We start from the raw sequence: 41832 nt of genomic DNA on the forward strand, positions 1-41832 counted from the left end.
CCTGGATGACTTCGGGCTGGTCCATCTGGACCAGCAGCAACGGCTGGACTTGATGGAGATCATGGAGGACCGACACGCCAAAGCTTCAACCATCATCGCATCACAGCTGCCCGTGGCAAACTGGTACGACGTGTTCGGTGACGACACCATTGCCGACGCTGTGCTGGACCGTGTGGTTCACTCATCGCACAGGATTGAATTGAAAGGTGAAAGTATGAGAAAAAAGAAGTAAAATTGTCAGGTCATTGGGAAACACTCAACCCAGGACCTATCGGAGGGGGTCAGTATGCCCGTTACGGGGGTCAGCATCGACGTTATATCCAGCATTGAGCGGTCAGGGTTTGACCCGGATAATGATAAGCTTATCCAGCTGGGCGATATTACGGATGGATATCCCGATGTATTTGAGTGCGTCGATATGTTGATGAAAATAAAAAACCTGATCGCCATCAAGGGGAATCACGATGATTGGTTCAATGAGTTTATTTCGACGGATTTCCATCCGCAATACTGGAACCTGGGCGGATTGGGCACGCTGAAATCTTATCTCCGTCACGCAGGGAAGCCGGATATGTTCCGCGCGACACGCAGCGGCTATAAAACATCGCTCGCTTCCTCGGATATTCCGGCGGCCCACCGGCAATTCTTTATGAGGCAGCAACTGTACCACGTCGATGGGAAAAACCGCTGTTTTGTGCATGGCGGCTTCTTGTCGGGCATACCCCTGAGCCAGCAACGCCCGCAGGAATTCTACTGGGACAGAACCCTATGGGAAAATGCTTACCGGCATAAGCTACTGATGGCAGGAGACGAAAAGTTGCGTTCGTTTGCGCCCGTGCCGGACTTCTCGGAAGTTTTTCTTGGCCACACGCCGACCATCAATTGGGGGACAGACGAACCATTGAATGCATTCAATATCTGGAATCTCGATACCGGAGCAGGCCACTCGGGCAGATTGACTATCATGGATGCGGACACCAAAGCTTACTGGCAGTCCGACCCGCTACCATCGCTATATGCGGAAAATACAAGGCCCGGCTAAGGGTGGCTTCCTTGATTACAACGTCCGAAAAGAACGGCATTGATTGATGCGACGGAATTAGTCGGCGGACCTAAACGATATGTGGTTGCATCAGCGGAAAAGATGCTGCCTGCTGCCGACAACGACCCTCGGCTTAACGTATGCCTTTCGGGTTTCGGCTGGTCTTCGGCTCAGTGTGTTTTCTCAGCCCCCTGACCGAAAAGCGTTTTGGCGTAAATTCGGTATTTTCTTCCGGTTTTTTCTTGTCGGTATTCTCGTTCTAGGTGTTTTTTTCGACCGGTTTTCCTGTCTTATTGGTGCTCATGTCTTCAAAGGTTAAGTAAACAAATCAATAAATTAGTTTCCTCTATGAATAATACAACCAATAAGCCATTTTGTTTGGCCGAAGGAAAGCCCCGCATCGGTGGCAAGTTGTGGCTTACGTGTCGACAATGGCTTTCCAGTATTCCCTGTCGCCATTTTCTAAAAAGTCAAGGTAAGGTATCAATGCGTCGATTTCACTTCGTTCCATGGTTTCGATGCCGTCAAACAATGCATTTACAAACTCAGCACAGAATGTGGTGCCAAAGCTGTAAGCACTGATCCGTCGCAGTTCGTCATAACCAATTTCCGTCGCATTCAGGTTCAGCACTTCCTCCGGTATTTCATAATCTCCCTGTTTGTCATAACCCAGGTATCGGAATTTGCCCGCTTTCCATACCCTGAAAAGGATCTCATGGGTGATGCAAGTCCCGAAGTGCTGGAAAATGCGGACAAGTAAGCGCGCGGCGGATGTTTTTTCCAGCACCTGGGGGATAGTCTTTTCCAAGAACATGGCGTATGGGATAAATACGGATGGGTCAAAGCTGCTGTCAAAATTAGACGTTAGCATAGCGAATGCAAAATCCTCATTTTTTCCCTGCAGGAGCTGCTTGACAGCCAGTTTCATCAGGCTATGCTTGTGTTCTTTTTTTCGTCTATCCGGAAGCTGTATCATGTCGTTCGTTCCCAACAACAACAATGTGGCTGCCTTCCAATCCTCCTGATGGTCAAGGATACGGCATTTTGCTGTCGTATAGCCGTCCCGCTTTGCGTTTATTTTTTTATGGCCAAAAATTACGGTGCTGCTCTTTATCTCTCCCTGGGGTGGGCTAACAAAACCCCGGATATGCAGGAATAGCTCTTCTCCCGACGGTAATGCGATGATACCGAATCCTTTTTTGTTGTCAAACCATTTCACTGCGCCGATGAACATGGTTGGGTCTGGGCATTTTTTCAATGCTATAAAGGTAAAGAATATAATCCACTATTACGGCTTAAAAAGCAATATTATAAAAAGATGGAATAAATATTTTTATCTTTAGTCGGCAGAAGTAAAATTACCCCTTTCTTAACAATGGATTTTATGAAAGCGTTACTTTTTTTGCTGTTGTTCTCGGCCCTTGTCGGCCATGCCCAGCAGCGTCAACAGGTCAAAGGCAATCCTGTACATCAGTTACGAATCTATGAAATTTTTGAGCATAATAAAGACGCTTTCCATCAGCGTTTCAACGACCATGCACAGCGGATAATGAAGCAGTATGATTTTCACATCATAGCCATGTGGGAGACCAACACCAATGGCAAGCTTGCTTTTGTATATTTACTGGAGTGGCCGGATGTGCAGGTGCTCCAAGCGAGCTGGGATAAATTCATGGCTGATGAAGAATGGGCGCGCATCAAGCAGGAAACAAGCAGGCTGCATGGTCAATTGGTCGGGGAGATACAGGATATCCGCATGGCCGCCGTCCCTTATTCGCCGTTGATGAATTTCAAGGAAATAATGGATACAGCCAGGGACAAATGACGATTGTCCCTTGACTGCATCTTTATCTGTTGTCTATTATTGACGTTTTCGTCCTGGTCGCCTCATCCGTTGTACCAGATATAACCCCGCAATGACAAGGAGAACACCACCGAGTGTGTGCCAGGATAGCGGTTCTTTCATCAGGATGGCGGCAATGGCAAACCCCGCAATCGGGCAGAGGAAGAGCCATGCTGAGGCTTTGATGGGGTTGTCGCGCAACAGGTACAGCCAGATCAGTACAGCAAATACCGATACCGGTATGGCCAGCCAGAGTACGGCACTCCACCAGCGTACATCGAAGGTGTTGGCCGAATACTCAAAAGATAAAAACAAGCATGGGAGTAGGCATACACCGCCGATAAGCGTCTGCCAACCGTTAATTGTGAGAATATGGAGGCCATCCCATTTTCGTCGGGCAAAATAAATGGCTCCTACCGAATAAGCAAGCATGCTTAGGAAAAGGATGCCGATACCCAGCCAGGTGGCATAGCTGGTTTCAAAGAGCGGATATGCGGCCAGCAACATTCCCGCGATGCACAGGACGAAGCTGAGTATGCTAGACAGACTGACCGGTTGTCGATACCATAGCGTGTTGATGAGCATGATAAGTACCGGATTAGTTGCGACAAATAGCGTCCCCAAGCCTGCTGATACCTCTTCCATGGCCAACACGTACAGGCCAAGATATAGGCTTACATTGAACAATCCGTAAATGAACAGTTGCTGCCAATGCGTTTTGCCCGAAGGCAGTGGCTGGCGCATCACTAGATGGGCAATGCCGAGCATGATGGCTGAAGCGATGGCAAACCGGGCAATAGCAATGACAAAAGGCTGGGCCGATTGGAGCCCTATTTTGGTAGCTGCCGAAGCTGAAGCCCATAGGATAGCAAATACCACGCCTGCCGAGAAATATGCAAACCGATGAAGGGGACTTTTCAACTGTATCGTAATTTTTCGGGCGAAGCTACCCAAAAGAATTGTCATCACCACTAAATCTGATCGATTTCAAATCATGGGTGGCCGCCTGCGATGTAGGCAATCACCGATTCCAACTTCATTTCAGTATCTTGCACGAAATTGCTTTCCCACAAAAAAGGAGGTATTATGAACATCTTGGTCATCGAGGATGAATGGCCATTACAGGAGACCATCCGGGAGTCATTGGAGAAAGAAAATTTCCATGTCGAGACGGCCAACACTTTTGACGAAGCCATCAATAAAGTAAGTTTTTTTGACTACGACTGTATCCTGCTGGACATCATGCTACCCAAGGGTAGTGGCTTGGACATCTTACGGCACTTACGAAGCATTGAAAAAGGCAATAATGTTATTATCATTTCGGCCAAAGACTCCCTGAATGACAAGCTTACCGGCCTAGACCTCGGTGCCGATGACTACCTGACCAAGCCCTTCCACTTGGCCGAGTTAAATGCCCGCGTCAAATCGCTCTTGCGTAGGCGGTCTTTCGGCCGGAAAAATACGCTTGCTTTCCAAAATATACATGTGGATATGGATAATTTTTACGCCGCTGTAGATGCCATCCCGTTGGCCTTGAACCGTAAAGAATTTGATATACTGGTTTATTTCATGTTGAACAAAAACCGGATTGTCAGTAAACCATCCATCGCAGAAAAAGTATGGGGAGATTATATGGAAGATGCGGATGACTTTGACTTTATCTATTCGCAAATCAAAAATCTCCGGAAAAAATTGCGGGATGGTGGCGCTAAGGTCAAAATTCAGCCCATATACGGTATGGGATACCGGTTAGAAGCGCTATGAAGTTATTGAACCATACGTTGGGCTACTTGGCTTTGGCCTTGTTGTTTGTCGTCGGGCTATGGGGGTGCCTCTTTTTTCTATATCTCCGTAGTCAGATTAATGCCGATCTTGACCGCAACCTCAATAATTATAAACTGGATATTATCGAAGAGGCTCACCGGGATTCTACGGTGTTGATCCGACATGGCTTTTGGGGGAAGTCTTTTGAGATCCACAAGGCCACTCGTGAAGAAGCGTTTGCGGTCAGTGACACTTACGAAAATGGTTATATGGCCATGCCGCAAGGCGATGGACAGGTCCCCGCACGTGTGCTCTATACCGCATTCGAACTAAACGGCAGTTATTACCTACTGACCACATCACTGGCTACAGACGAGATTGACGATCTCATGTCGTCTCTGGCCCTATCCGTTGTGGGACTTTATCTTGCGTTACTGATCAGTATTCTACTACTGAACAACGTAATTCTCCAACGGGTCTGGAACCCATTTTATCAGTTGGTGAGCCAGGTAAGCCGCTTTCAAATCGGCCAAAATCAACACTTAGACCTGCCAGCCACCGGGGTGACCGAATTTAACAAACTGAATGAAGCCGTAAGCCAACTGGTTCAGCGAACCGAAGAAACCTACCGCAGCCAGGAAGAGTTTACCGCCAACGTGGCCCACGAACTGCAGACGCCACTCGCCGTGAGTTTAAACAAACTTGAGCTTTTGTTGGAAAGGCACGACATGACGACTCCCATCGCCAAGGCAATCATACAAGTGAGCGAGATGCTGCGTCGTCTTACACGATTGAATAAGTCGCTGCTGATGCTCATCAAGATTGAAAACCACCAATTTGCCGATAGTGTTCCTTATCCATTTGATGTGCTTACCGAAGGGCTGGTGAGCGAGTTGGAGGTTCTTGCTAAGCAACGTCGCATAACGCTTGCATTCCACCGCAAGGGGGGCTGGCAGACCACCATCAATAGCGATTTAGCCACCCTGTTGATAACCAATTTACTGAAGAATGCCATTTCCCATAATTATCCTGGGGGGAGCATAAACTTGACGGTCGGCCCCGGAATGCTGGAAGTGCGCAACAGCGGCCTTTCAAATGCGCTGGATCAGCGGTTGATATTTGAGCGCTTCCATAAAGGGGATGCCAGTAACCAATCCTCCGGCTTGGGGCTGGCAATTGTAAGCGCCATTTGCCGGCTATACCACCTGACAATCACCTATTCATACCAGGATGGGCAACATGTTTTCAAGGTAAGCGGATAAAAATCCAACATGATTTCAACATGCTGTCGTAGCCTTGTGGCATGAAACAATTGTTATACCGCTTATGCATCGCGGGGCTGCCGATTGCAGCGTCCGCACAGGTCATGGAAAAGCCTTATAAAATCAAACATGCAGAACCCTTATACGTCGACCTAATGCGGGATTTAGGGGCGCACCGTGGCGAAAAAGAAATCAACGTAGGGATGAGTTATCAGGAAATGGGCGATTATTCCGCCATGCAGGGATTTGCCGAGTACGAATTTGCGGTGGCTGATCGCTTGGGGCTGGAAGTCGAGATGCCTTTTTCATTATATCGTCATTCGGGCGCAATGACAGATCTTTCATCAATTCCCCATAGTAAAGTAGAAGGATTAAAACTAGCCGGACAGTACACCTTTTTGGTAGCCAGGAGGGCGCAGGTCTCGATGGCGATAGCCTTTATCCATGAATTTCGCTTCCACTCACCCTATTCAGTGCGGCATGGTAAAGACTTCTTTTATGCCAATTCAGAAAACCCTATTTTTATCGCAGCAAAGCGCTGGGGCAGGCATGTCCATACATTGCTTTATACCGGTCCGGAATGGGTGTTTTCGGCTGAGCCGGGGCAACGGCAATTTGCTTACCAGTTGAATTATAGCCTTCATTATATGGTAGAAGGTAATCATTTCGTAGGCATGGAGGTTAACCAGGAGTGGACACAGCACGGCTGGGAAACCATGCTGCATCCACAGGTCAAAGTTTCATTGAGCCACCATGTAGCCCTCGGGCTCGTGACTGGCGTGCCGACCGGCCACCACAGGGAGAGCCCCCAACTGATGACCAGGCTGATTGTTGAACCGTAATGATCAACGTCAAACTTGTTTAACAAAATGGTTAATGTAATCTTAAAGAAGATGAGTGTAAGGAAAAGATGGCTGATACTGACCGTAGGATTGTTGCTCTGCTCGTATACATGGGCCGGAGCCCAGGAAATAAAGCGGAGCCAGGTTCCGTCGATCATCCTAAACCGCTTTGAGACGGAGTTTCGCAACGCGCGCGATGTGGAATGGGAACGTAAACCAGGTTTATACGAGGTCGAATTTGAAATAGGTCCGTGGGAACACAAAGTGCATTATGATCGGGATGGTATGAAAGTATATCATGATCGGGAAATCGGAGCAGACCAGTTGCCGCTAATGGTCAAGGATGCTATTCGGCGCAAATATCCCGGCTGCAGCCTGAAAGACATGAAACACATCGATAGGAAAGGCCAAATCACTTATGAGGTAGAAATTAAGACCGCTGACGGACGTGAACGCGAATTGGTTCTTGATGAAAAGGGAGCTGTGCGATCGGATCGACGAGATTAACCCCCTTTGCATGCTGTTGGAGCAGCACCTTTTAAAGAAATTGTTTGCTAATATTATTAGTATTACTATATTTGTTGTCGCAGTCCACAAGGCATGGCAACGATGAAGGAAAGCAAACAGGAAAAGGTGAACCGGCTAAAACAGGATATGCTGCGCTGGCAGGGATTTGTCCGCCCCGAAAGCCATGCTGCAAGGATAGGCCTTGGGCCGGTAGAGGACGCTTTCCCCAATGCCGTTTTCCCGCCTTACGGCGTTCATGAGTTCATTAGTGGGGGGCGGGAAGAAGACGCGGCAACCAGTGGTTTCATGGGGGGGCTATTGTCCCGTCTAACTGAAGGAAACAAGACCTGCTTATGGATTAGCACATCAAGGATACTTTTCCCGCCTGCTATGGGGGCATTTGGGGTACGGCCGGACCGCATCATCTTCGTCGACGTGCAACGGGAGCGTGATGTTTTGTGGGCCATGGAAGAATCGCTCAAATGTAATGGGCTGGCCGCCGTGGTAGCCGAATTACAGGATATGGATTTTATCCAATCGCGCCGTCTGCAATTGGCGGTCGAAAAGAGTAGCGGTACCGGATTGGTGCTGCGCAGCAATCCCCGCAATATCGGGTCTACGGCCTGCACGGCCCGTTGGCGGATTAGGCCATTGCCAAGTGCATTGGAGGAAGGGATGCCCGGTGTAGGGCCTCCCCGATGGCAGGTGGAATTGCTGAAGGTACGTAATGGTAACCCGGGGTGCTGGAAGATGGAATGGTCCCGGGGATGCTTTGTGCCGGTCATGCCATCCATCCGCCAGAATAAAGCCTTGCAATTGCAGAAAATAAGCTGATAGTTGAATGGAAAAGCGGTATGCATCGATTTGGTTCAAATACCTAAGGACAGACAGGCACGCTATCCGCCGGCCCGAACTGCGTGAAATACCGTTTGTGTTGGCTGAGCCTTTGCACGGCCGCATGGTCATCACAGAAGCGAATGCCATAGCCGAAGCACAGGGCGTGACACGAGGAATGGTCGTGGCCGATGCCAAAGCGTTCCTGCCCAGCCTGATAGTCATCGACAGCCAACCTCAATTGGCTTCAAGGCTGTTAAAGGCACTTGGCCTATGGTGTATACGCTATACGCCTGTAGTGGCAGTGGACCCACCCGATGGGCTAATCCTTGATATTAGTGGATGTGCTCACTTATGGGGTGGTGAGCGGGACTACCTTGCACTCATCGTATCCAGGTTGCGCTCAAGGGGCTTCCATACGCGAATAGCTATTGCAGGTACCATCGGTACGGCATGGGCAATGGCACGCTTTGGCAAGGCAACGCCAATCATCGCCAATGGATCCGAAATCGGTACACTCATGCCGTTGCCTCCGGCCGCGCTCCGGCTGGAACCGGAGACGGTGGATCGCCTGCAAAAACTCGGTTTGCGTACCATCGGCAGCTTTCTGCACATGCCACCCTCTGTGCTACGCAGGCGTTTTGGCGATAGGATCCTGTCAAGATTGCGACAGGCATTGGGGCAGGAAGATGAGCATATCGTGCCGTTGCGACCCATACCGCCATACGAGGAACGGTTGCATTGTCTGGAACCTATTTGTACAGCCATCGGTATTGAGATTGCGATTAAGAAGTTATTGGAATCACTTTGCAAACGCTTATCGGGTGAGGGTAGGGGCCTGCGAACAGCCATCCTGAAATGCTGCCGCATTGACGGCAAAATTGCACAGGTGGCCATTGGTACAAGCAGGGCAACGGCCAATATACCGCATCTCCTGAGGTTGTTTAAGCTGAAAATACCCAAGATCGAACCGGCATTGGGCATCGAATTATTCATATTGGAAGTGCCTAAGGTGGAGGATACCGACCCGGTGCAGGAGGCGCTTTGGAGCAGCTCCCCCGGATTGGAGGAGACATCGCTGGCTGAGCTGATCGACAGGCTGAAAGGTAAGGAAGGTACCCGTGCCATTTACCGGTATCTGCCAGACGAACATTACTGGCCGGATCGGTCTATCAGGGAGGCGTCCTCCATTGCGGAACAACCCTCCACGGCATGGAATACCGACAGGCCAAGGCCCACCCGCCTGCTGACAAGACCCGAACCTATCGAAGTGACGGCTCCGATACCGGATTATCCGCCGATGTTGTTCCGCCACAAGGGGGAAGTACACGCTATCAAAAAAGCGGATGGGCCTGAGCGCATTGAACGGGAATGGTGGATGGATACCGGTGAGCACCGGGACTACTATGATGTAGAAGACGACAAAGGTCGCAGGTACTGGCTGTTCCGTGCTGGGCATTATGACGACGGCAACTCACGCCAATGGTTTTTGCATGGTTTTTTTGCTTGACGGATTATGGGCTATGTAGAACTGCAGATAACCACCAATTTCAGCTTTCTCCGCGGAGCCTCACATCCCGAAGAGCTGGTGGAACGCGCAGCGGCATTGGGTTACAATACCCTGGCGGTGACCGACCGCAACAGCTTCGCTGGCCTTGTGCGGGCACATATCGCTGCCAAGAAGCACAACATGCGTCTCATCCCGGCTTGCCGCCTTGACTTGCTGGATGGCCCGAGCCTGCTGGCCTATCCCACGGATAGGGAAGCTTATGGACGGCTTTCTTCCCTGCTTACCGTAGGCAACCGCAGAGCAGAAAAAGGACAATGCCACCTGTACAAAGCCGATGTGTACGAATACGCTAAAGGAATGGAATTTGTCGCAGTGCCGCCTAATAAGCTGACGGATACCTTTGAACTGGAACCCGATTACGTGCGGCACATCACGGAATACCGCGAAGCGCTAAGTAGCCACTTCTCCCTTGGTGCCATACGTACTTATACAGGTGATGACGCTAAGCGACTGTTTCGCATCCATCAACTGTGCCAGCGGCTGGATATGCCCATGGTGGCCCTGAACGATGTGCACTACCATGTACCCGAACGCCGCGAATTGCAGGATGTACTCACCTGTATCCGGGAGAAATGTACCATTCAGACAGCTGGCTTCCGGCTGCATCCGAATTCGGAGCGATATCTTAAGCCAATGGATGAAATGGAGCGATTGTTTCGCCAGTACCCAGATGCCATCCGCAATGCAGGAGCGGTTGCTGAATCCTGTCATTTTTCATTGGATGAACTGACATATGTGTATCCTGAGGAGCTGACCAACGAAGGCCGTACGCCGCAGGAGGAGCTTGTTATGCTCACCTGGCAGGGGGCTGAGCGGCAATTCGGCACGGATATCCCTGAGCCGGTCAAAGCGGCCATCAACCATGAATTGGCATTCATCGAAAAAAAGAACTATGCTTCTTATTTTCTTACCGTACATGATTATGTACAATTTGCACGCAATCGCGGCATCCTATGCCAGGGGCGCGGCTCCGCGGCCAATTCCACGGTCTGCTACTGCTTGGGCATCACTTCCGTAAATCCAGCGAAATTCCGGTTATTATTTGCCCGATTTATGTCAGATGCTCGGGATGAACCTCCAGATATCGATGTTGACTTCGAGCACGAAAGGCGCGAAGAAGTGATTCAATACATTTACAGCAAGTACGGACGTGATCGGGCCGCCATTGTGGCCACGGTCACACAGGTGCGCTCAAAGGGCGCAATTCGTGACGTGGGTAAAGCGATGGGGCTTTCGTTGGATGCGGTGGCCCGCTTATCTGGAGCCATTGGCAGCCATTGGGATGATCATATTGATATGCCGTTGCTGGCCAGTCAAGGCTTCAACCCCGGTGATCCACATCTGCGAAAAGTATTGGAACTAACCGACCAGTATATCGGGTTTCCCCGACAATTGGGGCAACATACCGGTGGATTTGTTATCACACAGGGCAAACTGCACGAACTATGCCCCATTATCAATGCCCGGATGAAAGACCGGACAAACTTGGAGTGGAATAAGGACGATTTGGAAGCAATGGGATTCCTGAAGGTGGATGTGCTGGGCCTTGGCATGCTTACCTGCATCAGGAAAGCGTTTGATCTTGCCAAGCGGCACTATGGGCGTGATTTGACGCTCGCCGGAGTACCGGGGGATGATCCGAAAGTATACGAAATGATTAGCCACGCTGATACGCTTGGTGTATTCCAGATTGAAAGCCGTGCACAAATGTCCATGCTTCCCCGGCTACAACCCAGGAAGTTTTATGATCTGGTCATCGAAGTGGCCATTGTCAGGCCTGGCCCGATACAGGGCGACATGGTGCACCCCTACCTGCGGCGGCGTAGGGGCGAAGAACAGGAGGATTACCCCTCTGAGGAAATCCGGCATATCTTGGAAAAGACATTGGGTGTTCCGCTTTTTCAGGAACAGGCAATGGAGATTGCCATTGTTGCCGCCGATTTTACCCCCGCCGAAGCTGACGAACTTCGCCGGAGTATGGCCACTTTCAAGGCTAAGGGGGAGGTCAGCCGCTTCCGTGCAAAAATGGTAGCTGGTATGGTCAAAAAGGGCTATTCGGAGGAGTTTGCCATGCGGGTATTCAGGCAGTTGGAAGGCTTCGGCAGCTACGGCTTCCCCGAAAGTCATGCCGCTTCATTTGCCCAGCTGGTGTATATCTCCTCCTGGCTGAAATATTATTACCCCGATATCTTCGCTGCATCTTTGCTCAACAGCCAGCCGATGGGCTTTTACCAACCCGCCCAGCTTGTCATTGACGCTCGAAAACATGGGATAACGGTCTTGCCTGTAGACGTGAATCATTCTCATTGGGACCACACGTTGGAGGGGGTGTTCGGCAAGTGCTATCATGCATTGCGCCTCGGCTTCCGGCAGGTGAAGGGGCTGGCAGCGGAGGACATGGAGGTCTTGGTCAAAGCACGGGGTAGCGGTTATCCATTCGTCGCCGCGTTGGTGAACGCCGGGGTGCCGATATCCGCCATGGAACGGCTGGCCGACGCAGACGCTTTCCGCTCGATGGGCCTTGATAGAAGGAAGGCATTATGGGAGGTGTCTGCCTTGCGGGACCGGCCGATAGCCCTGTTCAAAGGCCAACCCTCCGAATGCGCCTCGGAGGGTCAGGTTGAACTTCCGCTGATGACACCCGGCGAGCATGTGGTGCAGGACTATGCCAGCACATCGCTGTCCATCAAGGCCCATCCTGTCAGTTTCCTCCGGGAAAAACTGGATATGCTCCACGTCACTCCGACAGGAACATTACCCACGATGAAGGACGGAATGTCCGTGAAGGTTTGCGGGATGGTGACCGTACGGCAGCGTCCTGGCACCGCTAAAGGAGTGCTCTTCGTCACGGTGGAGGACGAGACAGGGTTTGCCAACCTTGTCGTGTGGGGCAAGATGTTCGAAAAATATCGGAGGGAAATCCTACAGTCCAAGCTGCTGTTGGTGTCTGGTAAATTGCAGGTCGAGGGTGAGGTTATCCACGTCGTTGTACAGCACTGCATCAATCTGAATGGATGGCTGCGCGGTCTTGTCGCACCCCAGGATGGCGGCATAGTGGGCAAGGTGTTTCATAAAGGACGGAATTTCCAATGAGGGACGTTGAACGGTTTTGAATGCATATGAACAGGATTGAATTTGCGATCATCGGCCATAAGCTCCTTTTTTGCTGCTATGATACGCAATTTACTCAAAACCATTTGGCGTCAATTGGCGCAAAGCAAATCACGGGGATAGGCCCATTAAGCCGCTCATCATGGATGTGAAGGAATACGAATACTTTGGCGTGATTTTGATCCGCATAGGGGATAAGACCAAGCAGGCTGCTGGGATTGGTTATTTTTTCTATTGAGCAGCGTACCAAAGAGATAGGCATCCGGAAAGTGTTGGGCGCATCGATGATCGATATTGTGGGCATGTTATCGCAGGACTTCATCAAGCTGGTGTTGGTTGCTGCTATCATCGCCTTGCCTATTGCATGGTGGACGATGAACCGCTGGCTGGCAAATTTTGCGTACCGCATTGATGTCGAATGGTGGATGTTTGCCGCGGCGGGCTTGATGGCAGTCATCATCGCGTTGGTTACATTGAGCTGGCAAGCGGTTCGGGCGGCGGCGGCCAATCCGGTGGATTCGTTGCGGGATGAGTGATCACCTCCCGTATTCGCTTTCGGTTGCCGACAAGCCAAATGATGTCTCCGGCTTTGAAGACCAAGGAAGCTTCAGGGTTAAGCATACGGATGCCGTCGCGTTCTACGCCCACAACCTGCACCTGGCCGTCGGTATCTTCACGCAATCCCGAACGAGCGATACTTTTGCCGACCAGCGGGTGCGTTGCTTGCAGCATTACCTGATGAAGGCTGATGTCTTCGATGGCCATATCGTTATACTGGATATCCTCCTGCGATTCAAATGCGGCTTTAAAGTGCATCATTTGCTCATCCGTACCCAATATTCCAACGTGGTCTTGTGGAAGCAGGCGATGGTCGCCCCCTGGCAGGTGAATGATATTTTCTTCGCGCCTGATGTAAACCACCAATATACCGTATGCTTCCTTCCATCCCAGGTCTTTTAGATGCCTCCCCGCATAGGTAGCCAGCGGGGGCACCTCCATTTCCACGATATGGGCGTTCCATGCCTGCAAACCGCTTTGCACTTCTTCATTTTTTTGATTAAGCCGTCCGCTATTATCGGCTTGGATAAGACTGTTTTCACGTTCGTTCAAGTTGCTGATGAAATGCGCCTCGATCCGTTGATACAACACCTGTATCCGCCGTGAAAATAAATAGATAAACGGCAAAATGACCGGAAGGGTAATCCAGAGCGCCACATGTGTAGAAGTGAGCCGGTCGATAAACAATCCGACCAACAATACCCCGATGAGTACCCGGACGATTTCAATGGCCATTAGCGGAGCCTTATTGGTCGCCGTGTCCATCCACATGGCTTGGTAAGCATCACATCGTGGCTTTTGGAAGACGACCGCCCAGAGGAAAGGCGCAGCCGGCAGCATGGCCGCTGCCACGGTGACCGCATGTTGCACAAAAGCGCTGGCTATTTTTCCTTCGATGAAGGGGAGGAATGCATACCTGAATAGTAGCAGTATAGCAATCAGTACGATGCTATTGATGACAATGATGCGGATATATTCCTTAAACAGTACTTTCCAAGCCGGATTAGCGCGAAGCTTTTCTGTGCCCGTGGCATAGTGTTCGATTCGGTCTTTCCAATGAGCTAAGGGGACGCGCGCAAGCCAATTATAGAACGGTTCGGAATATTTGATCATGTACGGGGTGGTGAAGGTGGTGATGGCAGATACCCCTACGGCAATAGGAAACAGGAATTCCGAAATCACGCCGAGTGATAGGCCCAATGCCGCTACAATGAAAGCAAATTCGCCAATCTGCGCCATACTCATGCCTACCTGCACAGCCTGCTTCAGCGGTTGACCGGACAGCAGCGCACCCAGCGCACTGAACAAAAACTTGCCACCGATGGTCAGTATCGTCACCACAACTATCGGGAATGCATACTGGAGCATCGCTGCTGGGTCTATCATCATGCCCACCGACACGAAAAACACCGTGCCAAACAATTCTTTTATTGGTTTGGTCAAATGCTCCACCTTTTCGGCTAAGGTGGTCTCGGCGAGGATAGACCCCATTACAAAGGCTCCCAGTTCTGCGGAAAAGCCAACCCGTGTAGCCAAGATCACCATACCCAAGCATAAGCCAATGGAAAAAATAAGGAGTGTCTCCTCATCCATCCATTGCCGGGCCCTTTTCAGGAAGGAGGGGATCAGGTAAATGCCCAATAGAAACCAGAGCATGAGGAAAAAGCCGAGCTTGAACACAGTAAAGAGGATTTCACCCCCTTCGAATTGCTGGGTCACCGCTACGGTCGAAAGCAAAACCATGAGCAGGATGACAATAATGTCTTCGACAACCAGCACACCGAACACGACCCGCGCAAACTGCATGGTTTTGATGCCAAGCTCATCAAATGCCCGAAGGATAATGGTCGTTGACGAACTGGCCAGCATCCCCGCGAGGAATAGGCTGTCCATTTGGCTCCATCCCAACAGCTGTCCGGTAAAATAGCCCAGTGAGCTTACAAAAACAATTTCGATGACAGCGGTTATAGACGCATGGCCACCGACACGCAGTAGTTTCTTGAAGCTGAATTCTAACCCCAGACTGAACAGTAAAAAAATCACGCCCAGTTCGGCAAAAGTCTCGATATTTTCAGTGTCTACAATGGAGGGTATCAGCTGGAAATGCGGACCAACGAAAAATCCGGCGATAATATAGCCGAGCACCAGAGGCTGTCTGATGCGCTTGAACAGGATGGTAACAAACGCGCCGACCAGCAAGATCAGGGCTAAATCCCGTATGAGTTCTGGTAGATGGGCCATGAGCTGGTCGTTTAAGCCTTATTGGAGGTTCGCTGCTTGGCTTTGTCGGTCAGCGCCATGCTGCCCCGTCTGGTGATTTGCTTGATGTGATCGACATGCCGAAAACGTATCGCGCTCCAATCTTCATCAATGGCCACTTGGCGGACGGGTTCAAGGTCATATTGTCCCAGTATTTTCCAGCCCGTATCCCGGTTGAAATCGCATTGATACCGTTTCGAAGTGCCTTTTGGATAGCAGAACCACAGTACCGCGTCAGTTTCAAGCTTAGGGACGAGCTGCGTGATAATGTTGTCAATTTCTTTTTGTTGTGTGACGAAAACAATCGCAAAAGAGATGCTTCCGGCCCGTTCTACTTCAGTGACTATCTGCGTATCAGCGGCGATATCATTCAACGCCACTTGGAAACTTGGAGGGTGGTTGATGGAAAGCAGGGATTTTTGACTCTTGAAATTGAGTTTTTTAAATAATGCATTCATTTTTCAATGGATTTGACAACATAGACAAAAATAGTCAAAAATTGGAAGACATAGGTATGGACATAACAGGTAATGGATGGAGGCTACGGGAGGCACCATTATCCAATAAGCAATGCGATTTGTCGACTGTACTGTTCTGTTTTGTTATGAAGCAAGAATGCCGTACTTTTGGACGGCGGGAGTGTGCGCGTGTCGCCGCCTTGTTACGCCTATTAAAAAGCTTATATGAAGAATTCGGAAGTTAGTACCGTGAATAGCGAACTGAAATACCTGAAGTTGGCTCACCTATTATTGGATAAGATAAAGCAAGGAGATTTGCGCATCAATGACCAGCTGCCGTCGGTCAACCGGTTGGCTGCCGAGCACAATATCAGTAAAAGCACGGTGCTGATGGCACTGAATCACCTAATGGAAAAAGGGATTATTGAACCAGTTTACCGGAAGGGCTTTTTTGTGAAGAAAAATAGCATTGATCACCAATTCCGGGTCTTCTTTTTATTGGACAAATTGACGGTTTTCAAAGAGGAGCTATATCATTCTTTTTTCAATAGATTAAAGGATCATGCGCATATTGATGTATTTTTTCACAATTACAGCTATCGGATTTTCGAACGGCTCGTGCTTGAAAACTTGGGGAATTACACGCATTATGTGATACTCTCCATCATGAAAGAAGATGTGTCACCAATCATTAATCTGATTCCTCCAGAGAAAAGAATAATACTTGATTACAATATCGAGAATTTGAATGGGGATTATTCTGCTGTATACCAAGATTTTGCAGGTGATATCTATGCAGCGATGAAGGATGTGCGTGGGCGTGTGGAAAAATATCGGCGGGCTGTGCTGGTTTTGCCTGAGGATTCGTTTTACGGCAACTTAGTAAAAGATGGTTTTTTGCGTTTTTGTGAAGAATATCAGTTTGACTACCTGATTGTCCATCAAATTGAGCGCAGTCAGTTCAGGCGTGGGAACGTTTACATTACGCTAAACCGGCATGATCGGGACGATGTAGATATCATTAAGTTGGTGCGCGAGCATAAGTATAAGCTCGGTCGGGATATCGGGCTGATTTCGTATAACGACCTCTATGTCAAAGAAGTGCTTGAAGGAGGCATTACCGTGATAAGCACGGATTTTTCCAAGATGGGGGAAGAAGCGGCTAATTTGATTTTGGAGGGCAAAGTGGCGAAAATCAAGAATCCCAGCAAATTAATCATTAGACCGTCTCTTTAGCTGAACTATACTGTTCTGTTCCTGTTTTTTTGGTATTTATTGTAAACACATGGAAATTCTTTCTGTGTGTTTTTTATTTTTTATAGCTAACTATCAGCTATATATGTTTATTAACCGAATCTTCTGTACTGGTCTGTATTGTTTTATAATGTTTTTTGTATATGTTTGTACTGTAAATCAAATTATGAAACATGACTGCTTTGCCGATGCTTGCGTTCCTTGTTGCTTTGACGGGCATGGCCACATCCGCTCAACCTCTTGTCGTTAGGGATACATTAGTTCAAGTTGCTGGTCGGGAAGTGTATATAGCGATGCCGCCAATAACGCAAGATGGGTACCGCGTCGTATTAGCCTTACATGGTAGTGGCCGTGAAGCACGAAGCTATAAGCCTGGAGACAGCAAGGCAAATGCTTTTTATGTGCGTCAGCGCGATCTGGCCGTCAAAAACGGGTATCTTTTTGTAGTCGTCTCTAACGGAAGCGACACTTGGGGTACTGATCGGGGGCTAATGCGGTATTGGATGCCTATCGGTACATTGAAGCGAATTTCCGCGTGCAGCAAAAGTGGGTATTGTGGGGCAGTTCGGCAGGGGGGGTGCTCATGTATCGTTTGATAAAGGAATATCCGGCTATTGTGGATAGGGCTTTGGGTACATTTGCCGTCTATGATCTCTCCGATGCTTTCAAACGCCTGACATCTGCACGTCATGCGTGGCGGTGCGATAGCGCTTTTAAAGACATTAATCCAGCTGCGGCGCCAAAGGCGCTTGCACAGATACCCTTGATGCTTTTTCATGGCATAGCCGATCAAACAGTGCCTTTGGAGGCGCATTCCGGTCGGCTCGTGCAGGATGTAAAGCCGTTCGGTGGATCGGTTGAACTGTACAAGGCACCGGGTGGCCATGATACAGCGAATATGTCGTTATATCCAGATCGGTTAATCAATGATTTTCTACGAAAAAAAATAAACTAACAACGAATAAACTTAAAAATGAAAAGCGTATGAAAATGTATCCAAAACTTGGAAAACGCTTGCTTGCGTTGTGGAGCCCGCTCCTGCTTTTCTGCCTGGCACAGGGCGTAAGTCTACTGGAGGTGCAGGCTAAGCATGTGAAAACACAGCAAACCGTTTCGGGACGGGTCATCAACCACGATGACGGAACAGCGATTGTTGGGGCCGTGGTGAAAGTGAAAGGCACGGATGCCGGTACCTCGACCGATGCCGACGGGCGCTATACCTTAAACGTGCCTGCTGAGCATGCCGTATTGGTCGTTTCTTTTGTAGGCTTCGCCACACAGGAGATTGCGCTCAACGGTCGTAACGTAATCGATGTGCGCCTAATATCCGCAATGGCCGATTTGGAGGAAGTGGTGGTCGTTGGTTATGGCACGCAAAAGAGCACACGTGTGACGGGGGCTATAGCCAGGGTAACCGCCAGCGATTTGGAGGAGCGACCTGTGGGAAGGGTGGACCAAGCGTTGATGGGAAAGCTGGCAGGGGTACAGGTACAGCAAGTGAGTGGTGCACCCGGTAAAGTGCTGGATGTAAAAGTGCGGGGAACAAGCTCTATCAACTTCGCAAACAGCCCCTTGTATGTCGTAGATGGATACCCGATTTCAGGTGATCTGAATACGCTTAATACCAACGATATCGAATCCATCGAGGTGCTTAAAGATGCGGCCTCCGCAGCCATTTATGGTTCGCGGGGCGCAAACGGTGTCGTGCTGGTCACCACGAAGTCGGGCAAAGCAGGTACGCCTGTTATTCAGGTCGATGCGTCAGTGGGCTTACAGTCGCGGTTTAGCCGATATGACGTGTTGAACCGCGATGAGTGGATAGCGTATGCCATTGAGGAGCGGAATAATAGCTGGGTATTGCAGGGCGGTAGTGCCGACGATCCCAATAGCGCACGGGCAAACTCAAATTATTGGATTGACCCCGTTTGGCTCAGTGATCCCGGGTCGCTGCCGGATAACGATTGGCAGCGCCTCGTAGACCGCGTTGCGCCGGTGGAAAATTTTCAGCTTTCTGCGTCAGGAGCAAATGAAAAGTCAAGGTACTATCTGTCGGGCAACTTTTTTAACCAAAAGGGCATCCTTATCGGATCGGATTTCCGCCGGCTGAGTTTCCGCTCAAATATTGAATCGAGGGTCTCCGACTGGATCAACGTAGGAATTAATCTTTCCGCCGGAATTAACCGGGTCAACGATCCCAGGACCGACTGGTTCGGCGGTCCGGTGAGCCGCTCACACATCATGCCACCTGTGGTTGGCATCGATCAACAGACCGAACAGGGCGGTTATTACCCCTATGTGCTGGCTGCATTAATCAACCCGATTGCCATGTTGAATGAATACACGGATGAAACGAAGAGAAAGCAGATGCTGGTGAACGGTTTTGCGGAATTTAACTTGGCAAAAGGCTTGAAGTTACGCTCGACGTTTGGTACGGAGCAGTGGTCGTCTGAAAACCTATACTTTATACCGAACAACATCAACCGTGGCAACGGCAGCCAAGGTACCGCTTCAAGTGCCACATACGAGGACTATCTGACCGAACATACCCTGACCTACCAACTGGTCCGGAACAATTGGGATCTGGACGTCATGGGCGGGTTTACCTATCAAGAGGCAACTACGGGCGGGATGAACTTGACGAAGCAGGGGTTTGCCGACGATGAAATCCGAACGTTAAATGCGGGCACCATCCTGAATTCGGGTGGCTCCGACAGGACCATCTGGAACCTCATGTCTTTTCTCGGGCGTGCGAATTTCTCTTATCGAGATAGATACCTGATAGCGGCCAGTGTTAGACGGGATGGAAGTTCACGATTCGGCCGGGACAATCGCTGGGGATGGTTTCCGTCTGTTTCTTTGGGATGGCGCATGACCGAGGAACGCTTCATGGAAGGTATCGATTGGATGTCGGAGCTAAAGCTGCGCGGAAGTTATGGAGTTGCTGGAAATAACAATATTGGGAATTTTGCCGCTTTGGGAACTTTAAATGCAACTAACTACGTGATCGGTGCTGATCAGCAGAAGGTTGCGGGCTATAGTCCTGGGTCGTTCAGTAATACCTTTTTAGGCTGGGAAAAGACTTATACCGCAGACATCGGTTTTGATGTCGGCCTGTTCAATAACCGTGTACAGGTAGGGTTTGACTTCTATCGAGCAGATACCAAGGATTTGCTTTTGAATGTCCAGATTCCGGAAGTGACAGGTTTTGCCACTGCGCTTCAAAACGTGGGAAGTGTGCGGAATCAGGGGGTGGAATTTGAACTAAATACGGTTAACTTAGCGGGAGCTTTCCGGTGGACATCCGCTTTTAACATTTCGGCCAACCGGAATAAGGTGCTGTCGCTTGGGCCTGACGGAAGTCCCATCTATGGCACAAATGAGGGATATCGGGTCACCATTACGCAAATCGGCCAGCCCATTGGCAGTTATTATCTCTTTGAGCAGGAGGGCGTGTTTATGAATGAAGCCGATCTAAATAGCCATCCGCATTATCTGACGCAAAATGTAGGTGATATCAAGTACACAGATTACAACAACGATGGCCGCATCGATCAAGATGATATTCACATCGTTGGCAATGCGTTTCCTGATTTTTTCTGGGGCTTCAGGAATACCTTCTCCTACAAGGGACTGGACCTGACGGTATTTATGGATGGTCAGCAGGGCGTCGATATACTAAACATTGGAAGTCGCTCCAATATGCAATCCCGCCAAAATGTATGGGGAATGTGGCGCAACCGCTGGCGCTCGGAGGATAACCCTGGCAACGGTATGGTGCCGAGGGCTGCTGTGACCGAGAATATGACGACCCCGTCCACGTTCTGGCTATTTGACGGCTCTTATTGGAGCATCCGGAACATCACTTTTGGCTATACTTTTCCTCAGACCGTGCTTAATCGCTGGACGGCGGTGAACGGTGTGCGTGTTTTCTTCAGTATGGATAATGTGTTCATGCATGATCACTATCACGGGAACCCGCAGACCGGAAATCATGCAAATACAAGCCTGACACCGAATATAGACAGTGGAACCAGTTATCCCTTGGCCCGGAATTTTACATTGGGATTGAATGTTAAATTTTAATATCAAAGACATGAAGCGCATTATTATTATCATGTTGGCCGGTTTGTTACAGGCTTGTAACAACTTGGACCTTGTGCCGATATCTGAACGCACCGTGGAAGGGTACTACCAGACGGAAGAGCATATCAACTTAGCGCTGCTCGGTTGCTACAACGGGTTGAGAAGTGCGATGGTAAGCCAGCAATATTCATACATGCTTACCGAGTCGAGGAGCGACAATACCTTCCAAAGCCTCGATTACAACGATGGGAACATTTCAAGATTCTCAGAAACATCCCTACTGCCCATACTTTTCACAGCATGGAGCGATTATTACAATAAGATCCAGCGCTGCAATAAAGTGCTGGAAGAGATGGTAGCGATAGATATGCCCATCGAAACCGCCCGTCAATACGAAGGCGAAGCGAAGTTTATCCGAGCGCTGCTGTATTTCGATTTGGTGCGGTTGTGGGGGAGGGTGCCGTTGGTGACAACGACGTTGACCATCGATGAAGGTTACCAGGTACGGCGCAATGAAATCAGTGAAGTGTATCGCCAGATTGAATCGGATTTGATTGATGCAGCGAACCTACTGCCACCTGATTACCCCAGCGCCAATCAGGGCAGGGCAACCAGTTGGGCAGCAAAGGCGTTTCTCGGGAAAGTGCTTGTGTTTATGAGTGGATACCCGCTTCATGCTGCTCGTTGGGGCGATGCCGCCACCCTGTTGCATGAAGTCATTGAATCAGGGCGTTTTGAGTTTTTTGAAAACTATGCGGACGTCTTCAGCCACGAGCATGAGTCGGGCCGCCAGGCGGTATTCTCTTTGCTGTTTAAAACCGGTGTTTCCGGAGAGGGAAATCCGTTTCCTACTCGTAACACACCCAATTTTATTTCTCGGGCGCTGGTGCCTATGGGCGGCAGCCCTTTTCAGTTGTTCCTCTCGAACGATCTGATCAACAGTTTTGAAAATGGAGATACGCGGAAAGAGGCGGTGATCTGGAGTGAATGGACAAACAATGCAGGGGAAGTGATTACATCCCAGCCGTTTAGCAAAAAATACTTGAATGGACCCGCCGTGCAGGGCGATGGGTGGGACATCGACTGGATCTTGCTTCGTTACGACGATGTGCTGATGTTGTATGCCGAATGCCTCAATGAGCTGGGCTATGTGCCCGAAGGTGAAGCATTCGATATCCTGAATAGGATCAGACAGCGTGCGGGGCTAACACCAAAAACAGCAACTGATATATCAGATCAGCAGCAGTTCAGACGATGGGTAGAGCATGAGCGCCGGATGGAGTTCTGTTTTGAAAATCAGCGGTGGTTTGACTTGGTCCGGACGGACCGCGCATTGGATGTGATGCGGGATTTTTTACGCAACTACGGGCTCGAGTCGGCGATGGGATCGCGTGCCCGTTATTATTACCCCGTACCGCAGCAAGTGTTAGACATCAATCCGAATCTTGAGCAGAACGAAGGATATAACTAATAATCGCATGGAAAATCGTATCACAGGTACTTGGTGTACACTTTTGCTACCCCTCAATACGGATGACAGTATCGATTTCGGGAAGCTGGAGGTACAAATAGATGCGCTTATTGCTTTTGGGGTGAGCGGCATTTATTCCAACGGTACGGCCGCTGAATTTTACAGTCAATCGGAGGTGGAGTTTGATCAAATCAGTGAACTACTGGCCGAGCGGTGCAGGGCTAATGCCACACCGTTCCAAATAGGCTGCAACCATGTCAACCCTATGCTGGCGCTCGAACGTGTCAAACGGGCAGCTGCCTTACAGCCCGACGCCATACAGGTGATACTTCCGGACTGGACAGTACCTTCCATGGACGAGATTGTCGATTTTCTGATGGCTGTTCAGCAAGCCGCCAATCCGATTAGGCTGGTATTGTATAATCCGCCTCATGCAAAACGGGTGTTACTGCCGGAAGAATATGGGATATTGCGTGAGTCGGGTGTACGGTTGGCCGGCTGCAAAGTAAAGGGCGGTGACGCCGCATGGTACGCGGCTATGCGCCAGTCCGATCCCGAACTTTCACTCGGTGTGCCGGGCCATACGCTCGCTAGTGGAATATTGGCGGGCGCTGACGGGTCGTACTCCAATATAGCGTGCCTGCATCCGGGTGCCGCACAAGCCTGGTATCACCTGATGGCGGTAGATATGGAACGGGCGCTGGAGCTTGAAAAGCGCATAGGTCTCTTTATGGAGCAACTTATCCGGCCATACATTACGCGGTACCAGTATTCGAATCAGGCAGTCGACAAACTAATGGCGGCCGTGGGCGGCTGGGCGCCGATAACTACGCGGCTGCGCTGGCCATATCGCGGTGTCCATGAGCGAGAAGTAGGCGCAGTCCGGATTGAAGCCGAGCGAATTATACCAGAGTTTTTCCCAACAAACTAACAACGCATTAATCTCATGAAGAACATTATAACTTGGATCGCTTGCCTAATCTGCCAATTCCCACTTGCTGCGCAAGAACAAAGAGCGGACACCGTGCCTACGGTTGTAGCGGCAACGAAGGAGTCGCAGATTTTGTTGTCTCATAAGCAGTTTGCCGACAAGCAGTACCTGGCTTTCCCGGCGCTGATACAACTACCAAACGATGAGGTGTTGATCACACTCAAACGGGGAACGGCGCATGGCAATGACCGCGAGGCAGTTTGCGACATCATCCGCCTGAGCACCGCCACAAACCGCGTCACCGCACATCAGACCATCGGCAGCATAGCCGATAGGAAATTCCAGATCACCGTGCCGTTACAGACGCCAGACGGTAAGCTGCATTTTTATACTGATTTGCAACACACGGGACCTGATGGCCGGCATTACCGGGAGGGCATGCTGTACACCACGAGTGAGGATGACGGTAAGACGTATAAGCCATGGACAACGCTAAACCTGGTAGACGGTGTTGAATACGCTTATCCGTTTGACTTTGTTATTGACAATAACGTAATATATATGCTGGCGATGTCCTTTGGCTACCGCCCTGGGGGACGGTGGTCTGTAGCCGTTTTGAAGTCGGAAGATGCCGCGCAATCATGGACGTTTGTCAAAAATATTACGGAAGCCCTTGGAGACATTGCGATTAACGAAAGTGCCTTTTTGCGTACAGCCGACGGGTTCGCAGTGGTGGTGCGTGGTTACCACGACCAACCTACCCAGATCGCGAAATTCGACAAGTCGTTCAACCTGGTCAGTGCAAAGGACCTGACGGGCACAGGCATATTGGAAGGACTGATCGGGTGGCCCCGAATTTTTTCCAGGGATGGCAAGCTGTATGTGCTTGGGCGAATCCGATTGCCTGGGACGGCATTTATGCAATTGGGGTTGCTGCGGGTGAATGCCGAAAACCTGGCTATTGAGCAGGTGGCATTGCTGGACAATGAAACCGGCACCCTGCCGGTCAAAGACGGGTATTATGCCGGATTTTACTGGACTGAAAAAGACGGGGCAACCTGGTTGAACACCGTAACTTACCGATCGGTTGCAAACGACGAGTATCCGGATATTGTACGGCTCGCGTTTCGTTGGGAGGAGGTGCAGTGAGATTTATGACGCAAGCGGATGCCTACCCGAAAACATCAAAAAGCTTATGAATACATACAGAGATAAAATCATTGTTGAGGCAGAAAGCTTCGATGAGTTCGGCGGATGGGTTGTAGACCATCAGGCAATGGACGTGATGGGATCGCCGTACCTTTTAGCGCATGGGCTGGGTAAGCCGGTGGAGGACGCCGTGAAACGCATCCCTTTCAAACAGGGGGGCAATTATCATATTTGGGTTCGCACGCGCGAATGGGCGGCGCCTTGGAACGATGCCGTTGACGTAAGCCGCTACGATGAGCGTGAAAGCCCCGGACGTTTTCAGCTGGTTATCAATGGTCGCGTACTACCTACGGTGTTCGGTAACCGAAATGGTGAATGGCACTGGCAATACGGCGGTACAGCGGCCATCGAAGCTGGGCTGGTCGAGATAAGGCTGCGTGATCTGACCGGATTTGACGGCCGCTGTGACGCGATAGTGTTTGATTTGGATGGCGAGGAGCCTCCCAACGCGCTCGAAGCACTTACGGCATTCAGGAAACGGTGGCTTGGATTACCTAACGAACCCCGGGATAAGGGAACGTTTGATCTGGTCGTGGCCGGAGGAGGCATCGCGGGGATTTGTGCCGCCGTCGCTGCGGCAAGGCTTGGATTAAAGGTTGCATTGGTGCACAACAGACCGGTCGTGGGCGGCAATAACAGCTCCGAAATCAGGGTGCAGCTCGGTGGAAAGGTGAATATGGAACCTTTCCCGGCACTTGGTAACTTAGTCAATGAACTGGACCCTCAGCAAAAGCAAAACGCAAGGCCAGCGTCGGAGTACAAAGATCACCTCAAGATGGACTTGGTAAGCAATGAACCAAACATCAGTTTGTTTTTGAATACGCACATTCAGCAAGTACATATGGATGGCGACCGAATACAAGCCGTCGATGGTGTGGATATCCTAACGGGTGTTCCCTGCCGATTCAGCGGGCGGCTGTTTGCAGACTGCACGGGCGATGCGAACCTGGGCTACCTGGCTGGTGCAGATTTCCGTACCGGTAGGGAGTCGGTCGCTGAAACCGGTGAATCGCATGCTCCTGAAATTGCTGATAACCTGACCATGGGCACATCGGTCATGTGGTATTCCGTGGTTGATGAAGCGGCCGATTGCGGATTTCCGGAAACCCCTTGGGCAGTGCAGTTTGACGATCAAAGTTGTCAGAAAGCCCGTAAAGGCGACTGGGACTGGGAACTTGGGCTGGGCCGGGATCAAATTAAAGAAATCGAATATATCCGGGATTACGGCCTGCGCGTCGTTTACGGCAATTGGTCTTTCCTGAAGAATAAGTATACCAATAAAGCGGAGTTCAACCACCGCAGGCTGGATTGGGTAGCTTACATTGGCGGCAAAAGAGAATCACGCCGTTTATTGGGCGATGTAATCTTGCAAGAGCAAGATATTTTCGGCCGGCGTTTTTTTCCGGACCGTTGCGTGACAACGACCTGGTCGATTGATCTGCATTACCCCCGTACGTTTCCAAATTTCCATGGCGAGCCATTTAGAGCCCGCTGTGAGAAGACCAAGATCGAACCGTATGCCATTCCATATCGTTGCTTGTATTCTCGCAATATTGCAAACTTGTTTATGGCAGGCCGAAATATTAGTGTTACGCACGTTGCCCTGGGCACGGTTCGGGTTATGAAAACGACGGGAATGATGGGGGAAGTAGTCGGGATGGCTGCGGCGCTGTGCGTGAAACATCGTACTACACCGAGGGGTGTTTATGCTGATCATTTGGACGAGTTTCGAGCGGCCTTAGCGGAAGGGGTCCCCAGTTTCGGTAGTGCGACCATGCTTAATACCATCGCACATCAATGAGCTATAAGCAAATAAAATACCTGAGATGCCTTGCGTGTGGGCTGTTTGTCTTGCTGGCATCAGCATGCGGTACTGCGCAGAAAAGGCCCGTTTCTGACGATGCTCGATCGCAGATGGTCCGCATCCTGCGCCATGTGCTGTATGACACGCTGCAATGGGAAAAAGTCCATGCCGCCAGCTATCTGCTGCAACTGGATTATCAGGATGACGTGCGTGATGTATTTCTCGAAGAGGCACAGCGCAAGGGGCACATACCCTTTTATCGCATTGGTATTTGGCGGGTATTGGCTTCGGCGCCGGCACGGGAAGCCGAACAAGGGAAGTGGCTGGCGCGTATTCAAGGTGTTGCTGCCGACACTTCCGCACTTGACAGGGTGCATGCTGTGGAATCATTAGCCAAGCTGGGCATGCCAACGACATGGGAGCCGAATACGGCCGATCCGATACTGAACCTTTTTATACGATGGGCTAACAGCTATGCCACGGCCGGGAATTTGCACCAGACGGTAGACGCTTTACTGCATATAATCGCCGACAGCGAAGGACGCCGGCAGACCAGAGAACGGCGATTGGCGGCCTATGCTATCCGGAATATCGGCAGGCTCGATACCCGGCAATGGAACGAGCTCGCCGACCTCGCTCTTGGTGATAATACGCCCCATGCGCAGCAGGTTTATTGCCTCGCGGCAGCAGTGGCCGCAGCACCGCAAGCGATGAAAGGCACCCAACGTTTTTTTGAACTCAAGGATCGGTTGATTACCCTAGCCAGCGAGGGCGCTGCGGCAGAAAAGATGGAGTTGTCGCTCGCCTTGGCCGAAAGTGGGGGGCCAGACGACTTGGCCATGCTGTATGCTTTGGCTGAAGCTGGCAGTGCTATAGTGTCGACGGCCGGCGAGCTTTCGGATGTGCGTGCGGCCGCAGCTTACGCAATATTGCGTATTGACCGTAGGCATACGAACTCGCTGACCGTTCTGGATTGGGCTGTCATCGCCGCTTACGGCCTGCTGATGCTCTGGATAGGTTGGCATTATTCAACAAAAAATACAACTCGGGACGACTACCTCCTGGGTGGCCGCAGAATGAACCCGGTGGCGGTGGGCATATCACTTTTTGCAACGCTACTGAGTACGTTGAGTTACCTGTCATATCCGGGTGAAATGATTCAACACGGCCCAGCCATCTTTGCTGGCATGCTGGCATTCCCTTTTGTTTACTATGCGGCCGGATGGTGGTTGATTCCGAGAATCATGCAGATGAACGTTACAAGTGCTTACGAAATCTTGGAGTACAAACTTGGCCCGAGCGTACGTGTGATGGCTACGTTCATGTTTTTAACCCTGCGTTTCCTGTGGATGGCTACCATCATTTACGTGACCATCGACGTGGCGTTGCTGACGGTCGTGCCTATAGACCGTGCTTACGTGCCACTTATCGGTATTGTGTTGATGGTTATCACGATTGTCTATACATCAATGGGTGGGTTAAAGGCTGTTGTAGTCACCGATGTGATTCAATCACTCATTTTCCTTGGCGGCGGGTTAGTCAGCGTTGCGGTGGTCATGGCCGGTGTCGGTTCCTTTACCGGATGGCTTCCCTCCGCATGGCCCGCTCATTGGAATCCGCCGCGCCTGGGGTTTGACTTGCAAGAACGCTCTACCATTGGTAATGCGATGATCATGCTTTTTGTCTGGTACATCTGTACCACCGGATCGGACCAGCTTGCTATTCAGCGTTATTTGGCCACGAAAGACGTGGCCACGGCACGGCGATCCCTTCGCGTGTCGTTGTACACCAACCTCTTCGCAAAGATCTTGCTTGCCATGGTCGGGTTGGCAATGCTTGCCTATTTTAAGGCGAAGCCTCACCAGTTGGCGGACCACGCGTCATTGCAGGGGCAGGCTGACACACTGTTCCCGAGGTTTATCATGGTCGGTCTGCCCGCGGGTATTTCCGGGCTGTTGATCGCTGGCTTGCTTGCAGCGGCGATGTCCAGCTTGTCATCGGGGCTGAACGCTGTATCCTCGGTCATTTCGCAGGATGTACTCCATCGATGGTGGCCACGAAGAGCAGCTTCGTCAAATCCTTTGCGACAAGTAAGAAACCTATCATACCTCACCGGAGCCGTCACGATGGTATTGAGCATCTTTATCGCTTACGTCGAGGGCAATTTGTTTGATGTCGTCGTCAAAGTCGTTAATTTGTTCGTCGCACCACTTTTTGTGTTGTTTTTTATGGCACTTTTTGTTCCCTTTGCTACGGAAAAAGGGACACTCTTTGCGGGGGCGACGTCCATTGCCGCGGCGATTGCCGTTGCTTACTTCGGGGTACTTGGTATTACTGTACTTTGGATTTTGCCAGTTGCGTTAGTTGTCGGGGTGGTATGCGGGATGGCTTTCAGTTTTTTTGAACAAAAGAATAACTTAACAAAATCGTAATATGCGCTCATGTAAGTCGTTGGCCAAATGGCGGTCAGGTGAACCAGTTTTAGGCACCACGCTACACCTTGCCGATCAGTCGATATTCGAGATGGTGAGCTTGATGGGCTTTGATTTGTTGTGGGTCGATTTGGAGCACCATGCCCACAGTCTGGAAACTGTCAGTGGATTGATGCGCGCCGCGCGGGTTGGAAGTGCCGATGTCATTGCGCGGCCAGCGAAGGGAGAATTCATGCGCCTCGCTCGATTGCTTGAGTCGGGAGCACAGGGCATTATGTATCCCAGGTGTACTACCGCTGAAGAGGCAGCAGAAGTCGTGCGGAATGCAAAATTTCCGCCAATGGGGGACCGTGGGTTGGATGGTGCAGGTCCCGACATGCCCTATGGGCTAATGGACCTGCATGCCTATCTGAAATGGGCCAATGAGGAAACCTTCATTGCCATCCAGATTGAAGACAAGGCAGGGTTGGACCAAGCTGAGGCTATCGCCGGCACCGCAGGTGTCGACCTGCTCTTTTTTGGGCCTGGAGATTACAGCATACGCAACGGCTTTACCGGCAATTTTAACGACGACCGCTATTGGGAGGCCATCGGCAAGGTTGCCAAAGCAGCGAAGTCCGCCGGAAAATGGTGGGGTACACCGGCCTTTGATGCACTGCACGCGCAAAAACTTTTGGATGCTGGCGCTATGTTGATAACCCGTTCGAGCGATTTGAGCTTACTTCGCCAAGCATATGATGGCATGAAATCCGAATTTGGTGCATTAGGTTTCACCTTTGACAGTTTCCTTTACTGATGTTCGTGGTATTTTGTCCTGAAACCGGATGGTGACTCTCCGGTCTTTGTTAAAAACAGGCGACTGAAATAGGCTGGATCGTCGTAACCCAATTCATAGGCTATTTCTTTGGCGGTCATCGATGTATGGACCAATAGCCGTTTAGCTTCCAGTACGATTCGGCTTTTTATGATTTCGTTGGGCTGCGGCAAGTTTAGCCGCTTAAATTTATGGGTGATGGTCTTCGGTGCCATATTCAGCAGGTCTGCATAATCGGCTACGGTATGCTTCTTCTTGTAATGTGCGTCCACCAGAAGCGTGAACTTCCTAAAAAACTCAAGGGCATTGTTTTGCTCCCTAATCGCCGTATCCAGATGCTGTTTTTTCCACAATCGGGTAGACCTGATAAGCAACTGTTTTAGGTAAGTGCGGATCATCTCTTCCAACGAGTAGTCATGAAGCTCAAATTCAGCTTTCATTTGACGGAAGAGATAATCGATGAAAACCGTTTCTTCCGCATCTACTTCCACCAGCGGCATATTGTGGATGTTGTTAAACAGCAGGCCGTCGCATGCTACTTCGTTGTCATGGATCTGAATGCAATAAAAATCTCGGTTATAAAATATCAGGTATCCAGACTCAGCGCCAGTCGTTTCAATTTGTAGAAGCTGATTGGGCGCAACGAAGAAAAGAGCAGCTTGCTTCGGGCTGTACACCGTGAAGTCAACGCTCAGCTTACCGCCTTTCGGAAGGTAAAGCGCTTTGATGTACTCCCTGTAGGCACCCTCGTTAATGGAGTTCACCTTTTCTTCATTGACTGATATCAGCCCCAAGGTTTTTAGGCTGCTTTCAAAAAGGTTTTGCTTTGTGTCAATCATCGCTCGTGAAAATATGGTTAAAAATAGTTAATTGTACCTTACGTTGATTGCGGATAGGTAAAACTTGTGGGGCTATCAATACCCCACAAGTGCTTGTTGCATGATTTCACTTTCTCGCGAATTCTTCGAGCGCTGTGTTGAATTTTTCCATCTCTTCGATAAAGAGCGCGTGGCCGCTGTTTTCGAACCTTACGATGTAAGCATCTTTAATGCCTTTTTGGAGTTCCTCCGCCAACCCAAAGTCACACAATTTGTCCATTACGCCGTGGAAGATGGCTACCGGGATGTCTATGTTGGCAAGCTCCGGGCGTAAGTCAATGTTGGCCAGCGCGACGACAGCTTGGGTGGCAGCATAAGGCGATGCGTCCATGTTGATGCTTTTTAGCCAGTCTGACATGCCCTTGGAAATTCCCCCTTCCGCGCCGGGGAAATCCCTGTCAAAATCTTCAACTATCTTTGGACGGTCAGTCCGGGTCAGTTCGATAAAAGAAGCGGCGCCATCTTCCGTCAGCCCATAAGGGAATCCAGGGCGTTGTACCCAAGAAGGAGCTGCCGCTGCAAATAAGGCCAGCTTGCTGACATGGGCCGCTTGATGTTTGGTCACATAATGGATAACGACCGCGCCGCCCATAGAAAATCCACCTAACACGGCATTTTCGATTTTTAATTTTTCCAACACCGTCTTGATGTCGTCTGAAAAAACATCAAAATCGTATTGGCCATAGGGCCTGTCCGATTTGCCAAATCCCCTGAGCGAAATGCCGATTACCCGAAACCCACGCTGTACCAGGTATTGATACTGATACTCATACATCGCATTATTTAATGGCCAGCCATGTATCAAAACAACGGGTTGTCCTTCACCCCAGTCAATGACATGCAACCGCACATTCTTCTCTACTTCGATATACTCTTCCCTTCCTGCAGAATATGGTATTCTTTTCCCTTGTGAAAAAACCAGGGTGTTTAATGTCAACGAGGCTATAAATCCAATGATTAATGCCCGTGTTTTCATATTTTTGGGCGTTAAGGAAGATAGTCGTGCCGCGCTCAATTTCGGCGTAGCGGTGAAAAATTCCTTTTTCTTGTTGATTTTGCCAATCCATGTGGCTGTAGCTGAATTGTTCATTTTTCGTTGTTTTAATTTTTTTACACTAAATTTTATGAGGCAAAGATGCGGAAGGTTAGCTTGTTGAGGAATGGACAAAAGGCAATGTGAATTGTATATTTTTCCCATTTCGTGACCCCGCGCGACTACGCGGGCCGAAAATAGTCCGTTGACCGCTGACATAGGGTTGTCATAGGCGCTATGTTACTTTACGAAGTATTCATCCGTGTAGGAAAAAATGGAAACGATATATCCCAAAAACAAGCAAGAGTGGCGGAGTTGGCTGGAAAGCAACCATAGGGAAAAGCAATCCGTTTGGGTTGTCTTTTATACAAAAAAATCAGGTAAGCCGACGTTATCCTGGAGCGAAGCCGTTGACGAAGCGTTGTGCTTCGGTTGGATAGACAGTACCAAAAAGAAAGTAGATACCGATTGCGCTATCCAATTTTTCAGTAAACGAAAACCAACCAGCACCTGGTCTAAAATCAACAAGGAAAAAACCGTTCGATTAATCGAAAGCGGGTTGATGACCAAGGCCGGCTTCGAAAGCATAGAAATCGCCAAACAAAACGGTTCCTGGGGCCTATTGGATAGCGTAGAGGCATTAAAAATACCAGAAGATTTAGAAAGTTTATTCCGGCAGCATAAAGGCTCAAAACGTTACTTTAACAGCATGAGTAAGACGAACAAAAAAGCGATATTGCACCGCATTGCGCTGGCCAAGCGGCCGGAGACGAGACGGAAACGGATAGCGGAGGCCGTTGAACTGATAAACCTGGAAATGAAAAAATAACCGTGATCCGTAGTCAGCGAACCGTGCTTTCTTCGTACGTTGGCCCATAAAGACCTGGTACCTTATTGTCCGTAGCCCGTAGGTAAACAATCATTTCGCCTCGGTGATGATACACATGATTGAAGAGAAAGCTGCGGACGACAACTTTCCGGGGTAATGGGCCGAGCACGGTTCGGTCGCCGACTTTCATCGTCCATAAATCTTGTAAACTTTCCTCTGTTGTTGCATGTAGTGCGGTTCGGGCTTTTTCGACGTTTTTTTCGAAAAGGTCAAGTGTTGCGTTGATGTCCCCCGGTTCTCCACGCTCAAGGCGATCGGCTGCCAAATCGTACACATTTTGGTTGAGGACGCCCACGTACCAATAGTATATGGTGGCAATATGCTGCGCAAGCTCGCCCATTGTCCAGGAAATCGGCGAGGGTTTATACGCGATATCTTTTCCGGGGATAGCCTGCAGAAGTTTTCTGGTGCTGTTTGCTTCTTGGTCAAACTCGGCGATTAACGATTGTAATATCATAGCATGTTGTTTTTATACAAATATAGTAACGTTGCGCAACTATGGTAGGGGCCGCCTGTTAACAATTCTTAACATTTGACCCCGTAACAAATCAGATTCTCAGCCGTTATATAAATAGGTTCAGGTTAGTAAAATTTGTCTTTTCATAATTTTTAGGTTTATAATTGGTTAGTTAGTGAGGCCCCGATTCTCCCCGTTTCGGGGCTTTCACGTCAGTGGATGCAGGCGAAGCGAATTGCTGTTATCAATTCTCAAATTTGCCGTAGATCTTACATATCCGAAACAGCACAGCTTGGATATCACGGCTTTGTAGAAAAATGCTGGTTTGGAGCAACGCTTGTTTACTGCCAATGTTTTTGCGCCGGATGATATCCAACTCATTTCCGAAATTGGTATTGATGAATGTCCTGATTTCATTGCGGTTTTGGCGGAGCGAGGGGATATCAGGCCCGTCTTCCTCGTTAAGCTCGTTTATTGCAAGCCTGAAAAACCTATCCATTTTGGCTCCCAGGTTCTCTAATGTGGTGATAAAACCGTTTGCAAGGGGTTCATGCAGGTTTTCGATGTATTGGAGGCTTTCGGTACTCAGGAATTTTGCCGATTGGAGCATATCTTGTATCAGGTCGGCGCCGTGAACGATGACTTCAGCAGAGCGTCGGTCGGCGGCGCCAAGCTGCCGGATGGCCCTGAGACTGTTCCGTTTCAACTTGTATGTGTAGTTAATTAATTCTGAAAGTTCCTTGTCCGCCTTCCTTATTGCAACCGCATCGCTGCTTCGTATACCATTCAAGATCGTGCTGTAATGGCCCGATACTTCAACGACCATGGTTACCAGCATATTCTTGCTGCGCATATAGACATCCAGATCCGGCTCTTCCAACAGGCTCAATCTGCTTTTTTCTTTTTTCGATTGGCGCTCCTTGTGGGCAAACTTGATATTGGAAATAACGATATAAATGACAACGATACCCAACAAAATACCTGTTGCTAACATTCCTTGGTAAATCACGAACGCAAAGAAAGCAGCTACGGAAAAAGCAAATAGCGCAGTGATAAACCACCCGCCTATTACACTGAGTACACCGGTGACCCGGTATACGGCCGATTCACGGCCCCATGCCCGATCTGCCAGCGATGTGCCCATCGCCACCATGAACGTCACGTAGGTTGTCGACAGCGGGAGCTTCAAGGATGTTGCCCATGCGATTAGTATACTTGCCAATACCAGGTTGGTTCCTGCTCTTATCAGGTCAAAAGCAGGCGCGTCCTGGTCCACCCGAGTGGCCTTGCTCAGCTTATCCCGTTCAAAACTCAGGTTATATCGCCTTTTCACATTGCGCGGGATCACCGTATCAAAAAGATTGCCCAGTAACATGGCGGTTTTGACCACGCGCCTGGATACATTGTTGGGTTTGAAGCGGTCATCACTTCCATCTTCATCCTGTTTGCCCAGACTGATTTCTGTTTCGGTTACCTTTTTCGCTTTCGCGCTTAGCCAAATGGTCAACGCCATGACGAGTCCGGCAATCCCCAGCATATAAGCCGGAACGATGACATCGCTCGTCGCAAGGTAGTCCTGATATAACGCATCCGCGGCGACTCCGCTTTCTGCCCAGTTTTGGTATGCCATCAATCCGGCAATCGGAACGCCGATGAAATTGACCAAGTCGTTGCCGGCGAATGCCATTGCAAGGGAGAAAGTACCGGCTATTACCACAATCTTGATGGGATTAACCTGAAATTGACGCTGGAGCCAAAAGCAAATTGCTGTTGTGACAACAAGGATAAGCAGCATAAAAACAGCGATGTTGTCATTCAACGCTTGTACCCATTCCGTCTGTGCCAATGTCGTGCCCTTGAGCCCTTTAATCAACAGGAAGTAAATGATCACGGTAATGCCCATGCCGGAAAAGGGCGCTCCCAGGTTCTTCAGCCTTTTCTCGTATTGAAATGTAAACGCTGATCGGATGAAATACTGTACGGCCACACCTGCGGTGAAGGCGATTAAGATCGAAAGGAAAATACCTGAGATGATGGAGAATGTGCTCTCCATATTGATATATTTCATCACTTCGCCAATGGGCTCGCCTTTTTCGGCAGCAAAGAGGAAGCCCACCATTGCCGCAGCTCCCAACAATTCGAAGACAATGGAAACGGTCGTCGATGTGGGCAGTCCAAGTGCATTGAAGATATCAAACAGCACGATGTCAGCCAGCATGACTGCCAAAAATATCCACATCACCTTGTCGAATGTGAAATGCTGGGGCTGGAAAATTCCTTTGCGTGCAATCTCCATCATCCCACTGGAGAAAAAGCACCCCGCTAATATCCCCGCAGATGCGATGAGGAGGATGTTTCGATAGGTCGTGACCTTACTACCGATTGCCGAATTCAAAAAATTCACGGCGTCGTTGCTCACTCCTACTACAATATCGGCAATGGCCAAGACGAGTAAAACGGCAACGATAAGCAACATATAGTCCATAATTACCTCAACTGTAAATGACGCAAAAGTGTGAACACCATGTTAGTGGTCGGTTATCAATATGTTAAGTTAATGTTAATAAACGTTGCCGCACATCTATTCGTGTACGCATTTATCCGGAATAGCCGCAAGCGGTGTCCAGTCGGCCGCATTGATATGTTCAAGAATAATACGGTTCCGGGTCAAATATACAAATTATTACGGCCCTTACTCGGTAACTTCAATTTTATAGGAATAAACTGGCCGGGTGCGATAGCCACGTAAAGGCGGAGGATCTGGTACTTATCGTTGCGCATCCCGCCAGCGTTTAATACCAGTTAAATAATGGAGCGATATGGCTGATGAAATATTGTGCGTTATACCTATACTTGCATCATGGAACAAAAGCAGCCCTTTCAGCCGATCGGCGAAATAAATAACATCTTTGTCGACCATGCGCCGGCGATGATGTGGATCGCCTCGCCTGATAAACGGCGTTATGTCTTCAGTTCCGGTTGGTTGCGTTTTACCGGCCGAACATTGGAGCAAGAACGGAACGGTGGCTGGACGGAGGGTATCCACGCGGATGACCAGCGCCGTTGTTCCACAGCCTATGCGGTCGCTTTTGATGCTCGCGAAGCCTTTAGGTTGACATATCGGCTGCGAAGGCATGATGGAGCATATCGCTGGGTTGTAGATGCGGGTACACCCCACTACCTCGCTGACGGCACGTTTGCCGGCTATGTCGGGGCATGCATGGATATCGAGGAGCTCACAGGGCCCGGGGGCGGGGGAGAGGGAGTGGGCGGCGCGCACCGCGCTACTTATCCGTCAAACGACGAACCGGACGCAATCGAAGAAAAGGCCGCTGCCGTTGCTGACGAATTGCAAACAACTACCGACGGGCTCGCGGAGCGCGCATATCGGACGCGCAGTATCATTGCCAACGCTCCCTTCCCGATCGCGGTTTACACCGGCCGTGAAATGCGTATCGTAGAAGCCAATCAAGCGATTATAGACGTTTGGGGAAAAGGGAGTGACGTGATCGGAAAGCGGTATGCGGAGGTGTTGCCCGAATTGGCCGACCAGCAGATTTATGAACAACTTGATGCGGTGTATACCACCGGCGTACCGTTTAATGCCCGGAACCAGCGGGTGGATCTAGTCATCCTTGGCGAGCGGAAGACGTTTTACTTCAACTACAGCTTCACACCGTTGAAGGACCGTGCCGGAAACATATATGGGGTAATGAACACCGCGGCAGACGTGACGGATGCGGTGCTGGCCAAGCAGCGCATTGAGCAAAGCGAAAAAATGCTTTATAATGCGATTCTTCAGGCACCGGTAGCCATGTGCTTTATGACCGGACCGGAACATGTCATTGAGGTGGCCAATACCTTGATGATAGCGCTATGGGGAAGGCCGCGGAAAACCGTGATGCACAGACCAATCGCCGAGGCGCTACCCGAAATTATGGGGCAGGGGCTCGAACAATGGATCGATCACGCTTACCGTACGGGCGAAACTTACCAAGCTTACGAGCAACCTATCATGCTACTGCGCGATGGACAAATCGATACCGTCTATCAGAACCTTGTTTATCAGGCGTATCGCGATGGCGACGGTGCGATCACCGGCGTGATAGCTATTGCCACTGATGTATCTGCGCAGGTAAAAGCAAAGTTTGAAGCAGAACGGGCTTACGAGCAGTTCCGGCTGGCCAAAGAAGCAGCGCAGCTCGGCATGTTTGATCTGGATGTTAAAAGTGGCAAGCTGGATTGGGATGAGCGGTGCAGGGCACTGTTCGGTGTTGACCATGAGGACCAGGTGACTTACGAAAAGGATTTTCTGGATGGCTTATACCCGCATGACCGCGAACACGTGCAGATGGCAGTCAGTGATGCACTTGACAAGACCAAAACCGGCGGACGCTATGATATCGAATACCGCACCGGCGGCCACGCAAACAAGCCGTTGCGCTGGATACGGGCAAAAGGTAAGGTTTATTTTGACGATCACGACAACCCACTGCGGTTTATCGGCTGTGTGCAGGATGTTACGGAACAAAAGGTAAACGAGATAGCGCTCCAGGAGAGTGTCGAGCGGAAAGCACGGCTGGCCGCAATCGTGGAAACATCGGACGATGCGATTGTCAGTAAAACGCTTCAGGGCATGATTACCAGCTGGAATAAAGCGGCTCAGCGGATGTTCGGCTATACCCCGGAGGAGGCGATTGGCCAGCATATTTCATTGATCATCCCGCGCGCTCGCCTGCCTGAGGAGGATTATATTATCGGTGAGATCCGTGCGGGCAATAGGGTAGATCACTTCAATACCATCCGGGTGACCAAGGACGGGCGCGAGATTCCGCTGTCAATCACCGTATCGCCGCTGGTCGACGATGATGGCCATATCATCGGCGCATCCAAAATCGCGCGTGACATCAGCGCAGAAACAGCAGCGCAGGAGTCTACCCGCCGCTATACCGAGCGGCTGGAAATCATCAATTCGATGGTCAATAGTCTCTCCGAAGATCTCGATTTGCATAAAACACTGCAAAAGCTTACCGATAGCACAACGGCATTGACGGGGGCGAAGTTCGGTGCGTTCTTCTATAACGAGACCGACCGCGACGGACAGTCGCACGTGTTGTATACCCTTTCCGGCGCAACACCTGAAGACTTTAAAGATATCGGTATGCCGCGCGACACAGCGATGTTGCATCCCACGTTCTCCGGTCAGGGCGCCGTCCGCGTGGACGATATCACGAAAGACCCCCGTTATGGCAGGAATCAGCCGCATTATGGCATGCCAGCAGGCCATCTGCCGGTAACAAGTTACCTCGCTGTACCGGTATCGTCGCGTTCCGGACGGGTACTGGGCGGGCTGTTTCTCGGCCATCCCGAGCCTGGCAAGTTTACCGCAGACCATGAAAGCTTGGTAGTCTCGATTGCTGCCCAAGCCGCCATTGCATTGGACAATGCCAAGCTATATGAAGAAGTTAAGGCGTTGAATGACAAAAAAAATGAGTTCATTGGTTTGGCAAGCCATGAGTTGAAAACACCGTTGACCAGTGTCAATGCTTATTTGCAGATATTGGAAAGACTGCCTCTCGACGATCAAAGCAAGCAGTTTATTCAAAAGGCGTTGCGTCAGATGAAAAAGCTGATAACGCTCGTCAACGATCTATTGGATATATCCAAAATCGAAGCAGGGAAACTTGAGCTGAAAATGGCTACGTTCGACCTGAAGAAACTTATGGAAGAGACCATCGAGCTCATCGCGCATACCAATGAAAAATACCGCATTGTGTTTGATACCACGGTTGATTCGTGTATAATATACAGCGACTACCTGCGTGTCGAGCAGGTGGTTACCAACTTGCTCACCAATGCCATTAAGTATTCGCCTGATGCGGACGAGGTGAGAGTTAGTCTCAATTGCACGGAAGACGAGATAAAGGTGGGCGTCCAGGATTTCGGGCGCGGCATACCTGCGGCCAAACTTCAGCACATATTTTCAAGGTTTTACCGGGTTGACGATATCACCCAGCATACCACATCAGGTTTGGGTATCGGTTTATATCTATGCGATGAGATCATCAGCAGGCTCAATGGCAGGCTATGGGCTGAAAGTGAAGTTGGGTATGGAAGCACGTTTTGGTTTACGCTTCCTACAAGTACACAGCAATGACATCGGGCATCTGGTGGCATTCCCTGCGCAGTTCCCGGGTGGTCTGGGTGTTACTGGATTACCTAAACAGACTTCCTTTGTGTGGCTAAACCAAGCTAAACTAAGCAATATAATATTATCTTATTATTGTGTAGCACGTTGAATTATTTAATAGTCGGCCACTTCGTCTTCGTTATTAATCTTTTTAATTCTTTTCGTTGAGCGACCTCGCTTGTCAAATCGATAACTGACAGCAAAATTTATATCCCTTATGACTTGCTCTCTGTGATATTCTTGCAAGAAATATATTGAACTGATTGTACTATTTATAGTAACAGAATTAACGAATGGGTTTGCCACATTTAAAGTAAATGTCAACCTATCATTTAAGTAAGATTTATTGCAGCTAAAGGCATGGAAAAAAAAGCCATTTGTAGTTCCTTGTAATCGCACCATTTGGCCAGAATAACCCGAAAAAAATTGTGCATTCCATCCGTCATTAAACTTATAATTCATAAACATATAAGCGAATCCTAATACCCCGTCGTTTTCAAAATACTCAGAACCTAAAGATCCTTTTAACAAAACATAATTGAGATTGCCAGATAGTGATAGCATGAATTTTTTCCCGAAAGATTTAGATACATTTGTATTAAGCCCTATTTGATGCCTTATTCCCGTATTTCCATATGTTGTTCGGCTTATTGAGTCTGTACCAATTTCTGTAACGCTCTGTATCGCATTGTTTGTTAGCGTATATGAAGTACCAATCACAATATTTGCTTTTTTAAACGAACTATAGTCCAAGTCAAATTTATGGTTTCTTACTGCTGAAAGATTGGGATTTCCAAAACTCAAGTAACGAGGGTCGCTAATTATAGGATAGGGGTTTAATAATTCTATATTGGGCCGCTGTACCCTGCTGGTGTATCCCAATTTTATACTATTAGTGGTGCTTAGTTTCCTTTGTAATATTATTGTTGGGAGCACATTCAAAAACGTGCTTGAAAAGGCTTCTGTTGTGTTTTCCATGCCCACGCTCTGCATACGGGTCACCTCAAGTCGCGCACCAGCCTTTATCCCCCAATTCTTATAGTTAAGTGTATAGGTATTGTATCCTCCAAAAATATATTGATTATGCCTAAAATCATCGTGTCGGCTTCCCCCAATTAAGACTGCGTAATTTTACAAAATTCTCATCAAATTAACCTAAACCTAACTGCCCTAACACGCCTGTTTATCGCCTTCAAAAGCCGAAAGAGTAGCATATTCCGTTGGCGACATATTACCCAGGCTGTCGTGCGGTCTGTGATTGTTGTAGTCATCCATCCATTGCCAGGTAATTTCCCTCACTTCATCCAGGGTGTCAAACAGGTAACAGTCCAGCACATTATCGCGGTAGGTCCCGTTCAATCTTTCCACAAAACCGTTCTGCGTGGGCTTGCCGGGCTGAATGTAGATAAACTCAATGCCGTTGACCATACTCCATTCCGTTAAAAGCTGGGATATGAACTCCGGGCCGTTGTCCATCCTGATTTTCCCCGGCTTACCCCTGCGTTTGATCAGGTGGTTCAATACCCAGACGACCCGGGAACTGCGCAGGGAATAGTCCACTTCGATATGCAGCGCTTCCCTGTTGAAATCATCCATTACGTTGAAAGAACGGAACCGTCGGCCATTGCTTAGTGCGTCGCTCATAAAGTCCATAGACCAGGTGTCGTTGGGCGATATGGGTTTAACAAGCGGCTGCTTTATCCTTTGCGGCAACCGCCGCTTTGCTTTCCTCCTGATGTTCAGTCCAATGAGCCTGTATACCCGGTGGACGCGCTTGTGGTTCCAGCAATGGCCCTCCCGGCGTAATCTCCTGAACGCTTTCCAGAAACCTTCACGCGGGAAATCCTCCGCTTTCTGACGTAGGGCTGATTCCACATCGCTATCGTCACGTATACTGTTATAATAGTAACACGTCTTGCTCAATCCCAACACCCGGCACGCCCTGCTGATGCCTTTCCCTGACTCCATCAATTCCTGGGCAATCTGTTTTTTCTGGCAGGGCTTCAAAGCTTTTTTGCAATCACTTCCCTGGCCGCCTCTAAATCCAGGGCAAGCTCTGCATACATACGCTTAAGCTTACGGTTTTCTTCCTCAAGTTCTTTCACACGTTTCAGCTCGCTGCCGTCAAGCCCGCCGTATCGCTGCCGCCATTTGTAAAATGAGGCGGCACTAACACCATGTTCTCGCGTGAGTTCCTGAACGCTTTTTCCTGCCTCGAACTCCTTAAGGATCCTGCTGATCTGCTCCGGTTTGAATCGTTTCCCTTTCATAATACACCGTTAAAGTTATCAATCATTTTTCTATTCTCTAACAGTCTTTTTTTCAGGGAAGCTTACA

32 protein-coding genes are annotated in these 41832 nt (G+C 49.6%); 22 read left to right on the forward strand and 10 right to left on the reverse strand.

All coding sequences use genetic code 11. The annotated features are described in order from the left end of the window. Together B5X72_RS19795 and B5X72_RS19800 are read left to right on the forward strand one after the other, a co-directional pair. Positions 1-232, forward strand: a 232-nt coding sequence (locus tag B5X72_RS19795; protein WP_176146276.1) for an ATP-binding protein, incomplete at its 5' end; no start/stop codon positions are given. A gap of 54 nt (positions 233-286) precedes the next feature. After that, positions 287-1042 carry a metallophosphoesterase gene (locus tag B5X72_RS19800; protein ID WP_079718674.1) on the forward strand — a complete coding sequence of 252 codons (756 nt, stop codon included), beginning with the start codon at positions 287-289 and terminating at the stop codon, positions 1040-1042. Between the two features lie 418 nt (positions 1043-1460). Here the strand turns inward: B5X72_RS19800 and B5X72_RS19805 are convergent, their stop codons facing one another. After that, entirely contained in the window at positions 1461-2276 is an 816-nt protein-coding gene (locus B5X72_RS19805; protein WP_079718675.1) for a cold-shock protein, read from the reverse strand. A 150-nt stretch (positions 2277-2426) separates the two neighbouring features. On the opposite strand from B5X72_RS19805, the gene B5X72_RS19810 reads away from it, so the two are divergent. After that, a complete protein-coding gene (locus B5X72_RS19810; protein WP_079718702.1) occupies positions 2427-2867 on the forward strand; it encodes an NIPSNAP family protein in 441 nt (146 codons plus the stop codon). Positions 2868-2903: 36 nt separating this feature from the next. On the opposite strand, the gene B5X72_RS19815 is transcribed toward B5X72_RS19810, so the two are convergent. After that, on the reverse strand, positions 2904-3806 hold the full coding sequence (locus B5X72_RS19815; protein WP_245827040.1) for a DMT family transporter: 903 nt from the start codon (positions 3804-3806) through the stop codon (positions 2904-2906). 165 nt (positions 3807-3971) lie between these two features. On the opposite strand from B5X72_RS19815, the gene B5X72_RS19820 reads away from it, so the two are divergent. The 8 genes from B5X72_RS19820 to B5X72_RS19855 all read left to right on the forward strand — a co-directional run bounded on the left by B5X72_RS19820 (position 3972) and on the right by B5X72_RS19855 (position 13311). Next, positions 3972-4649: a response regulator transcription factor gene (locus tag B5X72_RS19820; protein ID WP_079718677.1), complete on the forward strand. Its 678-nt coding sequence runs from the start codon at positions 3972-3974 to the stop codon at positions 4647-4649. Next, complete coding sequence (locus B5X72_RS19825) at positions 4646-5911, forward strand: sensor histidine kinase (RefSeq protein ID WP_079718678.1); 1266 nt, start codon at positions 4646-4648, stop codon at positions 5909-5911. The genes B5X72_RS19820 and B5X72_RS19825 overlap by 4 nt, the downstream gene beginning before the upstream one ends. A 41-nt stretch (positions 5912-5952) precedes the next feature. Next, entirely contained in the window at positions 5953-6753 is an 801-nt protein-coding gene (locus B5X72_RS19830; protein WP_079718679.1) for an HAEPLYID family protein, read from the forward strand. A 51-nt stretch (positions 6754-6804) separates the two neighbouring features. After that, positions 6805-7260, forward strand: a complete 456-nt coding sequence (locus B5X72_RS19835; RefSeq protein ID WP_176146277.1) for a PepSY domain-containing protein — start codon at positions 6805-6807, stop codon at positions 7258-7260. Positions 7261-7362: 102 nt separating this feature from the next. Continuing rightward, entirely contained in the window at positions 7363-8094 is a 732-nt protein-coding gene (locus B5X72_RS19840; RefSeq protein WP_079718681.1) for an ImuA family protein, read from the forward strand. A 7-nt stretch (positions 8095-8101) separates the two neighbouring features. Then, entirely contained in the window at positions 8102-9604 is a 1503-nt protein-coding gene (locus B5X72_RS19845) for a Y-family DNA polymerase (protein WP_079718682.1), read from the forward strand. A 6-nt stretch (positions 9605-9610) separates the two neighbouring features. Beyond that, a complete protein-coding gene (locus tag B5X72_RS19850) occupies positions 9611-12757 on the forward strand; it encodes an error-prone DNA polymerase (protein WP_079718683.1) in 3147 nt (1048 codons plus the stop codon). Between the two features lie 236 nt (positions 12758-12993). Beyond that, a complete protein-coding gene (locus tag B5X72_RS19855; protein WP_245827042.1) occupies positions 12994-13311 on the forward strand; it encodes an ABC transporter permease in 318 nt (105 codons plus the stop codon). Here B5X72_RS19855 and B5X72_RS19860 read toward each other — a convergent pair. Together B5X72_RS19860 and B5X72_RS19865 are read right to left on the reverse strand one after the other, a co-directional pair. Next, entirely contained in the window at positions 13244-15574 is a 2331-nt protein-coding gene (locus B5X72_RS19860) for a cation:proton antiporter (protein ID WP_079718685.1), read from the reverse strand. The two genes, B5X72_RS19855 and B5X72_RS19860, sit on opposite strands and share 68 nt — an antisense overlap. 11 nt (positions 15575-15585) lie before the next feature. Beyond that, positions 15586-16050 (reverse strand): hypothetical protein, encoded by a 465-nt coding sequence (locus B5X72_RS19865; RefSeq protein ID WP_079718686.1) that lies wholly within the window; start codon positions 16048-16050, stop codon positions 15586-15588. 225 nt (positions 16051-16275) lie between these two features. Here B5X72_RS19865 and B5X72_RS19870 point away from each other — a divergent pair, with 225 nt between their 5' ends. From B5X72_RS19870 to B5X72_RS19910, 9 genes are all read left to right on the forward strand, one after another. After that, on the forward strand, positions 16276-17286 hold the full coding sequence (locus B5X72_RS19870) for a GntR family transcriptional regulator (RefSeq protein ID WP_079718687.1): 1011 nt from the start codon (positions 16276-16278) through the stop codon (positions 17284-17286). 517 nt (positions 17287-17803) lie between these two features. Then, positions 17804-18259, forward strand: coding sequence for an alpha/beta hydrolase family protein (locus tag B5X72_RS19875; protein ID WP_079718688.1), 456 nt, complete (start codon positions 17804-17806; stop codon positions 18257-18259). A 35-nt stretch (positions 18260-18294) separates the two neighbouring features. After that, positions 18295-21387, forward strand: coding sequence for a SusC/RagA family TonB-linked outer membrane protein (locus tag B5X72_RS19880; RefSeq protein ID WP_217698173.1), 3093 nt, complete (start codon positions 18295-18297; stop codon positions 21385-21387). A 10-nt stretch (positions 21388-21397) separates the two neighbouring features. Continuing rightward, positions 21398-22858, forward strand: coding sequence for a RagB/SusD family nutrient uptake outer membrane protein (locus B5X72_RS19885; protein WP_176146278.1), 1461 nt, complete (start codon positions 21398-21400; stop codon positions 22856-22858). Between the two features lie 7 nt (positions 22859-22865). Continuing rightward, positions 22866-23789, forward strand: a complete 924-nt coding sequence (locus tag B5X72_RS19890) for a dihydrodipicolinate synthase family protein (protein ID WP_079718691.1) — start codon at positions 22866-22868, stop codon at positions 23787-23789. Positions 23790-23804: 15 nt separating this feature from the next. Next, a complete protein-coding gene (locus B5X72_RS19895) occupies positions 23805-24938 on the forward strand; it encodes a sialidase family protein (RefSeq protein WP_079718692.1) in 1134 nt (377 codons plus the stop codon). A gap of 46 nt (positions 24939-24984) precedes the next feature. After that, positions 24985-26799, forward strand: coding sequence for an FAD-dependent oxidoreductase (locus tag B5X72_RS19900; RefSeq protein ID WP_079718693.1), 1815 nt, complete (start codon positions 24985-24987; stop codon positions 26797-26799). Next, a complete protein-coding gene (locus tag B5X72_RS19905; protein ID WP_079718694.1) occupies positions 26796-29234 on the forward strand; it encodes a sodium:solute symporter family transporter in 2439 nt (812 codons plus the stop codon). Before B5X72_RS19900 ends, B5X72_RS19905 begins: the two co-directional genes overlap by 4 nt. A 1-nt stretch (position 29235) precedes the next feature. Then, on the forward strand, positions 29236-30030 hold the full coding sequence (locus tag B5X72_RS19910; protein WP_079718695.1) for an HpcH/HpaI aldolase family protein: 795 nt from the start codon (positions 29236-29238) through the stop codon (positions 30028-30030). On the opposite strand, the gene B5X72_RS19915 is transcribed toward B5X72_RS19910, so the two are convergent. Together B5X72_RS19915 and B5X72_RS19920 are read right to left on the reverse strand one after the other, a co-directional pair. Continuing rightward, positions 30024-30887: a helix-turn-helix domain-containing protein gene (locus tag B5X72_RS19915; RefSeq protein ID WP_079718696.1), complete on the reverse strand. Its 864-nt coding sequence runs from the start codon at positions 30885-30887 to the stop codon at positions 30024-30026. The genes B5X72_RS19910 and B5X72_RS19915 overlap by 7 nt on opposite strands. 106 nt (positions 30888-30993) lie before the next feature. Next, a complete protein-coding gene (locus B5X72_RS19920) occupies positions 30994-32016 on the reverse strand; it encodes an alpha/beta fold hydrolase (RefSeq protein WP_233632694.1) in 1023 nt (340 codons plus the stop codon). Positions 32017-32233: 217 nt separating this feature from the next. On the opposite strand from B5X72_RS19920, the gene B5X72_RS19925 reads away from it, so the two are divergent. Next, complete coding sequence (locus B5X72_RS19925; RefSeq protein ID WP_079718697.1) at positions 32234-32788, forward strand: YdeI/OmpD-associated family protein; 555 nt, start codon at positions 32234-32236, stop codon at positions 32786-32788. A 13-nt stretch (positions 32789-32801) separates the two neighbouring features. Here the strand turns inward: B5X72_RS19925 and B5X72_RS19930 are convergent, their stop codons facing one another. Continuing rightward, positions 32802-33305, reverse strand: a complete 504-nt coding sequence (locus tag B5X72_RS19930) for a DinB family protein (protein WP_079718698.1) — start codon at positions 33303-33305, stop codon at positions 32802-32804. 244 nt (positions 33306-33549) lie between these two features. After that, positions 33550-35790, reverse strand: coding sequence for an inorganic phosphate transporter (locus tag B5X72_RS19935; RefSeq protein WP_079718699.1), 2241 nt, complete (start codon positions 35788-35790; stop codon positions 33550-33552). Between the two features lie 375 nt (positions 35791-36165). On the opposite strand from B5X72_RS19935, the gene B5X72_RS19940 reads away from it, so the two are divergent. After that, the gene (locus tag B5X72_RS19940) at positions 36166-39462 is read left to right on the forward strand and encodes a PAS domain S-box protein (RefSeq protein WP_079718700.1); all 3297 of its coding nucleotides are present in this window, start codon (positions 36166-36168) and stop codon (positions 39460-39462) included. Between the two features lie 147 nt (positions 39463-39609). Here the strand turns inward: B5X72_RS19940 and B5X72_RS19945 are convergent, their stop codons facing one another. Then, positions 39610-40611, reverse strand: coding sequence for an outer membrane beta-barrel family protein (locus tag B5X72_RS19945; RefSeq protein WP_079718701.1), 1002 nt, complete (start codon positions 40609-40611; stop codon positions 39610-39612). Between the two features lie 54 nt (positions 40612-40665). After that, a protein-coding gene (locus B5X72_RS19950; protein WP_139378560.1) for an IS3 family transposase occupies positions 40666-41765 on the reverse strand; the annotation gives its coding sequence in 2 pieces (ribosomal slippage) (positions 40666-41513 and positions 41513-41765; 1101 coding nt in all). Positions 41766-41832 lie beyond the last annotated feature (67 nt).

The organism is Parapedobacter luteus (assembly GCF_900168055.1).
Lineage (GTDB): Bacteria > Bacteroidota > Bacteroidia > Sphingobacteriales > Sphingobacteriaceae > Parapedobacter > Parapedobacter luteus.

Bases quoted from the DNA above. Each gene is read 5' to 3' on its own strand.
- B5X72_RS19830 (WP_079718679.1), top strand. From the start codon at position 5,953: ATGAAACAATTGTTATACCGCTTATGCATCGCGGGGCTGCCGATTGCA.
- B5X72_RS19920 (WP_233632694.1), bottom strand. From the start codon at position 32,016: ATGAACAATTCAGCTACAGCCACATGGATTGGCAAAATCAACAAGAAA.
- B5X72_RS19905 (WP_079718694.1), top strand. From the start codon at position 26,796: ATGAGCTATAAGCAAATAAAATACCTGAGATGCCTTGCGTGTGGGCTG.
- B5X72_RS19805 (WP_079718675.1), bottom strand. From the start codon at position 2,276: ATGTTCATCGGCGCAGTGAAATGGTTTGACAACAAAAAAGGATTCGGT.
- B5X72_RS19870 (WP_079718687.1), top strand. From the start codon at position 16,276: ATGAAGAATTCGGAAGTTAGTACCGTGAATAGCGAACTGAAATACCTG.
- B5X72_RS19845 (WP_079718682.1), top strand. From the start codon at position 8,102: ATGGAAAAGCGGTATGCATCGATTTGGTTCAAATACCTAAGGACAGAC.
- B5X72_RS19865 (WP_079718686.1), bottom strand. From the start codon at position 16,050: ATGAATGCATTATTTAAAAAACTCAATTTCAAGAGTCAAAAATCCCTG.
- B5X72_RS19810 (WP_079718702.1), top strand. From the start codon at position 2,427: ATGAAAGCGTTACTTTTTTTGCTGTTGTTCTCGGCCCTTGTCGGCCAT.
- B5X72_RS19940 (WP_079718700.1), top strand. From the start codon at position 36,166: ATGGAACAAAAGCAGCCCTTTCAGCCGATCGGCGAAATAAATAACATC.
- B5X72_RS19820 (WP_079718677.1), top strand. From the start codon at position 3,972: ATGAACATCTTGGTCATCGAGGATGAATGGCCATTACAGGAGACCATC.
- B5X72_RS19850 (WP_079718683.1), top strand. From the start codon at position 9,611: ATGGGCTATGTAGAACTGCAGATAACCACCAATTTCAGCTTTCTCCGC.
- B5X72_RS19930 (WP_079718698.1), bottom strand. From the start codon at position 33,305: ATGATATTACAATCGTTAATCGCCGAGTTTGACCAAGAAGCAAACAGC.
- B5X72_RS19890 (WP_079718691.1), top strand. From the start codon at position 22,866: ATGGAAAATCGTATCACAGGTACTTGGTGTACACTTTTGCTACCCCTC.
- B5X72_RS19860 (WP_079718685.1), bottom strand. From the start codon at position 15,574: ATGGCCCATCTACCAGAACTCATACGGGATTTAGCCCTGATCTTGCTG.
- B5X72_RS19895 (WP_079718692.1), top strand. From the start codon at position 23,805: ATGAAGAACATTATAACTTGGATCGCTTGCCTAATCTGCCAATTCCCA.
- B5X72_RS19885 (WP_176146278.1), top strand. From the start codon at position 21,398: ATGAAGCGCATTATTATTATCATGTTGGCCGGTTTGTTACAGGCTTGT.
- B5X72_RS19880 (WP_217698173.1), top strand. From the start codon at position 18,295: ATGTATCCAAAACTTGGAAAACGCTTGCTTGCGTTGTGGAGCCCGCTC.
- B5X72_RS19825 (WP_079718678.1), top strand. From the start codon at position 4,646: ATGAAGTTATTGAACCATACGTTGGGCTACTTGGCTTTGGCCTTGTTG.
- B5X72_RS19935 (WP_079718699.1), bottom strand. From the start codon at position 35,790: ATGGACTATATGTTGCTTATCGTTGCCGTTTTACTCGTCTTGGCCATT.
- B5X72_RS19915 (WP_079718696.1), bottom strand. From the start codon at position 30,887: ATGATTGACACAAAGCAAAACCTTTTTGAAAGCAGCCTAAAAACCTTG.
- B5X72_RS19835 (WP_176146277.1), top strand. From the start codon at position 6,805: ATGAGTGTAAGGAAAAGATGGCTGATACTGACCGTAGGATTGTTGCTC.
- B5X72_RS19800 (WP_079718674.1), top strand. From the start codon at position 287: ATGCCCGTTACGGGGGTCAGCATCGACGTTATATCCAGCATTGAGCGG.
- B5X72_RS19925 (WP_079718697.1), top strand. From the start codon at position 32,234: ATGGAAACGATATATCCCAAAAACAAGCAAGAGTGGCGGAGTTGGCTG.
- B5X72_RS19840 (WP_079718681.1), top strand. From the start codon at position 7,363: ATGAAGGAAAGCAAACAGGAAAAGGTGAACCGGCTAAAACAGGATATG.
- B5X72_RS19900 (WP_079718693.1), top strand. From the start codon at position 24,985: ATGAATACATACAGAGATAAAATCATTGTTGAGGCAGAAAGCTTCGAT.
- B5X72_RS19910 (WP_079718695.1), top strand. From the start codon at position 29,236: ATGCGCTCATGTAAGTCGTTGGCCAAATGGCGGTCAGGTGAACCAGTT.